Raw genomic sequence first — 55,187 nt, forward strand, 5'->3', positions numbered from 1 at the left:
AAACCCGCGCCGAAGGGCACCCCGCATTGGCCCTTACTTCTCCTCTTGCGCTCCGACCCTAATAACGCAACAGGCCCACGAGGGGGGAGATTGGCAGCTTTGGCGCTCCGTTCACTTCTACAACGAAAGTAATTGGCGAAAGCCGCGATGGCGGCTGATCTCCCCCCTTGTGGTGGAGATGCCCGGCAGGGCAGAGGGGGGCGCCTCGTGATACCCTCCGCCATTCTTGAATCAGCTCTCTACGTCACCGACCTAGCCGCAGCGGAAGCGTTCTACACCGATGTCCTCGGCCTCACTCCTCTCGGCAAGGTCGAGGGCCGCCATCTCTTCTTCCGTTGCGGAGCCGGCGTGCTGCTGATCTTCAACGCCGAGGCGACCAAGGTCCCGCCCGCGCCCGACGCGAGGCTGAAAGTCCCGCCGCACGGCACATCGGGCGAAGGCCATCTCTGCTTCGCGGCGACCGCCGATGAAATCAGCCGCTGGAGATCCCATCTGGAGGCGAAGGGCATCGCCATCGAAAGCGAATTCGAATGGCCGCAAGGCGGCCGCTCGCTCTATATCCGCGATCCTTCCGGCAATTCGATCGAATTCGCCGAGCCGAGAATCTGGGGACTTTGATGCATTCACTCGACGGAAAAAAGATCGTCGTCGCCAGCCACAATGAAGGCAAGCTGCGCGAATTCGCCGATCTGATGGCGCCGTTCGGATTCGAGGCGAAATCGGCGAAGGACTACGGCTTGCCCGAACCCGACGAAACCGGCACCACCTTCGAGGAGAACGCCTATATAAAGGCGTTCGCCGCGGCCAAGGCGACGGGCCTGCCGGCGCTGTCGGATGATTCGGGCCTGTGCGTCGACGCGCTCGACGGCGCGCCCGGCGTCTACACCGCCAACTGGGCTGAAACACCTGATGGCAGCAGGGATTTCGGCATCGCCATGCAGCGCACCGAAGTGGCGCTGCAGGAAGTCGGCGCGGCCACGCCCGCGCAGCGCACGGGACGCTTCGTCGCCGTCATCTGCCTCGCCTTTCCCGACGGCGAGGCAGAATATTACCGCGGCGAGGCCGAAGGCACGTTGGTCTGGCCGCCGCGCGGCGAGCTCGGATTCGGCTATGACCCGGTGTTCCTGCCGGACGGCTTCGAAAAAACCTTCGGCGAGATGAGCGCCGAGGAGAAACATGGCTGGAAGCCCGGCCAGGCCACGGCGCTGTCGCATCGCGCCCGCGCCTTCCAGAAATTCGCCCAAGCTCGATTGGGTCTGGCCAGGTTAGGCTCGGCATGATCAGGCCCGGCGCCACCATGCCGCTCGACCGCAGCCCCGGTTTCGGCGTCTATGTGCATTGGCCGTTCTGCGCGGCCAAGTGCCCTTATTGCGACTTCAACAGCCATGTCCGCCACCAGCCGGTCGACCAGGAGCGCTTTGCCGCCGCCTTCGAGGCGGAATTGGCGACGATGCGCCAGCGCACCGGCCCGCGCGAGGTGACCAGCATCTTTCTCGGCGGCGGCACGCCGTCGCTGATGAAGCCGGAAACGGTAGCAAGGGTCCTGGACGCTGTGGCGAAGAACTGGACGGTGCCCGACGACATCGAGGTGACGCTGGAGGCCAATCCCACTTCGGTCGAAGCCGAACGCTTTCGCGGCTATCGCGCGGCGGGCGTCAACCGGGTCTCGCTCGGCGTGCAGGCGCTGAACGACAAGGATTTGCGCTTCCTTGGCCGGCTGCACAATGTGGACGAGGCGCTGCACGCGATCGGGCTCGCGCGGGAGATATTCCCAAGGCTCTCCTTCGACCTGATCTACGCACGGCCAGGCCAGACGCCGGAGGCTTGGGCATCGGAGCTCGAACAGGCGATCGGCCACGCCGCCGACCATCTGTCGCTCTATCAGCTGACCATCGAGGAAGGCACGCCGTTCCACGCGCTGCACGCGGCGAAGAAATTCATCATCCCCGACAACGACCACGCCGCCGACCTTTATGCGCTCACGCAAGAGGTGACATCAGCTCATGGCTTGCCGGCATATGAGATCTCAAACCACGCCCGGCCGGGTGCCGAAAGCCGCCACAATCTGACCTACTGGCGCTATGGCGAATATGTCGGCGTCGGCCCCGGCGCGCATGGCCGTTTCGTCGAGAACGGCCACCGCGTCGTGACCATCGCGGAGAAGATGCCGGAGACCTGGGCCAATCTTGTCGAGGCCAAGGGGCATGGCGTCACCGGCGGCGAGACCCTGACGCGCTCCGAAGAGGCGGACGAGTTCCTGCTGATGGGACTGAGGCTGGCGGAAGGCATCGACCTGTCGCGCTACGAAGCGTTTTCCGGGCGCGGCCTGTCGAGCGCACGGCTGTCGGTGCTGCAGGGCGAAGGCCTGGTGGCGCCGATCGGCAACGCCCGCCTGCGCGCCACGCCCGCCGGCATGATCGTGCTCGACGCGGTGGTAGCCGATCTGGCGCGGTAGGCCCCCACATCCACCAGCGAAGTCATCCACCAGCGGAGTAATGCGAAGCGGCGCGCAGATCCGAGGAGGACGAAGGCGGGATACCGCTCTCAATCCCGAAGCCGGAGATTGCGCTTCTGGAGGCGCGGGTTTCACGTTATCTGGACCCAGGACATCGCGAGGCCCGAAATGAACCTGACGCTTTCCTGGCAATTCTGGGCGCTGCTGTCAGCGGCTTTTGCGGCACTGACGGCGATCTTTGCCAAGGTGGGCATCGAAACGATCAATTCCGATTTCGCCACCCTCATCCGGACAGCCATCATCCTGGTCGTGCTTGCGGCCATCCTCGCCGCCAGTGGCCAATTCCAATCATGGGCCTCGATCTCCGGAAAGACCTGGCTTTTCCTCGGCCTGTCGGGACTGGCGACCGGAGCCTCGTGGCTCTGCTATTTCCGCGCGCTGAAAATCGGCAATGCGGCGCAGGTGGCGCCCATCGACAAGCTAAGCGTCGTGCTTGTGGCGGTGTTTGGCGCGGTCTTTCTCGGCGAGCGGCTCACCAGTGCGAACTGGCTTGGCGTCGCCCTTATCGCGGCGGGCGCGGTGCTGGTCGCTTATCGAGGGTAGTGCTGCGCCGTGGCGGGCGTTCTTGGTTTCGAGACGGGTGATGAAAATATCGAAGCGATTGGGCATCGTCCGGTCAGTGCTCCGTCGTGCTGTCGGGTTTGTTGTCGGGTAGCTTGATCTCTGGTGGCGGGCGGCGCGCGGGCCCCTGCTTGCCGTCTGTGGTGGCGGGCGGCTTCCCGTCTCCTTGCGCGGCAAAGCGCTTGCGGCCTGCATAGTAGGGCTCGAAAGCGTCCTGTATCGTCAGTCTGTCCATCCTGTCCTCCCGGGGGAATCAGGGGCTAAATCTGCGAAAGCCGGTTTCGTTCCCTACTGTGGCGAAGGAATGGCGCTCGCCTTGCATTACAGCCGCTTTTGCAACCCGGCGCGGGCCGTGCCAAACAGGGCGGATGATTTCGGAACGTCCTTCGCGGCTCCATTGGACGCGGGCGCGCCGCTGACGGAGAAGGCACCGGTGACTGGCGAGACGGGCAAGCGCAGCTATGTGATCGGACAGACCGAGATTACGGCCCGGCCGCTGGAACCGGCGCTCTATCTGGTGGCGACGCCGATCGGCAATCTCGCCGACATCACGCTGCGCGCGCTTGAGACGCTGGCCGCCGCCGACATGGTCGCCTGCGAGGACACGCGCGTGTCGCGCGTGCTGCTCGACCGCTACGGCATCCGCCGCCGCACCACGGCCTATCACGAGCACAATGCCAGCGAGGCCGGGCCAAAATTGATAGCGGCGCTCCAGTCGGGGCAGAGCGTGGCCCTGATCTCGGATGCCGGCACGCCGCTGGTTTCCGATCCCGGCTACCGGCTGGTCGGCGAGGCGCTCGACCAGGGCATTCGCGTCGTGCCCATCCCCGGCCCGTCCGCGCCGCTTGCCGCGCTCACCGCATCCGGCCTGCCTTCGGATGCCTTCCTGTTCGCCGGCTTCCTGCCGGTCAAGGCGGGGCAGCGGCTGGCGCGGCTGGAAGCGCTTAAAGCGGTGCCGGCGACGCTGATCTTCTTCGAATCGCCGCGCCGGCTGGCCGAATCGCTCGGCGCGATGGCCGAAGCGCTCGGCGGTGAGCGCAAGGCAGCCGTCGGCAGGGAATTGACCAAGACCTTCGAGGAGATGCGCACCGGCACGCTGAGGGCGCTGGCCGACCACTATGCCGCGGCCGATACGCCGAAGGGCGAGATCGTCGTCTGCGTCGGTCCGGCCGAGGCCAGGGCGGAGACGCCTGCGGACATCGATCGCCTGCTGTTGTCGCTCGCCGCCGAGATGCCGGCCTCGAAGGCGGCGGCGGAAGCGGCCAGGATGACCGGCGGCCAGAAGCAGGCGCTCTATCGGCGGCTGCTGGAACTCAGGGATGTCTCTGGAGAGGACCGTGGCTAGGCTCCCGAGCGTCAGCCGCCAAAAGGCCTATCGGCGCGGCCATCGCGGCGAATGGCTGGCGGCGGCCGCGCTGATGCTGAAGGGCTACCGGATCCTGGCGCGCCGCCATCGCACGCGGTTCGGCGAGATCGACCTGATCGCGCGGCGCGGCGACCTGGTTTTGTTCATCGAGGTCAAGGCGCGCCGCACGCTGATGGAAGCAATGGAGGCGATCGCCCATGAATCGGAGCGTCGCATCGAAGCTGCGGCCGACGTTTGGCTGTCGCGCCAGTCCGACTACGGCAGATTGTCGATGCGCTTCGACATGGTGGCAGTGCTGCCCTGGCGTTGGCCGGTGCATGTTGAGAACGCGTTTTACGGGCGCAATTGAGGGCTGCGTCGCTGGGGTTCAGCGTTCGATGGGCCATTCGCCCGCGCCAAGTGCCGCGATCGCCGCGATTATGCGCCGGAACGCCTCGGCGGCGGCCGGCACCGTGGTGCGGGCGCGCAGGAAGCTGTGCACGAGGCGCTTCTCCTCACGCCAGCTCGCTCTGCCGCCGGCAGCCAGGATGCGGTCGCGATAGGCCTCGCCATCCGACGACAGCGGGTCGCATTCGGCAGTAAAGACGACGGTGGGCGGCAGGCCGGGGAAGTCGGCGGCGCGCAGCGGCGAGAAGGTCGGATCGTCCGGCGCCTGTCTCTTGGCCGAGCGGACGTGGCGGTAGAAGGCGACATCGCCAGTCGACAGAAGCGGCGCCTCGGCATGCTCGATGTAGGAGCGGGCAGTCTCGTCGCCGCCGAGGCCGGGATAGATCAGCACCTGGCCGGTCGGCCTCTTCGCGTGAGCGCGCGTCGCATGACTGACCGCCGCCGCCAGATTGCCACCGGCGCTCTCGCCGCACAGCAGCAGTGGCCCGCTCGCCGTGGCCGCCGCCCATTCGAAGGCGGCCAGAGCGTCGTCGAAGGCGGCGGGATGAAGATGTTCGGGCGCCAGCCGATAGTCTACCGAGAACACAGCAAATCCGGTGCCGGCGCAGATCTCGGCGCAGATGTCGTCATGGCTGTCGAGCCCGCCGAGGATGAAGCCGCCGCCATGGTAATAAAGCACCGTGGCCGGCGCGGTGCCTGGCATCCGGTAACGCCGCACCGCTATGCCGCGGCCGGGGGCGGCGATGAGGTCGTCGCTGGCCGTCACCCCGGGCGGATAGGGCTGGCGAAGCGCTCGGCACATCCTGTCATAGATCGCCCGCTGCTTGGCGATCGGCAGGTCGATCGTCTCGGGCGGATACCAGGCGTTGATGCCGTCTATATAGGCCCACAGCGCAGGGTCGAGCAGCGTCGCGTATTTGCCGCGCCTGGTCGTTTCACTGCTGCCCACGGAAGGCATTGCCTTAAAGCTCGCTGTAAAGCCTGGCCGCGTTTTCAAAGCTGAAGCGCAGCGGTACCGAGCCCTCGACCTGCCAGACGGTGGCGCTCTCGCCGGCCAGCAGCCGGCAGGCGCCGTCTGTGTCGGTGACGGCGCCGCCATAGAGCCGGTTGGCGAGGTTGAGGATGGCGGTCTGGTGCATGGCGGCACTGCCGCTGCCGCAGGCATCCTTGACCAGAAGCACGCGAAAGCCGCGCGCCACGGCGTCCTTCACTGTGGCGTCGATGCAGGCCTCGGTCCACACGCCTGCTATGACCAGCCATTCGATGCCGCGCGCCTTCAGCTGGTCGGTAGCCGGCCCCGACCGGAAGGCGCTGGCCTCGGCCTTGATCAGCAGCGTCTCCCCCTGGGCCGGCGCCACCTCATGGCAGATTTCGGTCAGCGGATCGCTCTTGTCGGAGAAAGCGGACTTGCCGTCCTCTCCGACGGGATGGAAGGGCCGGTCCTGCTTGTCGAGATCGACAATATAGGCCCAGTGGTAAAGCGGCACATGGTTCTGCCGCGCCGCCGCCTGCAGGCGCTGGACGTTGGCGAGAATCGCCTCAAAGCCCTCGACGAGGTAGCGCGGGTCCTGCCGGTGCTCCTCCTGCAGGTCGATGAAGACAGCGGCAACCGTGCCGCACTTGATGGAGAGGGGGGTTTTCATGGGCGTGAGCCCTCGTCATGGAAGGGCGCGGCGGTCCACGATCCTTCCATATGCCGGAGGGTAAGCGCCCCCCTCTGCCCTGCCGGGCATCTCCCCCTCAAGGGGGGAGATTGGCGGCCGCGAATGCTTTCGCCCATAACCCGCGTTGCAGGAAAAAGCGCCGCAAGCGAAGCTGCCGATCTCCCCCCTTGAGGGGGAGATGTCCGGCAGGACAGAGGGGGGCGCCAAGGAATGAGGCGCTCGTTCTTCAGCTGCGATACGTCGCCGAGGCAAGCAGCGAACATCAAACCTGCTTCTCCAGAAATTCATCCTCATAAGGAAAACGCGACAGGAGCTCGGTGCCGGTCTCGGTGATCAGGATCTCGTCCTCCAGCTTGACGCCCTCGCGGCCGCCCTTCTCGCCAATATAGCTTTCCACGCTCACCACCATGCCTGGCACGATATGGCCGTCGCGGCCATAGGTTTCGTAGTCCATGGCGTGCGCGATGAAAGGCGTCTCGCCATGCATGCCGACGCCGTGCATGACCGAGGTGTAGCGCTGGTCGACGAAGCGGTCAGGGATCTTCCATGCCTTTTCGGCGATCTCGCGGAAAGCCATGCCGGGCTTCACGATCGAGATGTTGTGCTGAACCTGGTCGTGCGCCATGCGGTAGAGCGATTTCTGATAGGGGGTCGGCTTGCCGGGCCCGCAGCGGAAGGTGCGCGAGAAATCCGAGTAATAGCCATAGCAGCCGATCGTGTCGGTATCGAGCGCCAGCAATTCGCCCGGCCGGATTTTTCGCCCGCTGGCCTCGTTGAACCAGGGGTTGGTGCGCTGGCCAGACGTCAACAGCCGCGTCTCGATGAACTCGCCGCCCTGGCGGATGACCTCGCCATACATGATGGCGAACAGCTCGTTCTCGGAAACGCCGGGCTTGATCGCCTCGCGCACCGCATAGACAGCGGCTTCCGCGCCGGCCATCGACACCTGCAGGCATTTCACTTCCTCCGGCGTCTTGACCGCGCGCACCGCCAGGATCTCGCCCTGGCAATCCCGGACCTCGCAGCCGCGCTTTTCCAGGGCCAGCGCCTGCAAGTGGCTGCAGCGGTCGAGCCCGAGCTTCATCGAGCCGCCGCCATGCTGCTTCAGGAGTTCGGCGATCTCGTCGGCGAAGGGACCGGCGGTCTCGTCGTCGCGGCCCGACACCGACGACCAGACGAGCTTGGACGGACGCGCCTCGTCGATCGTGTCGAGCACCATCGAGACATGGTAGCTCTGCGGGTATTCGAACAGAACGATCGGCCCTTCTGTCGGGATGAAGAAATAGCGGGTCGAATTGCGCAGGAAATAGCCGAACATGTTGCGCGAGCCGGTGGCGTAGCGCTGGTTGTAGGGATCGAACAGCACCACGCCGCCATAGCCGGCCTCACGCATCCAGCCGCGCAGCTTGGCAAGCCGGCCTTTACGCAGGGCGTCGGCATCGATGAAGGACGGCTCGGTGTCGGACAGCCACATGCCGCCCGCCGGATCGGCCGCCGCGGGGTGGCGCATGCGGTCCTTGAAGTCGACGTCTTCAGTGCTGTCGGGGTCGAATACGACGATGCTCATGGGGGCTGACCTTGGGTGGGTTGCAAGGCTTGACCATGGCGCAGGAGGGGCGGGTGCATTGTGCGGAAAACCGCGTGTGTTGTGCGGGATGCCGCTACGCTAACGAGAGATGCAGGTGCCAGGCGCCCCGCCAACCTTCGAAAGTACCTAATGCCGTCTCGCCAGTTTCGGCGGATGCCCATGCTCCTCCCTGAACGCCCGGGCGAAGCTCGACATCGAGGCAAAGCCGCAGGCGAGCGCCACGTCGCGCACCGCGAGCGTGGAGTGCGCGAGCAGATCGGCGGCGCGCTTCAGCCTGAGCCGCCGGTAATAGCCATTGGGCGAGATGGCGAGTTCGGAGCGGAAGGAGCGTTCGAGCTTGTCCGAAGACACGCCGAGCCTCGCGGTCAGCTCCGCCATGCCGAGCCGCTCCTCCACAGCATCCTCCATGATGGCGATGGCCGACAGCACCAGCTCGTTCCGCACGCCGGTGCGCAGGCGCAGCGGCATCAGCTTGCGGTCGACGCTGGAGCGCAGCTGGCTGTGCACGAACCATTCGGCGACGCCGGCCGCAAGTTCGGCGCCGTAGTCGCGGGTAATGATCTCCAGCATCATGTCGAGGCTGCCGACGCCGCCGGCCGAGGTGAAACGCTTGCGGTCGATGACATAGAGGTCGCGCCTCAGCTCGACGTTGGGAAAGGCCTCGGTGAAGGCCGCCTGGCTGGTCCAGTGCAAGGTGCAGGCATGGCCGTCGAGCAGGCCGGCGCGGGCGAGGAAGAAGGCGGCATCCGCCACCGCGCCGATATGGGCGCCATTGCGCAAGCTGCGGCGGATCCAGCTTGCCGCATCCTCGGCGACGAGATGATCGGCATCGCCGCCCGAGCAGACGACGATGCGGTCGACCTTGGGCGCATCCTCGGCATAGAAGCCCGGTTGGATGACGACGCCGTTCGAGGCCTCGACCGCACCCTGGGTAGCCCCGACGATTATCCAGCGATAGCATTCCCGCTTCGCCAATATGTTGGCGGCGCGCAGCGGCTCGATGACGGACGAGAATGCCATCATCGGAAAGCCGGGGAACACCAGCACCGCGAAGGTGAGGGGCGTATCGGGAGATGTGTCGCGCGTGCCCATAGCGCTACATCTCGGGCAGATGGGATTTGGGGTCAACGGGGTTGTGGCTGGCTTTCTGCGAGGTTGGCGCTGGCTTTGGAGACTGGCTTGTCTCAGCGGGAGTGCCGCCCCTCAGCCCCCCAGCGCCTGCCCCAGATCCGCGATCAGATCGTCGCCATCCTCGATGCCCGCCGACAGCCGCACCAGCGAATCCGATATGCCGATCTCTTCGCGCTTCTGCGCCGGAATCGATCCATGCGTCATCAGCGCCGGATGCTCGATCAGGCTCTCCACGCCGCCCAGACTTTCGGCCAGCGTGAACAGTTGCGTGCGTTCGAGGAAGCGTTTTGTGCCGGCGAGGTCGCGGTCGAGCACGGCTGATATCATGCCGCCGAACGCATGCATCTGCTGGACGGCAACGGCATGCTGCGGATGGCTGGCGAGGCCGGGATAGATGACCCGGCGCACATCCTTGCGGGCTTCCAGCCACTGAGCGATCTTGAGGCCGTTCGACGAGTGCCGCTCCATCCTCAGTGCCAATGTCTTGAGGCCGCGCAGGGCGAGAAAACTGTCGAACGGGCCCGAAATGGCGCCGATGGCGTTCTGCAGGAATTTCAGGCGATCGGCCAAATCCTTGTTGTCGCCGACAACAGCCACGCCGCCGACCATGTCGGAATGGCCGTTGAGGTACTTCGTCGTCGAATGCACCACGATGTCGATGCCGAGCTCCAGCGGCCGCTGCAGATAGGGGCTGCAGAAAGTGTTGTCGGCGACCGAGAGGATGCCCTTGCGCCTGGCGAGGGCTGCGACGCCTTCGAGATCGACGATGCGCAGCAGCGGGTTGGTCGGCGTCTCGACCCAGAGCATTTTCGTCTCCGGGCGGATCGCAGCCTCGACGGCGGCAAGGTCGGTGAAGTCGACGAAGGAGATCTCCAGATTGGCGGAGCGCCTGCGCACACGCTCCATCAGGCGGAAGGAGCCGCCATAGATGTCGTCGGTGGCGACGATGTGGGCGCCGGAATCGAGCAGCTCCAGAACGGTGGCGATCGCCGCCAGCCCGGAGGCGAAGGCGAAGGCAGCCGAGCCGCTTTCGAGATCGGCCACCGCGCGCTCGAAGGCGAAGCGCGTCGGATTCTGACTCCGGGCATATTCAAAGCCCTTGTGCACGCCGGGAGACTGCTGGCCATAGGTCGAGGTGGCGTAGATCGGCACCATCACCGCTCCGGTCAGGGGATCGTGGCTCTGGCCGCCATGGATGGTGCGCGTGGAGAAGGCCAGGCGGTTCTTTCCGGATGCGGTCATCGTGCACGGCGCCTCAGATGGTTGATCAGGTCGATGCGGGTTATCAGGCCGACGAACTCGTCGCCGTCGAAGATGATGGCGACCTCGTTGCGGTCGAATACCGGCAGCAGCGCGTCCAGCGTCTGGCTGGCCTGCAAAGTATGCAGATTGGGGGTCATCGCCGAGCGTACCGGCGTGTTGAAGCGCTCCCAGCGGCCCTCATAGGGGCCGTCGACCTTGGCCAGAATGTCGCTTTCGTCGACGATGCCGATCAGCTTGCCGTCGTCGAGCACCGGCAGTTGCGAGACATCGGAGCGGCGCATGCGGCCATAGGCGTTGAGCAGGCTCTCGTCCGGACCGACATAGACGGTGTCGCCGGTGCGGTGCGTGCGCATCACCAGGTCGCGCAGGTCGCCATGCTGCTCGTGCTCGGCCAGCCCCTGTTCGGCCAGCCAGAAATCGTCGAAGACTTTCGACAGATATTTGTTGCCGCTGTCGCAGACGAAGGTGACGACGCGCTTGGGCGAAGTCTGTTCGCGGCAATAGCGCAAGGCGGCCGACAGCAGCGTGCCAGACGACGAGCCGGCCAGGATGCCTTCCCGGGACAGGAGATCGCGCACCGCCAGCATGCTCTGCTTGTCTGATATGGAATAGGCCTTCTTGACCAGCGACAGCTCGGCGTTGGGCGGCACGAAGTCCTCGCCGATGCCTTCCACCGTCCAGCTGCCGGCCTCCACCATCTTGCCGGTCTTGATCAGCGGCGCCAGCACCGAGCCGACCGGATCGGCCAGCACCATTTCCGTCTTCGGCGATGCCTTGGCGAAGAACCGGCCAAGGCCGGTCAGCGTGCCGCCTGAGCCGACGCCGACCACCACCGCGTCGACATCGCCGTCGAGCTGCGAAAAGATTTCCGGACCGGTGGTGGTTTCATGCGCCTCAGGGTTGGCCGGATTGGCGAACTGGTTGGCGTAGAAGGCGCCGGGCAGCTCGGCCGCGATCTTTTCGGCCATGTCCTGGTAATATTCGGGGTGGCCCTTTCCGACATCGGAGCGCGTCATGCGCACTTCCGCACCCAGCGCGCGCAGGTGCTGGATCTTCTCGCGCGACATCTTGTCGGGCACGACCAGGATGATGCGGTAGCCCTTGGGGATACCGACCTGGGCGAGGCCCAGGCCGGTATTGCCGGCCGTCGCCTCGACGATCGTGCCGCCTGGCTTCAGCCTGCCCCCTTTCTCGGCGGCGGCGATCATCGACAAAGCGATACGGTCCTTGATCGAGCCGCCGGGATTCTGGCTTTCGAGCTTGATGAACAGCCGGCATTTGCCGGTGTCGAATTGGGTCAGCTCGACCACGGGGGTCTGGCCGATCAGGTCGAGCACCGATCCGTAAGGTGGCCGCAGGCGCGACATTGCGTTTTCCGAAGCGGCGCTTTCCAAAGGGGCGCTATCCGAGGGCGCGATCTTGTGCCTGCTCATATCGATGCTCCATGATCAAGCGGCCGCCTCGTGCAGGGCGGCAGCGTATCCTCTTTTCCAGCCCTTTGCAGTGGGAAAGAAGATAGATCGTGCCAATCGACCGGCTAGATGGAGAATGAAATTCCCGTTCGGCGTTTTCGCTGTGGTGCAGGACTCGGACGTTGGCGGGACAGCGCCCCCCTCTGGCCTGCCGGCCATCTCCCCCACGCGTGGGGAGATTGGCTGTCACCACGGCTTTCGCCAATCTCCAACGTTGAAAGAATGGTGCGGTCGGCGAAACTGCCGATCTCCCCCCTTGTGGGGGAGATGGCCGGCAGGCCAGAGGGGGGCGCCGTAGAGCGCCAGGCTCGATAGTCACACGCCTGTTGCCGTGCCTCAGCCCAGCAGCTGCTTGCTGAGCCTGGCACACTGGACGCGAATATCCGGAATGGCGTCGATCTCGAAGAAGGTGCCTCTGGTCAGCGGGCCGACGGCGAGGATCTTCCTGGACACCGTGCCGTCGCCGGCGATGATCTCGCAATTAGCCGTCACGTCGAGGCCGATGCGCAGCGGGTCCGGCCGCGCCAGGGAGCGGTCGACCAGCGAGCGCACGACGCTGTTCGACGAGGCCGAGATATCCCTGACGATGCCGGAGCAATCATAGATGCGGGCGACCTCGAACCTCTCCAGCCGCTTGGTGTGGCGCGACTGGACCTGGACCGTGAACTCCTGGCCAGCCGCGATGTCGACGACACGGCCGGCAACGAGGCGGATGCGGCCGGACTGCACGGCTTGCGTGACGCGGGAATGGACCTCGGGCGCCATGCGGTGGCGGTGGATATCCCACCAGGCCTTGGTGTGCTCGACGAAACGGCGCTTGGCCGAGGCCGGCCAGTTCTGCCAGATCTTCTGGTTGAACGGGCGCAGGCCGTCGACGACGTCGCGCCAGTCGATGCCGGCCTTCTGGTTTTCCCGGATCAGATCGCGGAACCAGCCAACGAAATAGGAAAGCTGGGTACCGAGCGGGATGTCGGCGACGTCAAGCTTGATCGGATTGCCCTTGCGGTGCGGCGAGGGCAGCAGGCCGCGCCGCGACACCGCGACGATCTCCGCCCGGTGGCCGCGCTGTTCGAGCGCCAGGAATGCATCGACCATGCTGAGGCCGGTGCCCAGCACCATGACGCTCCGGTCGGGATCGAGCGCGGTGTCGGCCTCCGATCCCATCCGAACTGCATGGCCTTGCCCCATGGCCGGCACCTCGTCATGGCCGGTGGCGAGTACCGCCAGATGGGCGACGACGCTGGTGCCGTTAGCGAGCGCCACTTCGACCCCCGAGGCCGTGGGCGAGATCGACAGGCTTTCCTCATGGATCAGCCGGAGGCGTCCAGTCTCCCTCTCGCGCGCCTCGAGATCGTCCAGCAATTCGCCGAGGTAGCGGGCATAGATGCTGCGCGGCGCGTAGACCGGCGCCTGCGCCGGCGTTGCCAGGTGGCGTTCCAGCAGCCAACGCCAGAAATTGCCGGGATCGTCGGCATAGGCGCTCATGCCGGCGGCGCTGACGTTCAGCACATGCGCGGAGAGCAATGTGGAATAGGCGATGCCCTGGCCGAAATGCGGGCGCTTCTCTATCAGCGTGACGCGAAGGTCGGGATTGGGCTGTCTCAGCAGATGCGCGGCGAGCACGACGCCGCTGGCGCCGCCGCCGACAATGATGATCGAGCTGCCGCGGCCGCTCATGCCGGCCCCGTGCGAAGCGCCGGCGTCAGGCCTTCACCGCAACCGGCAGATCGTCGGTCGCAAGGTCGTCGAGGCCGATGTCGCGCATCTCGGCGAGGCTGCGCTGGTCGAGCACCTCGGCGATCGCCTGCCGGACTTCCAGCATCAGATGTCGGACCTGGCATGTCGCCTCGTTACAGTCTTCGCAACGCTGATACTGGGTGCGGCTGGCGCAAGGGATCGGCGCCAGCGGGCCGTCGAGCACGCGCACGACATGGCCGACCCTGATTTCCTCCGCCGGCCGCGCCAGGCGATAGCCGCCATCCTTGCCTTTGCGGCTCTGCACGAAACCGGCATTGCGCAGTTCGCCCAGAATGGCGTCGAGAAACTTCTTCGGGATGTTGTTGCCGGTGGCGATGTCGTTGACGAAGGCAAGTTGCCCGGCCGGCATCCGCGCCAGGTGGACGAGCGCCTTGAGCCCGTACTTGCCTTTCTTGGTGAGCATGATCCGAACGTTTCTCTGTCATGCGATGGCTCGAGGCCATCCGTTGCGAAACGCCTGGCGTGCCTCCCGCCGCGCTCAAGCACCCATGACACATAAATTCTAGTGACATGATATACAAGCCAATCGCGATTGATCTTGCTTGGTTTTCAAGCCGCTGCGGTCATTTTGGACCCGCCTTGTGACTCCGGGGACACAAAACGTGGCGCGACGGCCTGAGACTGGTGCCACAGGTGATCGCCGCGATACGGATGGGTATGACCTCTCATCGCCGCCTCCAAGTCTCTATGTCCATAAGCTTACTATACTTAAATCCGAATAGGCGGAACATGTTTTTAATTTCCTGGTCATTTGAGGCATGATTTTCTCGATATCATGCCAGAAATGCGAACCGTTGTTCGCGGATGAGTGTGCCGGCGCTTGCCCCCAGTGTCGTCGGATTTTCCGGATCTCGTCAAGGCCGACAAGGACCGTAGCGACGCGGCGCAGATCCGAGGATGACGAAGCCTGGCGGTTTTGCCGAGCACCATCCTGTTCATGTGGCGAATTGGCATCGAAGGCGATGAAGGCGGTTGCGGCCGCCAAATCCGTCCGAGCACCCCGTCACCGACGATTTTTTCCAACAAATCCGCCGCAACTGGAAGAATTTAACTCTACAATAATGATAGAATTAGCGGACTATCATGAAGCAATCCGGTTTTCCCCTGTTTCATGGAGCCCTTGATGTCCACCACCATTTCGCGACGCATCCTTCTCCTGTCTTCGGCGGCGCTTGCCGGCGCCGCCTTCCTGGGCCCGGCTTTTGCCGACGATCTCAAGATCACCATCGGCTACCAGACGGTGGTCGAACCCTCCAAGGTGCCGCAGGCCGATGGTGCCTATGAAAAGGCTACCAAGGCCGCCATCGACTGGCGGAAATTCGATTCCGGCGCCGATGTCATCGCCGCGGCCGCATCCGGCTCGGTCGACATCGGCTATGTCGGTTCGAGCCCGTTGGCGGCGGCGGCGAGCCGCGAGTTGCCGGTCCAGACGATCTTCGTCGTCGGCCTGATCGGGCCATCCGAGGCCCTGGTCGCACGCAACGGCGCCGGCATCGAGAAGGTCGCCGACCTCGCCGGCAAGAAGGTGGCCGTGCCCTTCGTCTCGACCACGCATTACAGCCTGCTTGCCGCGCTCAAGCATGAGAGTGTCGACCCGAAGTCGGTCGAGATCCTCAATCTCAGGCCGCCGGAAATCGCCGCCGCCTTCGCACGCGGCGACATCGATGCGGCCTATGTCTGGGATCCGGCGCTCGGCCAGGTCAAGACATCAGGCAAGGTGGTGCTGGATTCCTCTGAGGTCGCCGCCTGGGGCGCGCCGACCTTCGACGCCTGGATCGTGCGCACCGACTTTGCCGAAAAGAACCCGGAAGCGGTGCGCGACTTCGTCAAGGTGACGGGTGCAGCCTATGCCGAGTACCTGGCCAAGCCCGATGCCTGGTCGGCAGCGTCGCCGCAGGCGGCTGAGATCGCCAAGCTGACCGGCGCCAAGGTCGAGGAAGTGCCTGAACTGCTCAAGGGCTATGTCTTCCCGACACTCGAAGAACAGGCCTCCGACAAGTTCCTCGGCGGCGGCACGGTCAAGGCGATCGCGGCGGCATCCGCGTTCCTCAAGGAGCAGGGCAAGGTCGACGCCGTGCTGCCGGACTATTCGAAATATGTGACATCGAAATACGTCACCGAGGCGCTGGCCTCGAACTGATCCGACTGTTGGAGCGCCCCATGCCACGACAGGCAGGTGGCGCCCGATGAGACGCGCACGTCTTTCTTGACGCCGCGTGTCGTCTGTCCCGGAGCCGCTGACGAGGCGCGGCTTCGGGCAGGTGGACTTCAACGAACTCCCTGCGAGGGCTCATGTCGCATCTCGTGCTCGACAGAATCTCGGTCCACTATGACGGTCAGCCGGCACCCGCCGTCGAGCGGGTGTCGATCGATATCGCCAAGAATGATTTCGTCGTCCTTGTCGGCCGTTCCGGCTGCGGCAAGACCTCGCTGCTCAATGTCGCCGCCGGCTTTGTCACGCCGGCACGCGGCACGGCCACGATCAACGGCCGGCCGATCGCAGCACCCGGTTCGGACCGGGCGGTGGTGTTCCAGAACGACGCGCTGTTTCCTTGGCTGACCGCGCGCGAGAACGTCGCCTTCGCGCTCAGGCTACGCGGTGTCGGGCCATCCGAGCGGGCATGCCGCGCCGACGAATTGCTCGGCCTGGTCAAGCTCACCGATGCCGGCGACAAGCGCATCTGGGAGCTGTCCGGCGGCATGCGCCAGCGCGTCGGCCTTGCCCGGGCGCTGGCTGCCGAGCCGCAATTCCTGCTGCTCGACGAGCCGCTCGGCGCGCTCGACGCGCTGACGCGCGAGCGTATGCAGACGACGCTGCTCGACCTGTGGACGGCAAGCAAGGTCGGCGTGCTGATGGTCACGCACGGCACCGACGAGGCGCTGGTGCTCGCCACCCGCATCGTCGTCCTGGCGCCTGGGCCGGGCCGGGTGGTGCGGACCTTGGAGCCGGGCTTCTCCAGGCGCTACGCATCGGGCGAGGCCATCCGCGCCATCAAGGCCGATCCTGGCTTCGCCGCGGCGCGCGGCGAACTGACCGACGCCATCTTCGAGGGGGAGGCGGCATGACCGTTTCATCCTACACCGAACGCTCCGGTTCCAGGATCGAAGAGGCCGACGGCCTGTCGGTGCCGTGGTCGCGCCCGATCCCGAAGCGCAAGGGCGTTTCGGCGCGCATGGTCAGCGCGGCCACCATTCTTCTGGTGCTGGCGCTTTGGACGCTGTCGGCCCGCCTGCAGCTGGTGTCGCCGGTGTTCCTGCCCTCGCCTTTAGCGGTGTGGAACAAATTCGTCGTCGTCGCCCGCGACGGCTTTGTCGACGCAACGCTCGTCCAGCATATCGCCGCCAGCCTGGGGCGGGTGTTCGCGGCGCTCATCGCGGCGCTCCTCGTCGGTGTGCCGGTTGGCCTCGCCATCGGCATCAGCACCATAGGGCGCGGCATTTTCGATCCGCTGCTGGAATTCCTGCGGCCGATCCCGCCGCTCGCCTATCTGCCGCTGGTTATCATCTGGTTCGGCATCGGCGAGCCATCGAAGGTCCTAGTGATAGCCATCGCCATGCTGGCGCCGGTGGCCCTGTCGACCGCGTCCGGCGTCCGCGGCGTCTCGCAGGAGCGTATCAACGCCGCGCGTTCGCTTGGCGCGACGAGGCGCCAGGTGGTCCGCCACGTGATCCTACCCAGCGCGCTGCCGTCGATCCTGACCGGACTGCGCATCGCGCTCGGTGCCGGGTGGTCGACGCTGGTCGCCGCAGAATTGGTGGCGGCGACGCGCGGGCTTGGCTTCATGATCCAGTCGGCGGCGCAGTTCCTGGTCACCGACGTGGTGGTCATGGGCATTTTGGTGATCGCGGCCATCGCCTTCGTGCTCGAATTCGCCATCCGCAGGATCGAGCGCGCGCTTGTGCCGTGGGCCGGACGCGAATGATCGGAAACGGAGATGAGGATGACCCATTCCACCGCCATGCTGTTCGCCCATTTCGGCACCTGGCTGCTGGGCCTGACATCCGATGACAAGGCGATAGAGGACAAGGCGACAAGGGAGGACGGTCCGCGCTCGCCGGCGCCCGTCCAACTCCCGGCCGGGCGTGACCGCCTGCCGCCGCGAGATGAGAGCTTCTACTGGGCCTGGCAGTACTGGTCGCAGTGAGAGCGGCTCAACCGCGCGAAGGGTTCGCCCACACCAGCCCGGCGAGACCAACCAGCATGACGACGATGCCGATGGTGAGCCATTGCGACTGGCCGGTCATGAAGCTGCCGCCGATCACGCCGATGCCTTGCAGCGACCACAGCGCGCCCACGGCCACCACGATCAACGCCAGCAAATTTTTGGTCAGTCTCATTGCCGGATTCTCCTTCCGAAGTTGATCGGTTGCATCGCCGCCGTCGCGATGAAAGAGGCAAAGGAATCGGGTCAAGGGCAGCATCTTCTACTTGGATGTTGCCGCTCGATCTTGTCAAACAAGACATGGCTGTCGACTGGAACATCATCGCGACTTGATCGCGGATCACCGGAAAATCACTGACAGACTGTTACCGGGCGACTCTAAACGTGTGCCGATGCCACGGAACTGCCAGATGATTGCCGCATTTCGTGCCTTATTGTCTCCGTAACGGCTGGGGTCTGTCAAAAACGGAGCCTTCCCCCAGATATGAATAACAACAACCGGACCGCGCTTACCGCGGTGACGATCGCTGCTGGCCTGATGGTCGGCGCCTCCGCCACTCCAGCCGCCTCCGCCGCCGGCCAATGCGGCCGCGCTTCCTGGTACGCCCTTCACTCCAGGACCGCGTCGGGCGAACGGATGAACCCTTCGGCCTTGACCGCTGCCCACCGCACGCTGCCTTTCGGCACCAAGCTGCGGGTCACCAACCAGCACAATGGCCGCAGCGTCGTGGTGCGCATCAACGATCGCGGCCCGTTCATCAGGGGACGCGTGCTCGACCTGTCGAAGGGTGCCGCCGGCCAGCTCGGGTTCATCGGTTCCGGCCACACCGCGGTTTGCATGGCGCGCGTCTGACCACGTTGCCCGGCCTCGCGGCCGGGCCGTCGTGCCGCCTTCGCACCTGCACAATGAGCCGGCTTGTACCGTCCAAGGCTGATTTCCAAAGCTTTGGACCAAGAATGCGTATAGATCACGCCACGTGACGTATTGCATCGCAGCAATTAGTTGTTAACTTCCCCGCGAGACAGTTAGGGCCAGGCGCTGCTCGCCGCCCCTTCGGTCGCAGGCCGCAGCGGGGTAAACGGATGTTCTACCAGCTCTATGAAATGAACCACGCCGCCCTGCAGCCGGCCCGTCTCTATGCCGATGCGGTGCGGCTGTTCTATTCCAACCCGCTCAATCCGTTGTCGCACACGTCCTGGGGCCGCTCGATCGCGGCGGGCGCCGAGCTGTTCGAGCGCACCACGCGCCGCTACGGCAAGCCGCAATTCGGCCTCGACAAGACGGTGGTCGACTGGAAGAGCGTGGCAGTGACGGAGAAGACCGTCTGGTCGCGGCCGTTCTGCAACCTAGTGCGTTTCGAGCGCGCCGTGCCCGCCGGGCGGCGGCGCGATCCGAAGCTTCTGATCGTGGCGCCGATGTCGGGCCACTATGCGACGCTGCTGCGCGGCACGGTCGAAGCCATGCTGCCCCATGCCGACGTGCACATCACCGACTGGATCGACGCCCGCATGGTGCCGACGGCCGACGGCCAATTCGATCTCGACGACTATATCGACTATGTCGTCGACATGCTGCATGTGCTGGGCCCCGACACGCATGTGATGGCTGTTTGCCAGCCTTCCGTGCCGGTGCTGGCGGCCGTGGCGCTGATGGAAACGCGCGGCGACCCCTTCGTTCCCGCGACGATGACCCTGATGGGCGGGCCGATCGACACGCGCCGCCACCCGACCGCGGTCAACCTTCTGGCCGAGGAGAAGGGCATAGACTGGTTCCGCGACAATGTCGTGATGCGCGCGCCCTGGCCGGTGCCGGGCTTCGGCCGCGAAGTCTATCCAGGCTTCCTGCAGCTTTCGGGCTTCATGAGCATGAACCTCGACCGCCACATCATCGCCCACAAGGACTTCTTCATGCACCTTGTGAAGCATGACGGCGACAGCGCCGAGAAGCACCGCGACTTCTACGACGAGTATCTGGCGGTGATGGACTTGACGGCGGAGTTCTACCTGCAGACGGTCGACACGGTGTTTGTCCGGCATGCCTTGCCCAAGGGCGAGATGACGCATCGCGGCACGCCGATCGATCCCTCGGCCATCCGCAATGTCGCGCTGTTCACGGTGGAGGGCGAGAACGACGACATTTCCGGCCTCGGCCAGACGCGGGCGGCGCACGATCTGTGCGTCAACATTCCCGCCGACAGGAAGGCGCACTACATGCAGCCCGCGGTCGGGCATTACGGCGTCTTCAACGGCTCGCGCTTCCGCTCCGAGATCGTGCCGCGCATCGTCGACTTCATCACCAGCTATGGCCGCCAGAACCGGGTCGCCGTGAAACCGAAGCTGGTCCGCACCGCCAAAAGATAGGCAGCCGGCATTGCCGGCCCGATCGCGCCGGACAGGCCGGGCAGGCCTGTCGCACGGGCGCCGCTGCCATGCGTCTCGCGGGTAACCATGTCGCAAATCACCCAATCGTGGTAATTGACACGGACTGTAGATCGCCCTTAACCTTTCATTAATAACAAGGGCGAGCGGGGACAATGAATTCCTCACCAATGGCGCGAACGCTTCGTGCGTGCGCAGTAGCCGGACTGGCGACAATGATGGGAGGCTGGGTGGCGCCGGCCCTGGCGGCTGGAGCGATGACGACCGGCGGCGTCGCGTCGCAACCCATCGGCCATTATGATTTCTGCAGGCTCAATGCCCGCGAATGCGCGATCCGTCCCGGCAATCTTGCGCCGGCGGCGATGACGGACAGGTTGTGGCGCAAGCTGGCCAAGGTCACCGCCAGGGTGAATGCCGCCGTCAAGCCGATGAGCGACATGGACATCTACGGCAAGGACGAGGTCTGGGCCTATCCCGCCAAGGGCGTCGGCGACTGCGAGGACTACGTGCTGGAAAAGCGGCGCCTGCTGTCCCGCATGGGCATATCGCTTGCCGATCTTCTCATCACCGTGGTGCGCAAACCCGACGGCGAAGGACACTCGGTGCTGACGGTTCGCACCGACAAGGGCGACTATGTGCTCGACAATCTGACCGACAAGGTCAAGGCCTGGGATGAGACCGGCTACCGCTTCCTCAAGCGCCAGGCGATCGACAACACCGGCCGTTGGGTCTCGATCCGCGGCGGCCAGCAGGTGTTGGTGGGGTCCGTGCAGTAGGACTGCGGCGGGCGGCGCGGCCAACCGCCGGATGTCGGCTCCGCCCCTCATTCCCCTGCAGGACATTTCTCCCCGTATCGTGACGAGGAGAAAGACGCTGTCATCGATGACTTCGCCAATTGCCGACGTCGCAAGAAGTACGCTGCGGGCGCGGCTGTCTCCCTTCTCCCCGTCACGATACGGGGAGAGGTGCCGGCAGGCGGATGAGGAGCGGCGCCGACGTTGCAGTCACGCGCCTCGCTCACACCCCAAAAAATTCCCACACCCTCCGTGAACCATTTCGGCCCGGCCGGCGACACACAGCCGTGAACCGAAACCAACCATGGAGACTTCAAATGACTGCTTTCCTGCGCAACACCCTTCTTGCCGCTGTCGCGGTGTCGGGCATGGCCGGATCCGCTCTGGCCGATCAGACCATTCCAAGCTGCGCCAACACCAATCTTAACGACCTGTGGAGCGGCCGCTGTTGCGGCGCCGCCGGCGCATCGGACTGCCTGGGCGGCGGCAATGGTGGCCGCGGCCATGGTGATCACGGCCGCGGCGGCAATGGCGGCAGCACGGCCGGCAAGAACTGATCTCGTCACGGCTGCCCGCCGGCTGCTGCCGGCGGGCACCGTTTCGCGACCGGGAGCTCAGCCGCCGCGTGAGCCGGGCAACCCCGACCTACCGTCGCCGCCCCAGCGCCGCCCGGATCGAGGCGGTGATGCGGCGCAGTTCCTCCTCCTCGAGTTTTTCGATGTTCTCGGCCAGGAGGTTGGCAAGCTCGGTCGCGGCCGGTCTCAAGCCGGACGTGTCGAGCCTGACGCGCGGATGCGAGGCTTCGGCCAGTCGCGCCAGTTCCTCGGCGTCGTCCCAGATGATGTTGAAATAGCCGATGATCTTCTGGATCAACGTCCAGGTCGGCGCGCCGCGCCTTCCATGCTCGAGCGCGGACAGATAGGCGGCGCTGACACCGATGGCGGCGGCCATGTCCTTCTGGGTGACGCCGCGCTCGGCCCTCAGCGCCCGCAGCCTCTCGCCGAACGGGGTCACGACCCCACCCTCACGACCGGACCCGCCGCAGCCTGACATAGAGCGCGCCCGAGCCGCCATGGTTGCGCGCGGCATGGTCGTGGCTGGAGACCAGCGGCCGGAACGCCGGCGTCGACAGCCAGGCCGGCACCGCGCGGCGCAGCACGCCGTCGCCGCCCGACGACGAGCCCTTGCCGGTGATGACCAGGACATAACGGATGCCGCCGGCATGGGCGCGGTGCAGGAAGGAGAACAGCAGCGAATAGGCTTCGTCCTGCGTCATGCCGTGCAGGTCGACCCGGCCTTCGATGGGCAGCCGGCCTTTCGACAGTTTGTCCAGCGTCGGCTCGTCGAGCGCATGGGAGACATGCTGGGCCTTCGGCTTCGCCGCGCTGGCCGGACCGGCAACGGGCCGGGCGTGTTGCGTCGGCGCCGGCTTCGCCTCGAGGTCGAAATCCGGGACGGGCACGGCGGCCTTGCCCTTCAGCGGCTTGGCCGTGCGCGCCACCAGGTTCCACAGCACCCGGTCGTCCTCGCTCAGCCTGTCGGTGCGGCGGGTCATGGCTTCCACCCCGGGACGAGCGGGCGCGGCACCAGCGCGTAGAAATCGGCCGGATTGCGCACCACGCCGGCAATCTCGCCGGCGGCATCGCCCGAACCGGCGAAGAGGTCCCCGCGCGCCGGCCCGGTGATGGCGGAGCCGGTGTCCTGCGCGATCAGCAGGCGCCGGAACGGTTTTGCCTCGAAAGCCGTCAGCGATGGCGCATCGACGTAGAAGGGCGTGCCGAATGTGTGCAGCAGCCGATCGACCGCGATCGAGCGGCCGGGCGTCAGCGGCACCTTGGCGGCGGCGATCGGCCCGAGCGCCGCGTCCTCCACATCAGCCTCGCGAAAGAAGATATAGGAGCGGTTCTGCCACAGGACCTCGTCGACGCGGTCGGGATGCGCCCTGAACCAGGCGCGGATCGACTGCATCGTCACGTTTTCCAGCGGGATCTCGCCCAGCTCGCTCAACACCTTGCCGGGCCCGGTGAAGCGCTGGCCGGACTTGGCCGCATAGGTGACGCGGCACCGCCGGCCATCGGTCATGAGAAGCCGCGCCGCGCCCTGCACATGGATGAAGAAGGCGTCGACCTTGTCGGCCAGCCAGGCGATTTCCAGGCCCTTGCCGGCGAGCGCGCCGCGCTCGATCGCGCCGCGGTCGAAATATTCGGCCGGCCCGTCCGGCGTCCGGCGCGCGAAAGCGAGATAGGGGTCCATTCCGTCGGGCCGGTTGGCGTCGTCGATGTCGACGAGATCGGCGGGACGCGACAGCAGCGGAACGGCAAAACGCTCCGTGCGCACCGGCGAGGCCTCGACCTGCGGCTCATAGAATCCGGTGACGAGGCCGGCGCCGGTCTCTGGGCGCACCAGCATGGGGACGAAATGACGCTCGAAGAAGCTCCGCGCCTCCGACCGGCTGGCAGGAGGGGCCGCGCGCGCCTCGGTATAGGCACCGGCAAAGGCGTCAAAGTCGACGCCGAGCGCGCCGCCGCGATAGGGCTTGGCCAGGACATGGAAGGCAGAGCGGCGAAAGGCTTCGAAAGCTGCCAGATGGTCGTCGTCATCCCAGCCGGGCAGATCGCCGAAGGATCTTTCGCTGAATGCCTGATGGAAGGACACGACAGGTCCGCCGCGGTCGGGGATTCAGTCTTCTTCTTCGGTGGCGACGAGCTTCCAGTTCGGATCCCGCGAACGCGTGTCGCGGGCGAAGGTCCAGACATCCTTGACCTCGGCGACGGTTTCGGGGTCGCCGTCGATGACCGTACCGGCCTTGTCGCGCGTCGCCGAAATCAGCTCGCTGATGATGCGCAGCGTGACATGCGCCTCGCCGCCCTTCATCTCGGCCGAGACGATATCGGCCTTGTCGATGCCGACGAAGGAAGACTGGATCTTTTCCGACCGCGCCTCGCGCTCGCCGATGGCGGCGACGAAACCGTCATAGACATCGCGCGACAAAAGGTTCTTCAGCGTTTTGCGATCGCCGTCGGCATAGGCCATGACGATCATCTCGTAAGCCATCTTGGCGCCGTCGACGAAACCCTTCGGGTCGAAGGACGGATCGTTGTCCTTGATCGTGCGCAGGCCCTTGTTGAGGTCGGTGCCGGGCTTGGCGAAGGCGTCGATGGCCGCATAGACCTCGCCGGTCGGCTCGCCGGGCTGGCGCTTGCGCGGCAGCGACACGACATTCTCGGGTTTCTGCGCATCCTTGTCGCCGGTGCGGGCGGCGGTATAGGGGTCGAAAGGCGGCCGTTCGCTGCCGGTACGACGGCCCAGCACATTGCGCAGCTGGAAAAAGATCACAACTGCCGCAATCAGAAAGAAAATCGTGCCGAAGTCGAAGAAACCCATATCTTCCGCCAATCAATCCTGCCCTCGGCCGGACCGCCCGGCCAACAGGGCAGCGGTCGCATAGCGTTCAACATGCAAACCATATAGAACGCAAGGCGCAATCATTCAAATCAAAGGCAGCCATACCTATCTAACAGCCTCGGCGCCAGCGGCCGGCGGCCGCTGGCAGGCAAAACAGACCAACGCCAGAACGATCGGAAGGATCGGCAAGACTTGCGCATTTCGTTATTTCCCGTTTTTCTTCTGGCGCTTCCGCTGCTGGAGATCGCCGGCTTCGTCATAGTCGGGCGCCAGATCGGCGCGCTGGCGACGGTCGGCCTGGTGCTCGCCTCGAGCATCGCCGGGGCGCTGCTGCTCAGGCATCAGGGTTTTGGCGTCATGAGCCGCATCAGCACCGAGATGGGCGCCGGCCGCGATCCGAGCCGCGAACTCGCGCACGGCGCCATGATCGTGCTCGCGGCGATCCTGCTGATCATCCCGGGCTTCATATCGGACATTTTCGGCATTCTCTTGTTCCTGCCGCCGGTGCGCGACCTTGCCTGGCGCAGGCTCAAGCGCCGCATCGTGGTGGCAACGAATTTCTCGGCCGGCGGCTTCCGCGGCCGGCCGCGCGACAGGGTCATCGACCTCGACGACGGCGATTATTCGCGCGAAGACGATTTCAAGCGCGGGCCGGACCACAACTCGCCATGGCGCCGCCTGAAAGACGATTGAGACTGTATCGATATTCCGGTGATGCCGGCCTGACCTGAATCTCGACACGGTCTAGCCCCTCGGTTCGCAGGGCGGCAAACCTTGTCTTGTCATGCCGGCCATGGTAGCGAACGCCCGATTTCAATTCGGTCAGCAATGCTGCCCAGGCAAAAGGACACAAGGCTCATGGCCAGCAAAGATGACGCGCCGGTCGGCGCCAACGGAAACGGCAATACGGCGCAGCCCTCGCTCAACGTCCTTGCCCAGTACGTGAAGGATCTTTCCTTCGAGAGCCCCGGCGCGCCGAACTCGCTGCGCGGCCGCGACAAGGCGCCCGGCATCGCCATCAACGTCAACGTCAACGCCAATCCGCTCTCCGACAAGCAGTTCGACGTCAATCTGACGCTGAACGCCAAGGCGTCCTTCGACCAGGAAGTGCTGTTCAACGTCGAGCTGGTCTATGGCGGCGTTTTCGCCATCAGTGGTTTCCCGCAGGAACACATGCTGCCGATCCTGTTCATCGAATGCCCGCGCCTGCTGTTCCCGTTCGCCCGGCAGATCATCGCCGAGGCGACGCGCAATGGCGGCTTCCCGCCCCTGATGCTCGACCCGATCGATTTCGCGCAGATGTTCCAGCAGAAGCTGGCCGAGGACCAGGCGGCGTCGAAGGTCCAGGTGAGCTGACGGCGGCTCTTCCGCAGCATTGAAGAATCCGGCCTCGCGCCGGGTTTTTGTTGGACAGGCAGGCGGGACAGCATCCCCCTCTGGCCTGCCGGGCAGGGGGCGCGAAGGAACGCTACCTGCGCAGCTGTCCGTTCACTCTGCGGCCATCACCTTCAGCCACAGCGCCTTCTCGCCCAGCGTGGCGACCATGCCGGCATGGGCTGCGCGCTCGGCTTCGCTCAGGCGCGGGGGCAGGGCGATCGGCCGCGCGCCGACGGAGATGTCGATGTCGGCCACTTCGCCCGCGCCGTTCATCTGCACGGCAACGGTATCGAGGATCAGAGCCGTCTGCTTGCCGCCGATCAGCTCGATATAGACTTCGGCCAGCAGCTCCGAATCCAGCAAGGCGCCGTGCTTGGTGCGCCGCGCATTGTCGATGCCGTAGCGCCGGCAGAGCGCGTCGAGCGAATTGGGACCCATCGGATGCCTGCGCCGCGCCAGCGCCAGCGTGTCGACGACGCGCCCGATGTCGACGGCCGGATGGCCGAGCCGGCCAAACTCGACGTTGAGGAAGCCGATGTCGAAAGTGGCGTTGTGGGCGACCAGCTTGGCGCCGTCGGTGAAAGCGATCCACTCCTCGACGATCTCGGCGAAGGACGGCTTGCCCTGCAGGTCCGCCATGCTGATGCCGTGCACGGCCTGCGCCTCGGCGTGGATCGAGCGGCCCTGCGGGTTGATGTAGTGGTGGAAGGTCCTGCCGGTCGGAAAGCGGTTGACCAGCTCGACGCCGCCAAGCTCGATGATGCGGTCGTCGCGCATGTCGAGGCCGGTGGTTTCCGTGTCGAAAATGATCTCACGCATCGAATCAGTCGCTCCAGAGAGCAGAATCATACACCAGAACAAAATGGCAATGGGCAATGCCGTTTTTCCCTTCTTCCCTTGTGGGAGAAGGGAAGCGTCAGTGACCAGACACCCCGGTCAGTTTCGCGATGATGGCCGCGACGGCGGCCCGCGCGGCGTCCAGGCCCTGGCTGGTGTCGATGACGAAATCGCCCTGGCGCCGCTTTTGCGCATCGGGCACCTGGCTGGCCAGGATGGAGGCGAGTTTCTCTTCGCTCATGCCGGGACGCGCCAGCACGCGCTGACGCTGGACGTCGGCCGGCGCCGTGACGACGACGACCTTGTCGACGCGGTCGCGGCCGCGGGTTTCGAACAGAAGCGGAATGTCGAGAACGGCTAGCGGCGCGCCGGCGGCGCGGTTGCGCGCCAAGAACGTGTCGGCATCGGCGCGCACCAGCGGGTGGATGATCGCTTCCAGCCTTTTCAGCGCGGCCGCATCGCCAAGCACGCGGGCGCCGAGCTTTGCCCGGTCGACGCCTCCTGCGCCGGTGGTCCCGGGAAAGGCGGCCTCGACCAAGGGGGCTGCCTTGCCGGCATAGAGGCGATGCACCGTCTCGTCGGAATCGTGCACCGGCACGCCGGCCTCGGCAAACATTTTCGCCGTCGTCGACTTGCCCATACCGATCGACCCGGTCAGCCCGAGCACGATCATGATTTGGGCGCCAGATCGGCAACGACAAGCGCGCGCAACTCGGGGGTAACCTTGGGCCTGATGCCGAACCAGCGCTCGAAACCCGGCACCGCCTGGTTGAGCAGCATGCCGAGGCCGTCGATGGTCTTCAGCCCTCTTGCCCGCGCCGCGGCAAGCAGCGGCGTCTCGAGCGGCACATAGACGATGTCGGTGACGATGGCGTGGTCCGGCAAAAGGGCCGGGTCGGCGGCGAGCCCCTCATTGCCTTGCATGCCGAGCGCCGTGGTGTTGACGAGCAGGCCGGCATCGGCAAGCAGTTCACCGGTCGCCTCCGTGCCATGCGCCGAGACACCGGCGCCGAACCGGTCCCGCAATTCCATCGCCCGGGCAAGCGTGCGATTGACGATGCGGATATCGCGGATGCCGCGCTCTTTCAGCGCATGGATGACGGCGCGCGAGGCCCCGCCGGCGCCGAGCACCACCGCCGGGCCAATGGACGCCCAGCCCGGCGCATGATCGTCGAGATTGGCGGCGAAGCCATGGCTGTCGGTGTTGCCGCCCCAGAGCCGACCATCTTCCAGCCACAGCGTGTTGACCGCGCCGATCTGCTGGGCCGCCTCATCACGGCGCTCGACCAGGGCGAACGCCGCCTCCTTGTGCGGGATGGTAACGTTGCCGCCGAGATAACCGCTCGCTTGCAATGTGCCCAGGAATTCGACGAAATCCTGCGGCGCCACGTCGATCGCCTGGTAGCTGCCGTCGATGCCGTATCTGGCCAGCCAGTGGCCGTGGATCTTCGGTGAGCGAGAATGCTTGATCGGGTGACCGGTGACGAAGGCCTTTTTGGTCGCCTCAGCCATCGATCGCTCCCAGCGTGCGCAGTTCGGCCAGCAGCGGCAGCAGCGGCAGGCCGATAATGGTAAAATGGTCGCCCTCGATCTTCTCGAAGAGCTGGATGCCTTCGCCTTCGACCTGGTAGGCGCCGACGCTCGACAGCGCCCTTGAGCCGACGCGCGCCAGATGGCGGCCGATGAAGGCCGGATCGAGCTTGCGCATGGTGAGGCTGGCGATGCCGACATGGCGCCACAGCACCTCGCCGTCGCGGACCAGGACCGCGGCGCTGTTGAGCTGATGGGTCTTTCCCGACAGCGCCAGCAGGTGGCGGCGCGCCCCTTCCATGTCGGCCGGCTTGTGGAACACCTCGTCGCCCAGCGACAGCGTCTGGTCGCAACCGAGCACCAACGCACCGGGCCTGCGCTCGCTTACTTCGGTGGCCTTGGCTTCAGCAAGCACCAGCGCGACATCCTCGGGCGAGGCGCCGCTGCTTTGCAGGGGCGCCTCGAGCGCGCGCTCGTCGACGTCAGGCGCAACCGCCTCGACGTCGATGCCGGCAGCGAGCAGCATCGCCTTGCGGAATGGGCTGCCGGAAGCGAGGATGATTTTTTCGGTCATTTTTTCACTCGGATGCAAACACGGGCGGTTGGCGTATGAGGCGCTTTGATCTGTAGAGTCGGCGCCGCCCCTCATTGTCCTGCGGGACATTTCTCCCCGTAAAGAGACGGGAAAGGGCAGCTTCGGCGCAAGCGTTCTTTCCGGCCGCGCTGGCGATTGGCGAAACCATCGATGACAGCGCCCCTTTCCCCGTCACTATACGGGAGAGGATGCCGGCAGGTAGGTGAGGGGCAGCGCCGATTTCCGCCAGAAAAACTCGGAAAAACTCACTCATCTGCACCTACCGCGTCTTTCCCCGCAGGGCAACGATGGCCGCCGCCGTTTCCTCGATCGAGCGGCGGCTGACGTCGATCATCGGCCAGCCGTGGCGGGTGCAGATCTGGCGGGCATAGGCGAGTTCCTCATTGATGGCGGCGCGGTCGACATAGTCGCCTGGCATATAGGCGCTCGAGTTGCCGAGGATACGGTTCTGGCGGACATGCGAGATGCGCTCGGCGGTGGCGACAAGGCCGACGATCAGCGGCGTCCTGGCGTTGACCAGGCTTTCAGGTACCGGCACGCCGAGCACGATCGGAATGTTGGCGGTCTTGATGCCTCTGTTGGCGAGATAGATGCTGGTCGGCGTCTTGGACGTGCGCGAAATGCCTACCAGCACGATGTCGGCATCGTCCATATTGGCCGGCAGCTGGCCGTCATCGTGCTCCATGGTGAAGTTGAGCGCGTCGATGCGGCGGAAATATTCGGCGTCGAGGACATGCTGGGCGCCGACGCGGCGGCCGGCCGGCGTGCCCAGATAGGACTGGAAGACGGTGAGCACCGGCTCCAGCACGGAGACGCAGGGCAGGCCCATGGCGGCGGAGCGCTCGTCGATGCCGCGCGCCAGCTTCTGGTCGACGACGGTATAGAGGATGATGCCCGGCTCCTCCTCGATGTCCTCGAACACTTTGGCCACCTGTTTTTCGGTGCGGATGAGCGGGTAAATGTGCTCGATGGCGCGCGCATCCTTGTATTGGGCCGAAGCCGCGCGGCCGGCCGCGAGCAGCGTTTCGCCGGTGGCGTCGGAGATCAGGTGCAGGTGGAAGAAGCTCTGGGGTTTGTTCACAGGGTTTTACCTAGGGCTGTGGGCGGATGTGGATAAAGCAGCGTTCGGAAGACCCGCCGGCCAGGGCGACTGTATCAGATGCCGGTTTGTCCACAATTCGATGCGCTGTAGGCTTCGTCGGGCGGCTGGGGACAAGTCCGTGGACGAAGATTTTTGCCTTTTGTCCGTCCACAGGACGAGCCTGCAGGATCGCTGCTCTAGCGTGTTGAGTCCAATGGAAGATTCCGGATCGTCCCCAGAAACCTGCAAGCCGCGATTGGAAATGCGCGACAATATGCTTGCTGGTGTTTTGACGGCCAAAGCGGGACAGGTGACAACCACCACAACCAACAGACTCTTAGAATCAGAAGATTCTCTAGAAATAAGATATTTGATTAAGGGAAAGCCGGGAGAGGCGAGCGCTCTATGCCTGCAAGACGGATCATGCTGGACGTGCTGAAGGGTGAGGCGGTGTTTCCGCCGCCGCTCTGGATGATGCGCCAGGCCGGGCGCTATCTGCCGGAATACCGCGAGACGCGCCGACGCGCAGGTTCGTTCCTCGACCTCTGCTATGATCCCGACCTTGCCTTCGAGGTGACCAAGCAGCCGATCGAGCGTTTCGGCTTCGACGCCTCGATCCTGTTCTCCGACATCCTTGTCGTTCCGCATGCGCTCGGCCGCGACGTGCGCTTCGAAGAGGGGCGAGGGCCGCTGCTGACGCCGATCACGGCGGCTGAAATCGCGGCCCTGGACAGCACGGTGTTTCACGTGAATCTCGAACCGGTCTACGAGACGGTTCGCCGATTGCGCGCGAAACTGCCCGATGAAACCACCCTGATCGGCTTCTGCGGCGCGCCATGGACAGTGGCGACCTACATGATCGCCGGGCACGGCACGCCGGACCAGGCGCCAGCGCGGCTGTTTGCCTATCGCGAGCCGGCGGCGTTTCGTCAGTTGCTCAAGGTGCTGGCCGATCATTCGGCCGCCTATCTCATCAGGCAGATCGAGGCCGGCGCCGATGTGGTGCAGATATTCGATTCCTGGTCAGGCGTGCTCGACGACGCTTGTTTCGAGCTGTTCTGCGTCGAGCCGGTGGCCGAGATCGTCAGGCAGGTTCGGGCGGTCCATCCCGATGTGCCGATCATCGGTTTTCCCAAGGGCGCCGGCGCGCGCTACCGGAGCTATCGCGAGAAGACCGGCGTCACGGGGCTGGGGATCGACTGGACGGTGCCGCTGGAGACAGCCAAGGCGTTGCAGCGGGAAGGGGCCGTCCAGGGCAATCTCGATCCGCTGCGGCTGGTGACGGGCGGCAAGGCGCTGGCTGACGGCGTCAGCGCAATCCTGGATAACTTGGGAAGCGGCCCGCTGATCTTCAATCTCGGCCACGGCATCACGCCGGAAACGCCGGTGGCGCATGTCGAGGCGATGGTGAAACTGGTGAGGAGCGCGACACGCTGATGGCCGGGATGAGCAACACCAACAGCACGGGCCAGGCGATGATGCGCATGGTGATCGGCATCGCCGCTTTGGTCCTGCTGACGGCGCTGCTCTTTTTGGCGGCGCCCGACGGCTTCTATCTCTGGGCCAAGGCGATCCATGTTCTTGCCGTCATATCCTGGATGGCGGGCATGCTCTATCTGCCGCGGCTGCTGGTCTATCACGCCGATGCCGAGAAGGGTTCGGTGCAGTCGGAGACCTTCAAGGTGATGGAGCGCCGGCTGCTGCGCGGCATCATCAATCCGGCGATGATCGTCACCTGGGTGTTCGGCCTGTGGCTGGCCTGGAAAGGTTTTGGTTTCCAGGGCGGCTGGCTGCACGGCAAGATCGCGCTGGTGTTGGTCCTGTCGGGCATCCACGGTTATCTGGCCGGCGCTGTGCGAAAATTCGCCGAGGACCGCAATGAAAAGCCCGCGAGGCACTGGCGGATCGTCAACGAAATCCCCACATTGCTGATGATCGCTATCGTGATCCTGGTCGTCGTCAAGCCGTTCTGAACCTTCAGACCTCTCTCACGACCTGCTAAAAGGCGGCTTGCTCTTTCAGCCGGCCGACGATAAAAGACGGGTCTTCCTTCCCGTCATGCGCCGCCCTTCATTGCTTTTGGCCGCGCCCGGCATTTATCGCATCCCGCCGATTTCCTCCCAAAAGCCTACCCAGAGTCTATCCTAATGCAAGAAATGAAACTCACCGAGTTCAAGAACAAGAAACCGCCAGAGCTGATCGCCTACGCCGAATCACTCGAGGTGGAGAACGCCAGCGTCATGCGCAAGCAGGAGCTGATGTTCGCAATCCTCAAGAAGCTGGCTGCGCAGGACATCGAGATCATCGGCGACGGCGTGGTCGAAGTCTTGCAGGACGGTTTCGGTTTCCTGCGCTCGGCCAACGCCAATTATCTGCCGGGTCCCGACGACATCTATATCTCGCCATCGCAGATCCGGCGCTTTTCACTGAAGACCGGCGATACGGTCGAAGGGCCGATCCGCAGCCCGAAAGAGGGCGAGCGCTATTTCGCGCTGCTCAAGGTCAACACCATCAATTTCGACGACCCCGAGAAGATCCGTCACAAGATCCACTTCGACAATCTGACGCCGCTCTATCCGACCAAGCGGCTGAAGATGGAGATCGACAACCCGACCTCCAAGGACATCTCGCCGCGGGTGATCGACCTGGTGGCGCCGATCGGCAAGGGACAACGCGCGTTGATCAATGCGCAGCCGCGTACCGGCAAGACGGTCCTCATGCAGAACATCGCCCACTCGATCACCGCCAACCATCCCGAATGCTATCTGATCGTGCTTCTGATCGACGAGCGGCCGGAGGAAGTGACCGACATGCAGCGCTCGGTGAAGGGCGAGGTGATCTCCTCGACCTTCGACGAGCCGGCCGTGCGCCACGTACAGGTCGCCGAAATGGTCATCGAGAAGGCCAAGCGCCTGGTCGAACATGGCCGTGACGTCGTCATCCTGCTCGATTCGATCACTCGCCTCGGCCGCGCCTACAACACCGTAGTGCCGTCCTCGGGCAAGGTGCTGACCGGCGGCGTCGACGCCAACGCGCTGCAAAGGCCGAAGCGCTTCTTCGGTGCCGCCCGCAACATCGAGGAAGGCGGTTCGCTGACCATCATCGCCACCGCGCTGATCGATACCGGCAGCCGCATGGACGAAGTCATCTTCGAAGAGTTCAAGGGCACCGGCAACTGCGAAATCCAGCTCGACCGCAAGGTCGCCGACAAGCGCATTTATCCGGCCATGGACATCCTGAAGTCGGGCACCCGCAAGGAGGACCTGCTGGTGCCGCGCGCCGACCTGCAGAAGATCTTCGTGCTGCGCCGCATCCTGGCGCCGATGGGAACCACCGACGCGATCGAGTTCCTTATCGATAAGCTCAAGCAGACCAAGACTAACGCGGACTTCTTCGATTCGATGAATACGTGAGGTTTTGGGATGGGCGTCGAGTTCCTTCGCGCCCCCCTCTGTCCTGCCGGACATCTCCCCCACGAGGGGGAGATTAGCAGTTTCAGCGCTGGCACCTTTCTTAGACGTCGAAAAATCGGCGGAATCGCCGCGATATCCGATCTCCCCCCTTGTGAGGGAGACGCCCGGCAGCGCAGAGGGGCGCTGTCCCGCCGGCGCTTAGTCTGATCGACGCAACAGTTTATCGAGAGCTCCTGGATCGGCCACGGCGGGCAGACACACCTGCCCCGTACAGAGCCACGCACTGGGCTTATCGGTCGGCGGCAATACTCCGCCCGGCAAGGAAGCTCGATTCGCCTGCGTACCGACCGCCAGCACAACATCCACCCGACGCGGATCGGGATTGCGATTCGCTACCGGAACGAGCTCTGGATTCGTCAAATCCTCCACAAACACCAGCTTCAACGGCTCGATGGCGAGCGCCGAAGCGTTGACGATGCCCGCCTGGCCATAGACTTGGTGCGCCGCGCGGCCGGCGGCGTGTTCGGCGACTTTCGTCGCTTTCTCCTGCAGCTCGAGATCGCCGGTCAGTGCGGCGAGCCGGACCAGCGCCTCGATGGCCTGGCCGGTGGCGGACGCAATGGCCTCGTCGACATCGCCCCTGATGCGGATCGGCACGTCGGTGCTGTCGGAGGCGGTGAGATAGTATCCGGTGCCGTCGGCATCGGCATGCCAGCGGTCGAGCTGCTCGACGAATTGCCGGGCCCGATCGGCGTAGTTCCAGTCGCCGGTGGCTTCGAACAGGGCGATCGCCGCATTGGCCATCGCCGCATAGTCGCTCGACAGGGCCGGGAACAGTTTCTTGGCGCCGAGCATGGAATGGGGCAGCCGTCCTCCTTCGGCGGACCCGGCGATATGGGCGAATGCGGACTTGGCCGCATCGATCCAGTCTCGCCGCGCCAGAGAGCGCCCCGCTTCGGCAAGCGCCGCGATCATCTGGCCGTTCCAGTCTGCGAGGACCTTGCCGTCGCGGCCGGGCCTGACGCGCCGTTCCCGGACCGCCAGCAGCCTTGCCTTGAGAGTGGCCAGAAGCGGCTGCTCGGCGATGCCTTGCGTCTGCTGGGCCTGCGTCTGGTGGATGACGGGCTTGCCTTCCCAACCGGGTGGGCTGGAGAGCGTGAAGTGATTGAAAAATAGCGGAGATTCGTCGCCTAGCGCAGCCTCGATCTCCTCCCGGCTCCATGTGTAGAAAAGGCCCTCCTCGCCCTCGCTGTCGGCATCGAGGCTGGCGGCGAAGGCACCGCCATCGACGCGCATCTCACGCAGCAGCCAGTCGATGGTCTCCTCGATTCGGACCCGGAACAAATCCTTTCCGCTCGCGGCGTAGGCCCAGTTGCAAAAACGGATGAGATGCGCGTTGTCGTAGAGCATCTTTTCGAAATGCGGCACCAGCCATTGCGCGTCCGTCGAATAGCGGCTGAGCCCTCCGCCGACATGATCGTAGATGCCGCCGGCCAGCATCCGTTCGAGGCTCAAGAGGACAGCGTCGCGATGGCCGGCATTGCCGTCGCGCAGCCAGGACAGCCACAGCGTCTGCATGAACGGCGCGTTGGGGAATTTCGGCGCGCCGCGCAAGCCGCCGAGATCCTTGTCGATCATGCCGTCGATGCCTTTGGCGAGAGCGGCCAGCGTGTCGCGGTCGAGCGCGGTGCCGGCATGCGCGCCGGCGAGCCTGGTCTCGACATGGGCAGTCAGCCCGTCGGCGCTCTGGTTCAGGCTTGCCCTTTTCTCCCGCCAGGCCTTGTCGATCGCTTCCATCACCTGGATGAAGCCCGGGCGGCCATAGCGCGGTTCGCGAGGGAAATAGGTGCCGCCCCAGAACGGCTTGCCGTCCGGCGTCAGGAACATGGTCAGCGGCCAGCCGCCCTGCTCGCCCATGGAGGACAGCGCCGCCATATAGATCTGGTCGATGTCGGGACGCTCCTCTCGGTCGACCTTGATATTGACGAACAGACGGTTCATGACGGCGGCGACGTCGTCATTCTCGAAGCTTTCATGGGCCATGACGTGGCACCAGTGGCAGGCGGCATAGCCGACCGACAGCAGGATCGGCCGATCCAGCGCCCTCGCCTCGTTAAGCGATGCCGGCGACCAGGCCCGCCAATGCACCGGATTGCCGCTGTGCTGCTGCAAATAGGGGCTGGCTTCGTCGGCAAGCAGATTTTGAGCAGGCAATGTCACGATGAGGCGATCCGGCGAAACAGGGTTGGACAACGAAGCTAGGGCGGTCCAACAAGGCGGGCAAATGATTTCGGCCGACACAATCGTCGCGCTTTCCAGCGGGCGCCTGCCCGCCGGCGTCGCCGTGATCCGTATTTCGGGGCCGAAGACTCGATTCGTTATCGAAACAATTGCCGGCGGCATGGTTAAGAACCGTGTGGCCAGCCTGCGCAAGCTGCGGGCGCCCGATGGCAGCGTGCTCGACAGCGGCTTGGTGATCTTTTTCCCGGGCCCCGGCAGCTTCACCGGCGAGGACGTAGCGGAATTCCAGGTGCATGGCGGCCGCGCCGTGGTGGCGAGGCTGTTGGAGACGATCGCGGGCTTCGAAGGCGTCAGGCACGCCGAAGCGGGCGAGTTTACGCGCCGGGCCTTCCTCAATGGCAAGGTCGATCTGGTGAGAACGGAAGCGCTGGCCGATCTGGTCAACGCCGAGACCGAAGCACAGCGGCGCTTCGCGGTGCAGAATGCCGAAGGCGTCCAAGCCGAGCTTTACCTGAGCTGGCGTCGGCGGCTCATCCATGCCCGCGCCATGATCGAGGCCGAGATCGATTTCGCCGACGAGGACGACATTCCCGGTTCCGTTTCGGATACGGTCTGGTCCGATGTCCGGACATTGATCGGGGAGATCGACCGCCACATTGCCGGGTTTCGTGCCGGCGAAATCATCCGCGAGGGGTTCGAGGTCGTTATCCTCGGCGCCCCGAACGCCGGCAAGTCGAGCCTGTTCAACGCTTTGGCGCGGCGCGATGCAGCTATTGTAACGGATGAGCCGGGCACGACGCGGGACCTGCTCGAAATCGTGCTTGACCTCGATGGCCTGCGAGTCAGGCTGACCGACACCGCCGGCCTACGCGATGCCGCCGGAAAGGTGGAAGCGATCGGCATCGAGAAAGCGCGAGCCAAGGCGCATGGCGCCGACCTCTTGCTCGTGCTCGAGGACATTGCCGACCCGCATCCCGTTGCTCTGCCACGCGAGGGAATCGCGACATTGCGCGTGGGCACCAAGCTCGATCTGGTGCGGGGGCAAGCGGCCGCCGGCGGCTACGATCGCGTCATTTCGACAAAGGACGGGACTGGCGTAGCGGCGCTGCTAGCCGACATCGGCAGGCTGGCGGCCCAACAGGTCGGCGACGCGGGTGACATCCTGCCCTCCCGGCTCCGACACGTCGAGTTGCTCGGCGAGGCGAACCGCTTCCTGCTGCGCGCGGCCGAGAGCCCGGACGCGGGGCAGGAACTGCGAGCCGAGGATCTTCGGCTGGCCGCCGACCGGCTCGGCCGTATTGTCGGCGCGGTGGATGTCGAGGACATGCTGGATGTGATTTTTTCGCAGTTCTGCATCGGGAAATGATTCACGTGGAACATTGTCGAGGTGCGGAGGGGGCCGCGGCTTCCCTTCGCCCCGTCACTAACGGAGAAGGTGCGGTAGGCGGATGAGGCGCGGCACTTACTTTGGCAAAGTATTTATCACGGGCCCGGCTGATGACTCACGTGAAACAGAGGGCGCTTCGATCTAGCTTTGTTTCACGTGAAACCGCTGCGCGCCGGCCAATCGCCAGCGTCGGCGCTGCCCTCACCTGCCTGCCGTCGTCCTCTCTCCGCAAAGTGGCGAGGAAAGGGGCACTGTGTCGCCGCGTTCGCCAATGTAACGTCGCAATGAGTCACCGGCGTTGCGGAAGCACCTCCTCCCGTCTCTGGACGCGAGAACTGCCCGGCAGGGCGATGAGGGCGGCGTCTGTCGACGCACATGACTCACGTGAAACACACCACGAAGGCCGCCGACCTTTGAAGGTTCGCCGTCCTGTTTCACGTGAAACTCCCGCGAAGTTTCTTGACACCGTCATCCTGCGGGGACATCTGTCCACCAACTTCGAATCCAGGACGTTTTTGAAATGACCGATCACTATGATGTGGTTGTGGTGGGTGGCGGCCATGCGGGCAGCGAGGCAGCCAGCGCGGCTGCGCGTTCCGGCGCCAGGACGGCGCTGGTGACGCTGCGTTTCGACACGATCGGCGTGATGTCCTGCAATCCGGCCATTGGCGGGCTCGGCAAGGGCCATCTGGTGCGCGAGATCGACGCCATGGATGGACTGATGGGCCGGGTGGCGGACGCCGCCGGCATCCAGTTTCGCCTGCTCAACCGGCGCAAGGGGCCAGCCGTGCGCGGCCCGCGCACCCAGGCCGACCGAAAGCTTTACCGGCTCGCCATGCAGGAAGCGATCCGGCAGCAGGACGATCTCGATGTGATTGAGGGCGAGGTGCTCGACTTCGACATCGACGATTCGGAGTGCCTGCGCGCCGTTATCCTGGCCGACGGCCGGCGCCTTGCCTGCGGCGCGGTGGTCCTGACCACCGGAACCTTCCTGCGCGGGCTGATCCATATCGGCGAAAAGAAGATCGTCGCCGGTCGCATGCACGAACAGGCGAGCCTTGGACTTTCGGTGACGATGAGCCGCGCGGGCTTCAAGCTCGGCCGCCTGAAGACCGGCACGCCGCCGCGCCTCGACGGGCGCACCATCGACTGGGCGTCGCTGGAAAGCCAGGCGGCGGATGACGATCCGGTGCCGTTCTCGCTGATGACCAATCGCATCGAGACGCCGCAGATCGAATGCGGCATCACGCGCACGACCGCGGCCACACATGAGCTGATCCGCGCCAATCTCGGGCGCTCAGCCATGTATTCGGGCTCTATCGAAGGCGTCGGGCCGCGATACTGTCCGTCGATCGAAGACAAGATCGTCAAGTTCGGTGACCGTGAAGGCCACCAGATTTTTCTCGAGCCGGAAGGCCTGGACGACGACACGGTCTACCCGAACGGCATCTCGACCTCGCTGCCCGAGGAGGTCCAGTTCAAAATCTTGAAGACCATCCCGGGGCTTGAACGCGCGGTGATGCTGCAGCCCGGCTATGCCATCGAATATGACCATGTCGATCCGCGCGAGCTCAATCCGACACTGGAGACCAAGCGCGTGGCCGGCCTGTTCCTGGCCGGGCAGATCAACGGCACGACCGGCTATGAGGAGGCGGCCGCGCAAGGCCTGCTCGCTGGGCTCAATGCGGCAAGGCGGGCGTCAGGCGCCGAGCAGGTCGTGCTCAGCCGCACGGAAGCCTATATCGGCGTGATGGTCGACGATCTGACCAGCCGCGGCATCAGCGAGCCCTACCGCATGTTCACCTCGCGCGCCGAGTTTCGGCTTTCGCTGCGCGCCGACAATGCCGACGAACGGCTGACGCCGTTGGCGACAAAGCTGGGAATCGCGTCCGCGCAGCGCTTGTTGCGATTTGGCGAGGTGGAGCAGCGCCTAGCTGAAGCGCGCCGGCTGGCGCTCGGCGTCAAGCTGACCCCCAACGAGGCGGCGCGCCACGGGCTGGAGGTCAATCGCGACGGCGTGCGCAGATCCGCCTATGAACTGCTCGCCTATCCCGGCGTCGACGTGGCCTGGCTGGCGCGAATCGATGCCAATTTCGGTGCGATCGATGCCAGGACCGCGGAACGCCTTGAAACGGAAGCGAAATATTCCGTTTATCTCGATCGCCAGAAGAGCGACGTCGCCCAAATCCGGCACGAGGAAAGCCGGCTCATCCCCGAGACGCTCGACTTCGCCGAGGTTCCGGGACTGTCGAACGAGCTGAAGCAGAAGATGCGTGCAAGGCGGCCGCGTTCGGTTGCCGACGCGCAGCGCATGGAAGGCATGACGCCGGCGGCGCTGGCGATCATCGTCGCTCATATCAGGCATTCCGAAAGCGCAGCCGGCCAAAGGGATGTCGCGTGAGCGCTGCCACTTGGAAGAGCCTGCAGGACGCTGCCGGTCCCGTTTCACGTGAAACATTCGACCGCCTCGTGGCATTCGAGGAGATGTTCCAGAAATGGAACCGCAGCATCAATCTCGTCGCGCAGTCGACGGCGGCCGATGTCTGGCAACGGCACATACTGGACAGCGCGCAGCTCTGGCGAATCGAGGACAAAGCGCGGCGATGGGTCGATATCGGTTCGGGCGGCGGGTTCCCGGGACTGGTGCTGGCGTTCCTGCTTGCCGAGCGTGACGGCGCCAGCATCGACCTGGTCGAAAGCAATCGCAAGAAAGCGGGATTCCTGCAAGCCGTCGTCGGCCAGTTCGGGCTGCCGGCGCGTGTCGTGGCGCGTCGCATCGACGAGAGCCATGCGCTTGTCGAGGCACCGCAAATCGTCACGGCGCGGGCGCTGGCGCCGCTTTCGACCTTGCTTGAGTTGGCGGGGCCGTGGCTGACATTAGGCGCGCGCGGGCTATTTCACAAAGGCCGGGATTACCGCGCCGAAGTGCAAGAAAGCGTTAACCGCTGGAGCTTCGATCTGGTAGAACATCCAAGCATGACCGACCCTGGCGGCGTCATCCTTGAACTGTCCAATGTGCGACCTGTCTGAACAAAGACCTGTCCGAATCCGTGTTGGCGACCCAAAATGAATTCCTGGCATAGACCCATGATGAAGAACGGCCCTCGAATCATCACCGTAGCCAACCAGAAGGGTGGTGTCGGCAAGACCACCACGGCCATCAATCTGGCCACCGCGCTGGCGGCGATCGGCGAGAAGGTGCTGATCGTCGACCTCGATCCGCAAGGCAATGCCAGCACCGGCCTCGGCATTGACCGCAAGGACCGTACGGTGTCGTCCTATGACGTGCTGACCGGCGAGCTGGAGCTTGAGGAGGCGGCGATCCCGACGGCGGTGCCCGGCCTGTCGATCGTGCCGTCGACGCTCGATCTGCTCGGCATCGAGATGGAGATCGCCTCGGCGCCGGACCGGGTGCTGCGGCTGCGTAACGCCTTGCGCGCAGCGTCGGCGCGTTCGGCCGGTTTCGGCTATGTGCTGATCGACTGCCCGCCGTCGCTCAATCTTTTGACGTTGAATTCAATGGCCGCGGCCGATTCGGTGCTGGTGCCGCTCCAATGCGAGTTCTTCGCGCTGGAAGGCCTCAGCCAGTTGCTCGAGACCGTCGAGCAGGTGCGCCGCTCGATCAACCCGGACCTCACTATCCAGGGCATCGTGCTGACCATGTATGACGGCCGTAACAACCTCGCCAACCAGGTGGTGCAGGACGTGCGGGAGCATATGGGCGACAAGGTCTACGAGACCATCATTCCGCGCAATGTGCGGGTGTCTGAGGCGCCGTCCTACGGCAAGCCGGCGATCCTCTACGATCTCAAATGCTCCGGCAGCCAGGCCTATCTGCAGCTTGCGTCGGAAGTGATCCGTCGCGAGCGTAAATTGCGCGCCGCTTAACAAGCGGCCGCGCATGGAGCAAAAGCCGATTCGATACCGAAACAATCTGGAACCGACATGAGCGAAGACCTTTCGAGAAAAAGACTGGGCCGCGGGCTGGCGGCGCTGATCGGCGAGATCGACCGTCCGAGCGCGCCGGAGAAGCCTGGCATGAGTGCCGACGGCAAGGTGCCGATCGAGTTCCTGACGCCCAATCCGAAAAACCCGCGCCGGCATTTCGGCGACGCCGAGCTGACCGACCTGGCGCAATCGATCCGCGAGCACGGCGTGGTGCAGCCGGTGGTGGCGCGGCCTTCGCCGGCCCAGGCCGGGCGCTACGAGATCATCGCCGGCGAGCGACGCTGGCGTGCCGCGCAACGCGCCGGATTGACCGAGATTCCGGTCATCGTGCGCGAGGTCAACGACCGCACGGCGCTGGAACTGGCCATCATCGAGAACGTCCAGCGCGCCGACCTCAACCCGGTCGAGGAAGCGCTCGGTTACCAGCAGCTCATCGACGATCACGGCTACACCCAGGCCGATCTCGGCCAGGTCATCGGCAAAAGCCGCAGCCATGTCGCCAACACGCTGCGGCTGTTGAAGCTGCCCGACGTGATCCGCGACATGCTGGTCGACGGGGCCTTGTCGGCAGGCCATGCCCGCACCCTGGTGACGGCGGAGGACCCGGCAGGGCTCGCCAAGCGCATCGTCGAGGAAGGGCTCTCGGTGCGCCAGGCCGAAGCGCTGGCGCAGATGCCGGCCGGTCCGACGCCGGCCAAGCCGAAGCAGGCGAAAAGCGCGCCGGAAAAAGACGCCGATACGCTGGCGCTGGAAAAGCTGATGACCGGCACACTGGGCATGGTCGTGACCATCGATCACACGAACAGAGGCGGGGAGATTCGCGTGGCGTACCGGACACTGGAGCAGCTTGACGAGCTGTGCCGGAGATTGAAACAAGAGCGGTAGTTAGCCGGCGAAGTTAGGAAAAGCGGGAGCTTGATTCAGCGCAACGAGGGCTGGCCGTCGGTCAGCTGATGGGCCGCTTTTTTGCCAATCGTCGGCGCCTCAAACGAAAGGGCACCTGTCGCCAGCCCTGGCGCTCGCGGCTTGACAGTGCCCGGCAACGGCGTAACCTCTATTAGACAAGGCTTAAATTAATTGCCCTGGCGTGCCGGTCAGTCGCGGCGAGGGCTATCTGCCATTCGTGCAATAGTCGTGAAATGGCACCGCCTCGCCAAACCAATATGCCGACGCGCCTGACGCAAGTGGGGAGGTGCAAATGGCAGTCCGTTGGCAATTGTCCGGAAGTTACTTCGAAAACTGTAGCTGCGATGTCGTGTGTCCTTGCCTGCTGTCCACCAACGCGCAGCTGACATCAAGGCCGACGCAAGGCGTTTGCGACGTCGGCCTGGTTTTTCATATCGATACGGGCACCTACGGCGATGTTCGGTTGGACGGGCTCAGCGTCGCGATGGTTGCCCACACGCCGGGTCCGATGGCAGACGGCAATTGGACGGCCGCCGCCTATATCGACGAACGGGCCGATGACAGGCAGACAGAGGCGCTGGGCGCCATCTTCACTGGCGCCGCAGGCGGCCCCATGGCGGTGCTGGCACCCATGATCGGCACGAACCTCGGCGCCAGGAAGGTGCCGATAAGCTACCGGATGGACGGCAACAAGCGGTCGGCGGAGATTGCCGGCGTTATGCGGATGGCGGTCGAGCCTCTGCCGACGATGCGCGAGGACGGGCAGATGTGGGCGGCCACCGGCCATCCCGTCAACCCCGACTGGCTCGCCTTGGCGATGGGGGCGGAAGGCAGCACATTCAGCGACCATGGCATGAGCTGGGACAATTCCCGCCGGAACGGACATTACGCCCCGATCAATTGGTCCGGGCAGCAGTAGCGCTGGCCGCAGAGTACGGAACGTATTTCGCCCATGGTGCAGACGTTGCAGCGATACGTCATTCTCGCGCTGCTGATCGCCATCGCGGCGGCGGCGTGGACCTTGCTTATCTGGCAGCAGACGGGCATGGACGCGGACATGCGCATGGAAATGTACTCACTCACCATGGGCATGAAGGCGCCGCTGTTTCTTGCCGTCTGGATGATCATGATGATTGCCATGATGTTTCCGACGGCCGCACCCATGATCCTGACATTTCACCGGGTCCAGGCCGGCAAACAGGGCCGGGGCGAGACCTTTGTCTCGAGCTGGGTGTTCGTGGCCGGGTACATGCTGGTCTGGGGCGTGATGGGCGTTATGGCCTTTGCCGGCGCGGCGGGTGCGGAAATGCTTGCCGGGCATGTGGGATTGTCCACAGTGACGGCCGCGCGTATCGGCGGCGCGCTGCTGATGCTTGGGGGCGCCTATCAACTTTCCCCACTGAAGGATCTGTGTCTGGCCAAATGCCGCACGCCGATCGGGTTCATCCTGACCTCATGGCGCGATGGTTACTGGGGCGCGGTTCGCATGGGTCTGGAGCATGGACTTTTCTGCCTGGGCTGCTGCTGGCTTTTGTTTCTCGCCCTCTTTCCTCTCGGGATCATGAACGTTGCCGCAATGGCCGTGGTCACCTTGCTGATATTCGCGGAAAAGACCCTGCCGTCTGGAAATGGGATCGCGAAGCTATCGGGTATCGCTCTGCTGCTCTATGGCGCGGCGGTGCTGGTCTTTCCACAGGCGCTGCCGACCTTTGAGCCGGTGGGCGCCATGACAATGAATTGACCAACGGAGGCAGGCGCCCGGCGCCGAAAGGGCCTAACGCTGCGCCAGTCTCGCGCTTTCCACCGCGATGCCGAGCAGCGCCTGCCTTGCCAGCGCCACCGATAGGTCCGGCCTTCGCCGCGTCTGCAGCACGGCGGTCTGCAGCCGGGCCAGCGCGCGGCCGAGCGCCTCTACGCTCCAGCGTTCCAGCGCCTTCTCCACCAGCTTGCGGCGCGAGAAGAAAACCGGCGGGCGCGCCGCGGCGACCACCGACGCGGCATTGCGGCCGCCGGCCTCCATCTGGCCGCGCATGGACTGCATCGCGTGAAACTGTCGCATCGCCGAGGACAGTACCAGGAAGGGCTGGCCGCCAGCCTGGCAATGGCGGGTGAAGGCGGTGTCGAACTCGCCGACCTTGCCTTCGAGAAGCGCGTCGACGGCATCGTCGAAGGACGCGCCGGACACGTCGCCGGACATCGCCTTGACGTCGTCGAGGCCGATTTCCTTTTGGCCGTGGACGTAAAGCAGCAGCTTGTCGATTTCGCCGCGCGAGGCCAGCCGGTCACCGCCGAGATTGCGCCGCAGCGCCTGTCTTGCCTCCAGCGTCATCGTCGCGCCGGTCTTGCGCAGCTCGTCGTCGATGACGGCATCGATGTCCCTGGCCTCGTCGGCATAGCAGGGCAGCGCCATGGCGTTGTCTGCCGCCTCGACGACGGCGCGCAGCCCGACGCCCTTCTTCAGATCGCCGGCCTCGATGAGGATGATTGCGTCCCGCACGGGCTCCGCCGTCAGCGCCTTGACGTCGTCGGCCAGCGCCTTCTGGCCGCCGGCATTGCGTACCCACAGCAGGCGCCGGTCGGAAAACATCGGCACGGTACGCGCCTCGTCGAGCAGGCGGCCCTCGTCGCGCTCGACTTCGGAGCCGTCGAGCCTGACGACCGAGAAGGGGTCGTCGAGCGGCAGGCCGGTCGCGGCGGCAAAAGCCTTGGCGCGCTCCGAGACGAGGCCGCGATCGGGACCGTAGATGAGGACGATCGCCATGCGCGGATCGGGCTTCGCGAGCCAGGAATCGACCTCGTATGCTTTCTTCTGTGCCATGAAGGGGTGATTAGCATGATGCGAACGCGGGGTGAACGTTTTCCAGCGTGGGTTCGTCAAGCTTGGCATCCCTTCCTCTCCCTCCGGAGGGGGAGAGGTAGCGCTGCGAAGCAGCGACGGAGTGGGGGAAGCCATTCGTCAAACGCGCAGCCGCCGCAAAGACAGGCGCAATCCCGGCGGGCAGGAAAACTCGGGCACGGTTATCAGGCGGAAGCATCGCTTCGATGAAGGGTCGACCCCCACTCCGTCGAGCTGCGCTCGACACCTCTCCCCCGATCGACGGGGGAGAGGAAGGGCGCCAAGCTGGGCGAACCCGCGTTTCCGGAGGCGTAAAAAGCGGGGCGAGGAACCCAAGTCTTGCCGACCAATCACCTTATCTGGCCGGAAACTCCCCGCAACCTTGCGCCAAATTGCGCGCCGCCGCCCAACATCGACAAGAAATTACGCCGACATATCTTCATCTTGGCGCGCGGGAGGCTGGATCGGTCGGCGCGGCCGGCCCGTCGAGCGGAAGGCCCGGCGAATTGGCACTGGTCTGGCGGCGCGGATATGCAAATATCGGCGCCAGGCGACATTGGAGGACGAAGGTCATGGCCGATGCTGGGATGTTGCGCTTCCATGTTCCGGAGCCCGAGGTGCGGCCGGGCGGCACGCCTGATTTCTCCAACGTGACCATCGCCGCCGCCGGCTCGGTACCGCGCCCCGAGATCGATGTCGATCCGCGCACCATCCGCGACATGGCCTTCTCGATCATCCGCGTGCTGAACCGCAATGGCGAAGCCGTCGGGCCGTGGGCCGGGCTGCTCTCCGAGGAGGAACTGCTCGAAGGCCTGCGCCACATGATGACGCTGAGGAGCTTCGACGCGCGCATGCAGATGGCGCAGCGGCAGGGCAAGACCTCCTTCTACATGCAGCATCTGGGCGAAGAGGCGGTGAGCTGCGCCTTTCGCAAGGCACTCGCCCCGGGCGACATGAACTTCCCGACCTATCGGCAGGCCGGGCTGCTCATCGCCGACGGCTACCCGATGGTCACGATGATGAACCAGATCTATTCCAACGAGGCCGATCCGTTGAAGGGCCGGCAATTGCCGATCATGTATTCGTCAAAGGAGCACGGCTTCTTCTCGATCTCGGGCAATCTGGCGACGCAGTACATCCAGGCGGTCGGCTGGGCGATGGCTTCGGCGATCTCGAACGATTCGCGCATTGCGGCGGCCTGGATCGGCGACGGCTCGACCGCCGAATCCGACTTCCATTCGGCGCTGGTGTTCGCCTCCACCTACAAGGCGCCAGTGGTGCTCAACGTCGTCAACAACCAGTGGGCGATCTCGACGTTTCAAGGCATAGCGCGCGGCGGTTCAGGCACTTTCGCGGCTCGAGGCCTCGGCTTCGGCATCCCGGCGCTGCGCGTCGACGGCAATGACTATCTGGCCGTCCACGCCGTGGCGAAATGGGCGGCGGAGCGGGCGCGGCGGAATCTCGGGCCGACGCTGGTCGAATATGTCACCTACCGCGCCGGCGCTCATTCAAGCTCCGATGATCCCTCGGCCTACCGGCCGAAGACCGAGTCCGACGCCTGGCCGCTCGGCGACCCGGTAGTGCGGCTGAAGAACCATCTCATCCGGCTCGGCGTCTGGTCGGAGGATCGGCACAAGCAGACCGAAGCCGAAATCCTCGACACGGTGATCGCGGCGCAGAAGGAGGCCGAAAGCCACGGCACGCTGCACGCCGGCGGCAAGCCGTCGACGCGCGACATGTTCGAGGGCCTTTATGCCGAGATGCCGCCGCATCTGAGACGCCAGCGCCAGCAGGCGGGGGTCTGAGCCATGCCGAGGCGGACCATGATCGAGGCCATTCGCGACGCCATGGACGTGTCCATGGGGCGCGACGAACGCGTCGTCGTGTTCGGCGAGGACGTCGGCTTTTTCGGCGGTGTGTTCCGCTGCACGCAAGGCCTGCAGGCGAAATACGGCAAGAGCCGCTGCTTCGACGCGCCGATCAACGAATCCGGCATTGTCGGCTCGGCCATCGGCATGGCCGCCTATGGGCTGAAGCCGTGCGTGGAGATCCAGTTTGCCGACTACATGTATCCGGCCTACGACCAGCTGACCCAGGAAGCCGCAAGGCTGCGCTACCGCTCCAACGGCGATTTCACCTGCCCGATCGTGGTGCGCATGCCGACCGGCGGCGGCATTTTCGGCGGCCAGACGCACAGCCAGAGCCCAGAAGCGCTGTTCACCCATGTGTCGGGGCTGAAGACTGTCGTGCCGTCGAACCCGCATGACGCCAAGGGGCTGCTGATCGCGGCGATCGAGGATCCCGACCCGGTTATCTTCCTCGAGCCGAAGCGGCTCTATAACGGTCCCTTCGACGGCCATCATGACCGACCGGTGACGCCGTGGTCGAAGCACGAGTTGGGCGAGGTCGCCGACGGCCATTACACCGTGCCGCTCGGCAAGGCGGCGATCCGCCGGGCCGGCTCCGCCGTCACGGTGCTGGCGTACGGCACCATGGTCTATGTCGCGCAGGCGGCGGCCGAGGAGACCGGCATCGATGCCGAGATCATCGATCTCAGGACGCTGTTGCCGCTCGACCTCGACACCATCGTGGCGTCGGTGAAGAAGACCGGGCGTTGCGTCGTCGTGCACGAGGCGACGCTGACCTCCGGCTTCGGCGCGGAGCTGGTCGCGCTGGTGCAGGAAAACTGCTTCTACCATCTGGAGGCGCCGGTGGCGCGCGTCGCCGGCTGGGACACGCCCTATCCGCATGCGCAGGAATGGGACTATTTTCCGGGTCCGGCCAGAGTCGGCCGGGCGCTTGTGGAAACATTGGAAGCCTAGAACGGGGAAGCCAGGCATGGGCGAACACATCATCAAGCTGCCCGATGTCGGCGAGGGCGTCGCCGAGGCGGAACTCGTCGAATGGCACGTCAAGGTCGGCGACATCGTGCGCGAGGACATGATGCTGGCCGCCGTGATGACCGACAAGGCAACGGTCGAGATCCCTTCCCCTGTCGATGGCGAGATCGTGTGGCTGGGCGCCGAGATCGGCGACACTGTGGCGATCGGCTCGCCCATCGTGCGGCTGAAGGTGGCCGGCGAGGGCAATACGGCGGGTGAGGCGGCGGCGTCGAACGCTGGGCCGACGCCCTCCTCGGGTCACGCGCCCCCGAGCCTCGTGCCGGCATCCCCAAATGTCGCGCCCCCAAAGCTCGCACCGTCGTCATCCTCGGGCTTGTCCCGAGGATCTGCCGACACTTCGAGACCAAACGCGTCTCACTCACCCAGCACGGTAGATCCTCGGGACAAGCCCGAGGATGTCGGTCGCGCGAAGGGGGCGCCTCGCCCCGAGGGCGAAAAGCCGCTGGCATCGCCCGCGGTCAGGCTGCGCGCAAAAGAGGCAGGCATCGATCTGCGCCAGGTGTCGGGAACCGGCCCGGCGGGCCGCATCGGGCATGAGGACATCGAGGCGTTCCTGGCACGGGGGCCGCACATGGCCAAGGCCTCCGGCCTCGCCCGCAACGATGCCGTCGAGGACATCAAGGTAGTGGGCTTGCGGCGCAAGATCGCCGAGAAGATGACGCTGGCGAAGTCGCGCATCCCGCACATCACCTATGTCGAGGAGATCGACGTTACCGCGCTCGAAGATCTGCGCGCCGCGCTCAACAAGGAAAAGCGGGCGGCCAAGGGAGCGCAAAGGCCCAAGCTGACGCTGCTGCCGTTCCTGATGCGGGCGATGGTCAAGGCGATCGCGGACCAGCCGCATCTGAATTCGCTGTTCGATGACGAGGCCGGCATCATCCACCAGCATGGCGGCATCCATATCGGCATCGCCGCGCAGACGCCGTCGGGACTGGTGGTGCCCGTCGTCAAGCACGCCGAAGCGCTGGATATCTGGGAGTGCGGCGCCGAGGTCCTTAGGCTGGCCGAGGCGGCCAAGTCGGGAACCGCGACGCGCGACGAGCTCTCCGGCTCGACGATCACCATCACCTCGCTCGGCGCCATGGGCGGCGTGGCGACGACGCCTGTGATCAACCACCCCGAGGTGGCGATCATCGGCGTCAACAAGATGATGGTGCGGCCGGTGTGGGACGGCACGCAATTCATCCCGCGCAAGATGATGAACCTGTCGTCGAGCTTCGACCACCGGGTCATCGACGGCTGGGACGCGGCGGTGTTCATCCAGCGTATCAAGACGCTGCTGGAAACGCCGGCGCTGATTTTTGTGGATTAGAGGGGGCGCTGAATGACGGGAATGACGGCGGGCCAGCGCCCCCCTCTGCCTTGCCAGGCATCTCCCCCACAAGGGGGAGATTGGACGTCACCTCGGGTTTCGCCAATCTCCATCGTTGCAGGAATGAGCGAAGCGACGAAGCTGCCAATCTCCCCCCTCGTGGGGGAGATGTCCGGCAGGACAGAGGGGGGCGTGAAGGATCGCGACGGAATATTCCCTCGGATCGAAGGGTCGCAACATGAAAGAAATCTCCTGCAAGCTGCTGGTCATCGGCGCCGGGCCGGGTGGTTATATCTCAGCCATCCGGGCCGGGCAGCTCGGCGTCGACACCGTCATCGTCGAGACCGGTAAGCCGGGCGGCACCTGCCTTAATGTCGGCTGCATTCCTTCCAAGGCGCTGATCCATGCGGCGGAGGAATTCGAGAAGGTCGCGCAGATGGCGGGCGGCAAGGGTCCGCTCGGCATTTCGGTGGCCGCTCCGGCGCTGGATCTGGGCAAGACGGTCGCCTGGAAGGACGGTATTGTTAGCCGGCTGAACAGCGGCGTAGCCGGACTGCTCAAGAAGGCCGGGGTGAAGACCGTGCATGGCTGGGCGACGTTCCGAGACGGCAAGACGGTCGCGGTCGAAACCGAGACGGGAAGCCAGGTGATCCGCGCCGAAACGGTGGTTATCGCCACCGGCTCGGCGCCGGTCGAGCTGCCGGGCTTGCCGTTCGGCGGTCCGGTGATTTCGTCCACCGAGGCGCTGGCGCTCAATGAGGTGCCGAAAAAGCTCGCGGTGGTCGGCGGCGGCTATATCGGCCTGGAGCTCGGCATGGCCTTCGCCAAGATGGGCGCGGGGGTGACCGTGGTCGAGGCCTTGCCGCGCGTGCTGGCGCAGTATGACGCCGAACTAACGCGGCCGGTGATCAAGCGGCTCGCGGCACTCGGCGTCGAGGTGATGCCGGGCGCAAAGGCCAAGGGCCTGTCGGCGAAGGGCGATGCGCTGCTGGTCGAGACCTCGGACGGCAAGGATGCGAGGATCGCCGCCGACAAGATCCTGGTCACGGTCGGTCGCAAGCCGGTGACGGAAGGCTGGGGGCTCGACCAGATCGACCTCGACATGGCGGGACGATTCATCCGCATCGACGAGCAGTGCCGCACCTCCATGCGCGGCATCTTCGCCATTGGCGACGTCACCGGCGAGCCGATGCTGGCGCACCGGGCGATGGCGCAAGGCGAGATGGTGGCCGAAATCGTCGCCGGCCATAAGCGCAGCTGGGACAAGCGGGCTATCCCCGCCGTCTGCTTCACCGATCCGGAGCTGGTCACCGTCGGCCTGTCGCCGGAAGAGGCCAAGGCGCTCGGCGGCGAAATCAAGATCGGGATGTTTCCCTTCGCCGCCAATGGACGGGCGATGACCAGGCTTGGCGAGGATGGCTTTGTCCGCGTCGTGGCGCGGGCGGACAATCATCTGGTGCTGGGCATCCAGGCGGTCGGCCAAAGCGTGTCGGAACTGTCGACGGCCTTCGGCCTGGCGCTCGAAATGGGCGCGCGGCTGGAGGACATCGCCGGCACCATCCATGCCCATCCGACACAGGGCGAAGGCTTCCAGGAAGCAGCGCTGAAGGCGCTGGGACACGCGCTGCATATTTAGAGCGCGACAGGTGATGTGGGCGGGGCACTGCCCCTCAAGGGGGGAGATTGACAGTTTCGGCGCCCCGCTCACTTGGCAACGTTGGGAAATTGGCGAAGGAAGAGGTGACGGCCGATCTCCTCCCTTGAGGGGTAGATGTCCGGCAGGACAAAGGGGGGCTGGCCCGCCACCGGTGCGCAATTCCGGACTGAAAACCGTTTGCCGGAATTGTGTTAATTCGCCGCGCTCATCGCCTTGTCGAGCGCGGCCTTCACGTCGGCCGGCCAGGTCTTCACCGGGGGCTTGGCGTCCGGCTCGCCATTGTCGCCGCGACGGGCGAAATAGAGCTTATGCTGGGCCGGGTCGACCGCCATGAAGCCGTCATTGCCGCCGCAATCGTGCGGAACGCAGCCGCTGGCATAGAAGGCGCCGGACGCGGTCTTTTCGGTGCCGCCGCCGACCAGCAGGCTGGTCGCCATGTCGGGCATGTCCTTGCCGAGCAACGCTTCGGCGGCCTTGTAGACGGCCTCATTGTGGAAGGCGTCGATGATGTTGTCGTATTTCGACGGATCGATGTCCTTCCAGTCGGTGCCGGGTTCGGGCATGTAGGTCAGATTGCCCGAGATGGTCAGCCCCGATGTCGGCGACCACTGCAATGCCGGTTTCGAATCGCCAGGCAGGAGATAAGGCACGAAATAGATGGCGTTGTCGGAGACGGCCGTGGGCGGCGCGCCGCACTCGTCCTGCTCGACGGTGGTGCTCTGGATCTCGCCGCCTTCCGGTTTCCAGACGATCACCGTCGCCGGTCCGCACTGGTTGCCGCCGTCGCCGACATCGAACAGCGCCACCTTGACGCCGCCGACCTCGACTATCCTGTCGAAGAAGACGTCGTAATTGCTGGCCAGTTGCTTGCCGTCATAGGCAAGCACCTTCTCGCCATACTGTTCCTGCTGCGTGATGGTGAACTGACCGCCCTCGAACGGGACCGGCGCCTGTTTGTCGTCGTCGGAAACGTCGGCGGCTCCCTGATCGGTGGCCGGCGTCTCGGTTACCGCCGGTGGCTGCGCCGCTGGCGTCTCGGCCTGCGCATGCGCGCCGGCCAGCGTCGCCACGGTCATGGTCAGGGCGCAGGCGCTGGCAAGAAGCGGGCGTGTCATGACTGTTCCTCCTCCAGCCGCCGCAAACCCGGCCAGGGACGGCCGGGCCGATGTCGTCAGGCCGCGCCACTCAGGCCCAGGGGCGCAGCTCGGCGTTCTTCTTCTCGAACGAAGCGATGGCGCCGGCCTTCTCCATGGTCAGGCCGATATCGTCGAGGCCGTTCAGCAGGCAATGACGCTTGAAGTCGTCAAGATCGAACTTGACCACGCCGCCGTCGGGCCCGCGGATCTCCTTGGCCTCGAGGTCGATCGACAAAGTGGCGTTGGAGCCGCGCGAAGCGTCGTCCATCAGCTTGTCGAGATCCTCGGGGCTGACGGTGATTGGCAGCACGCCGTTCTTGAAACAGTTGTTGTAGAAGATGTCGGCGAAAGAGGTCGAGATGACGCAGCGTATGCCGAAATCGAGCAGCGCCCACGGCGCGTGCTCGCGCGAGGAGCCGCAGCCGAAATTGTCGCCGGCGACGAGGATCTGCGCCTTGCGGTAGGCCGGCTTGTTGAGCACGAAATCCGGATTCTCCGAACCGTCGTCCTTGTAGCGCATCTCGGCGAACAGGCCGCTGCCGAGCCCGGTGCGCTTGATCGTCTTGAGATAATCCTTGGGGATGATCATGTCGGTGTCGACATTGACGATCGGCATGGGCGCGGCGACGCCGGTGAGCTTGGTGAATTTTTCCATGGTCTTTGCCCGTCTTCCTGGCATTGCTGGGGATTGCTGGCGCCCGGTTTACACAAAGCCGGCGGCAAATAAAAGGCAGGTGTTCGCGCGCGTCGGCACGGGGTACGGCACAAAGGGCTTCGGATTCGCGGCCCGATGGTGCAGTCTGGCTGCGATGGCTGAAAAAATCCTCTATGCACGCGAACCCGCGCTCGACGTCGCCGAATTCCGCCGCGTGCTGGTGGATTCCGGCCTCGGCGAGATCCGTCCCGTCGATGATGCCGACAGGCTGCGGGCGATGCTGTCGGGCGCCAATCTGGTGCTGAGCGCGCGACTGGATATCGAAGGCAAGCCGCTGGTCGGCGTCATCAGGGCCGTGACGGACTTCTCCTGGGTCTGCTACATCTCTGATCTTGCCGTTTCCGGATCGGCGCAGGGGCTCGGCATCGGCAAGGGACTGATGGACGAGGCGCGGCGGCAGCTTGGCCCGTCCGTCGCCATCAGCCTGGTCTCCGTGCCCGACGCGGCCGGCTTCTACGAGCGCATCGGAATGATGCGCATGGCCGACGCCTTCTGGTTCTCCCGCACGCGCTGACATTTTTTCTCCTGTGGCCGGATCCAGCAGCCGTTGGCATGACATGTCGCCTTGACATGCAACCAAATGGTTGCATATTAGTGCCATGAGCATGGACGCTGTTTTCAGGGCGCTGGCCGATCCGACCCGCCGGCAATTGCTGGACAGCCTCCATGCCAGGAACGGGCAGACGCTGAACGGGCTATGCGAACAGATGGCCATGACGCGCCAGGCGGTGACCAAGCACCTGGCGATCCTCGAGAAAGCAAACCTCGTCACCACTGTGCGCAGGGGCCGTGAGAAGGAGCATTACCTCAACCCGGTTCCGATCAACGAGATCGCCGAACGCTGGATCGGCAAGTTCGAGCGGGGGCGGCTCGCCGCCCTCAGCGACCTGAAGAAACGTCTTGAAAGGGACGACCGATGAGCAACGCCTTCGTTTATGTGACTTATATCCGCACCACGCCCGAGAAGCTTTGGCAAGCGCTGACCGATCCGGAATTCAACCGGCAGTTCTTCCTCTGCTCCCATCAGGAGAGCGACTGGAAAGTGGGCTCGAGCTGGAAGCTGGTCTTCCCCGACGGCCGCATCGCCGACTCGGGCGAGATCCTGGAGGTCGACCCGCCGCGGCGTCTCGTCATCAAGTGGCGCAACGAATGGCTGCCCGAGGTGAAGGAGGACGGCTACACGCGCTGCACCTTCACCATCGAGGAGGACGGCGCCCTGATGAAGCTCAGCGTCGCCCACGAAGCCGACGGTCCGCACAGGCTGATCGAAAACGTCGCCAAGGGCTGGCCGCTGGTGTTGTCCAGCCTGAAGAGCCTGCTGGAGACCGGCAAGGGCTTTGAGCGCCCGCCATCGAAAGGGTGATCGTTTAGGTATCAATCTCTTGGGAGGCAGCCATGCCGCATGAGCCCGCCACGCACGCCATGACCAATGGCGAGACCGTGTTGGCCACCGCCGATATCGGTGCTCCGCCCGAGCGTGTCTTCCGGGCGCTGAGCACGGAAGAAGCCGAACTGTGGTGGGGATCCGCCGACACCTACCGGATGGTCGGGTGGACGGCCGATCTTTGCGTTGGCGGCCGCTGGGCGGTTGTCGTCAGAACCGCTGACGGCAAGGACATGCCAGCCGGCGGCCAATTCCTGGAGATCGAGACGCCGCGCCGGATCGTCCAGACGCGGGCCTATGGGTGGGACCACCCGACGCTCGGCCGGCGGGAGACGAAGGTCGCCTGGCTGCTGGAGCCGATCGCTTCCGGCACGCGGCTTACCGTTTGCCACGGCGGTTTTGCCGGCCGGCAAGAGGCCGCGGCCGAGCACGCCGAGGGCTGGGGACGGGTGCTGGCATGGCTGCAAGATTATTTCGAGGCCGGAAATAGAGCCGCGGCTTAGAAGCGCCCTTTCCTTCTCCCCTTGTGGGAGAAGGTGTCGCCGAAGGCGACGGATGAGGGGTGTTCCAGGGAACGCCAACGCCTCACTCCGCTGGAACACCCCTCATCCGTCTCGGCGCTGACGCGCCGATCCACCTTCTCCCACAAGGGGAGAAGGAAAGGGCGCTCCTCAAATCACATTCAATTCCCGGAACGCCCTTCCTTCGGCAATGCGTGCGTAGCCAAAGGCGGAGCAGTCCACCGTGCGGTAGCCGCCATGGACGATCAGTTCGGCCAGCGCCTTGCCCACGGCGGGCGCCTGCTGCAAACCGTGGCCGGAAAAGCCGTTGGCGAAGAGGAAATTGCCGACTTCGGGATGCGAGCCGATCACCGCGTTCTGGTCAAGCGTGTTGTAGTCGTAATGGCCGGCCCAGGCGCGCGTCGGCTTGATCGCCTCGAAGGCCGGGATGCGGGTCGCCAGCACCGGCCAGATCACCTCTTCGAACAGCGGCCAGTCGACGTCGAAATCGGCGGGGTCGGCCGGACCGTCGCCCTCTTCCGGCTCGGCGCCGCCGGTGAGATAGACCGAGCCTTCCGGCCTGACATAGATGCCGGAGGGATCGACCAGCAGCGGCATGTCGGCATATTTCTCGCGCGCCTCGAAGACGAAGACGTTGCGCTTGCGCGGCTCGACCGGCAGCGCCAGCCCGGCGAGCGCGGCGACCTTGCCGGCGTTCGGCCCCGCGGCATTGACGAGGATGCCGGCCTCGAGCCGCTCGCCATTGTCGAGGCTGACGCCGGCAACGCGCTCACCTTGCCGCTCGATGCCGGTGACCGAAGCGTTGATGAAGTCGATCTTCTTCTCCCGCAACGCCTTGCGGAACAGCATCAGCATGGCATGGGCGTCGAACCAGCCCTCGCCGCTGCGGCCATAGGCGCCGGCGGTGATGCCCTCGGCCGACAGCCATGGGAAACGACGCACCAATTGTTCGGCTTCCTCCA

58 protein-coding genes (1 of these 58 running past the window's edge) are annotated in these 55,187 nt (G+C 65.0%); 34 read left to right on the forward strand and 24 right to left on the reverse strand.

The genetic code is table 11. The annotated features are described in order from the left end of the window. The first annotated feature begins 207 nt into the window (after positions 1–207). The 4 genes from FJ964_RS11475 (at position 208) to FJ964_RS11490 (ending at position 3,058) form a co-directional block, all read left to right on the forward strand. On the forward strand, positions 208–618 hold the full coding sequence (locus FJ964_RS11475) for a VOC family protein (protein ID WP_140550507.1): 411 nt from the start codon (positions 208–210) through the stop codon (positions 616–618). Then, a complete protein-coding gene (rdgB, locus tag FJ964_RS11480; RefSeq protein ID WP_140550508.1) occupies positions 618–1,280 on the forward strand; it encodes an RdgB/HAM1 family non-canonical purine NTP pyrophosphatase in 663 nt (220 codons plus the stop codon). Before FJ964_RS11475 ends, rdgB begins: the two co-directional genes overlap by 1 nt. Then, positions 1,277–2,455 (forward strand): radical SAM family heme chaperone HemW, encoded by a 1,179-nt coding sequence (gene hemW, locus FJ964_RS11485; RefSeq protein ID WP_140550509.1) that lies wholly within the window; start codon positions 1,277–1,279, stop codon positions 2,453–2,455. The genes rdgB and hemW overlap by 4 nt, the downstream gene beginning before the upstream one ends. A 168-nt stretch (positions 2,456–2,623) precedes the next feature. Further along, positions 2,624–3,058: an EamA family transporter gene (locus tag FJ964_RS11490; protein ID WP_140550510.1), complete on the forward strand. Its 435-nt coding sequence runs from the start codon at positions 2,624–2,626 to the stop codon at positions 3,056–3,058. A 73-nt stretch (positions 3,059–3,131) separates the two neighbouring features. On the opposite strand, the gene FJ964_RS11495 is transcribed toward FJ964_RS11490, so the two are convergent. Beyond that, positions 3,132–3,311 carry a hypothetical protein gene (locus FJ964_RS11495; protein ID WP_140550511.1) on the reverse strand — a complete coding sequence of 60 codons (180 nt, stop codon included), beginning with the start codon at positions 3,309–3,311 and terminating at the stop codon, positions 3,132–3,134. A 198-nt stretch (positions 3,312–3,509) separates the two neighbouring features. On the opposite strand from FJ964_RS11495, the gene rsmI reads away from it, so the two are divergent. Together rsmI and FJ964_RS11505 are read left to right on the forward strand one after the other, a co-directional pair. Continuing rightward, positions 3,510–4,421 (forward strand): 16S rRNA (cytidine(1402)-2'-O)-methyltransferase, encoded by a 912-nt coding sequence (gene rsmI / locus FJ964_RS11500; protein WP_181172457.1) that lies wholly within the window; start codon positions 3,510–3,512, stop codon positions 4,419–4,421. Continuing rightward, the gene (locus FJ964_RS11505; protein ID WP_181172441.1) at positions 4,414–4,791 is read left to right on the forward strand and encodes a YraN family protein; all 378 of its coding nucleotides are present in this window, start codon (positions 4,414–4,416) and stop codon (positions 4,789–4,791) included. Before rsmI ends, FJ964_RS11505 begins: the two co-directional genes overlap by 8 nt. A gap of 18 nt (positions 4,792–4,809) precedes the next feature. Here FJ964_RS11505 and FJ964_RS11510 read toward each other — a convergent pair whose 3' ends face one another. From FJ964_RS11510 to FJ964_RS11550, 8 genes are all read right to left on the reverse strand, one after another. Beyond that, positions 4,810–5,778 (reverse strand): alpha/beta hydrolase, encoded by a 969-nt coding sequence (locus FJ964_RS11510; RefSeq protein WP_224713195.1) that lies wholly within the window; start codon positions 5,776–5,778, stop codon positions 4,810–4,812. A 13-nt stretch (positions 5,779–5,791) separates the two neighbouring features. After that, positions 5,792–6,472 carry an isochorismatase family protein gene (locus FJ964_RS11515; protein WP_140550514.1) on the reverse strand — a complete coding sequence of 227 codons (681 nt, stop codon included), beginning with the start codon at positions 6,470–6,472 and terminating at the stop codon, positions 5,792–5,794. Between the two features lie 283 nt (positions 6,473–6,755). Further along, positions 6,756–8,060 carry a Xaa-Pro peptidase family protein gene (locus FJ964_RS11520; protein WP_140550515.1) on the reverse strand — a complete coding sequence of 435 codons (1,305 nt, stop codon included), beginning with the start codon at positions 8,058–8,060 and terminating at the stop codon, positions 6,756–6,758. Positions 8,061–8,207: 147 nt separating this feature from the next. Further along, complete coding sequence (locus tag FJ964_RS11525) at positions 8,208–9,173, reverse strand: GlxA family transcriptional regulator (protein WP_140550516.1); 966 nt, start codon at positions 9,171–9,173, stop codon at positions 8,208–8,210. Between the two features lie 111 nt (positions 9,174–9,284). Then, complete coding sequence (locus FJ964_RS11530; protein WP_140550517.1) at positions 9,285–10,454, reverse strand: PLP-dependent aspartate aminotransferase family protein; 1,170 nt, start codon at positions 10,452–10,454, stop codon at positions 9,285–9,287. Beyond that, positions 10,451–11,908, reverse strand: coding sequence for a pyridoxal-phosphate dependent enzyme (locus FJ964_RS11535; protein ID WP_140550518.1), 1,458 nt, complete (start codon positions 11,906–11,908; stop codon positions 10,451–10,453). Before FJ964_RS11535 ends, FJ964_RS11530 begins: the two co-directional genes overlap by 4 nt. A gap of 375 nt (positions 11,909–12,283) precedes the next feature. After that, positions 12,284–13,624 (reverse strand): FAD/NAD(P)-binding protein, encoded by a 1,341-nt coding sequence (locus FJ964_RS11545; RefSeq protein WP_140550520.1) that lies wholly within the window; start codon positions 13,622–13,624, stop codon positions 12,284–12,286. A gap of 25 nt (positions 13,625–13,649) precedes the next feature. After that, entirely contained in the window at positions 13,650–14,108 is a 459-nt protein-coding gene (locus FJ964_RS11550) for an Rrf2 family transcriptional regulator (protein WP_140550521.1), read from the reverse strand. Between the two features lie 720 nt (positions 14,109–14,828). On the opposite strand from FJ964_RS11550, the gene tauA reads away from it, so the two are divergent. The 4 genes from tauA to FJ964_RS11570 all read left to right on the forward strand — a co-directional run bounded on the left by tauA (position 14,829) and on the right by FJ964_RS11570 (position 17,850). After that, entirely contained in the window at positions 14,829–15,845 is a 1,017-nt protein-coding gene (gene tauA / locus FJ964_RS11555; protein ID WP_140550522.1) for a taurine ABC transporter substrate-binding protein, read from the forward strand. 152 nt (positions 15,846–15,997) lie between these two features. Then, positions 15,998–16,771, forward strand: coding sequence for a taurine ABC transporter ATP-binding protein (locus tag FJ964_RS11560; protein ID WP_140550523.1), 774 nt, complete (start codon positions 15,998–16,000; stop codon positions 16,769–16,771). Then, positions 16,768–17,628, forward strand: coding sequence for an ABC transporter permease subunit (locus FJ964_RS11565; protein ID WP_140550524.1), 861 nt, complete (start codon positions 16,768–16,770; stop codon positions 17,626–17,628). Before FJ964_RS11560 ends, FJ964_RS11565 begins: the two co-directional genes overlap by 4 nt. Positions 17,629–17,646: 18 nt before the next feature. Further along, on the forward strand, positions 17,647–17,850 hold the full coding sequence (locus FJ964_RS11570; RefSeq protein ID WP_140550525.1) for a hypothetical protein: 204 nt from the start codon (positions 17,647–17,649) through the stop codon (positions 17,848–17,850). 7 nt (positions 17,851–17,857) lie between these two features. Here FJ964_RS11570 and FJ964_RS30960 read toward each other — a convergent pair whose 3' ends face one another. After that, positions 17,858–18,043, reverse strand: coding sequence for a hypothetical protein (locus FJ964_RS30960; protein WP_181172442.1), 186 nt, complete (start codon positions 18,041–18,043; stop codon positions 17,858–17,860). A gap of 309 nt (positions 18,044–18,352) precedes the next feature. On the opposite strand from FJ964_RS30960, the gene FJ964_RS11580 reads away from it, so the two are divergent. From FJ964_RS11580 to FJ964_RS11595, 4 genes are all read left to right on the forward strand, one after another. After that, positions 18,353–18,721, forward strand: coding sequence for a septal ring lytic transglycosylase RlpA family protein (locus FJ964_RS11580; protein WP_140550526.1), 369 nt, complete (start codon positions 18,353–18,355; stop codon positions 18,719–18,721). A 230-nt stretch (positions 18,722–18,951) separates the two neighbouring features. Next, the gene (locus FJ964_RS11585) at positions 18,952–20,229 is read left to right on the forward strand and encodes a polyhydroxyalkanoate depolymerase (protein WP_140550527.1); all 1,278 of its coding nucleotides are present in this window, start codon (positions 18,952–18,954) and stop codon (positions 20,227–20,229) included. Between the two features lie 173 nt (positions 20,230–20,402). Next, entirely contained in the window at positions 20,403–21,023 is a 621-nt protein-coding gene (locus FJ964_RS11590; protein ID WP_140550528.1) for a transglutaminase-like cysteine peptidase, read from the forward strand. Between the two features lie 335 nt (positions 21,024–21,358). After that, positions 21,359–21,598: a hypothetical protein gene (locus tag FJ964_RS11595; RefSeq protein WP_140524470.1), complete on the forward strand. Its 240-nt coding sequence runs from the start codon at positions 21,359–21,361 to the stop codon at positions 21,596–21,598. Positions 21,599–21,686: 88 nt separating this feature from the next. Here FJ964_RS11595 and FJ964_RS11600 read toward each other — a convergent pair whose 3' ends face one another. The 4 genes from FJ964_RS11600 to FJ964_RS11615 are packed head-to-tail and all read right to left on the reverse strand — an operon-like array spanning position 21,687 to position 24,425. Then, positions 21,687–22,055: a helix-turn-helix transcriptional regulator gene (locus FJ964_RS11600; RefSeq protein WP_140550529.1), complete on the reverse strand. Its 369-nt coding sequence runs from the start codon at positions 22,053–22,055 to the stop codon at positions 21,687–21,689. A 10-nt stretch (positions 22,056–22,065) separates the two neighbouring features. Further along, a complete protein-coding gene (locus FJ964_RS11605) occupies positions 22,066–22,596 on the reverse strand; it encodes a Smr/MutS family protein (RefSeq protein ID WP_140550530.1) in 531 nt (176 codons plus the stop codon). Next, entirely contained in the window at positions 22,593–23,696 is a 1,104-nt protein-coding gene (locus FJ964_RS11610) for a murein transglycosylase A (protein WP_140550531.1), read from the reverse strand. The genes FJ964_RS11605 and FJ964_RS11610 overlap by 4 nt, the downstream gene beginning before the upstream one ends. Positions 23,697–23,720: 24 nt before the next feature. Continuing rightward, positions 23,721–24,425 carry a Tim44/TimA family putative adaptor protein gene (locus FJ964_RS11615; protein WP_140550532.1) on the reverse strand — a complete coding sequence of 235 codons (705 nt, stop codon included), beginning with the start codon at positions 24,423–24,425 and terminating at the stop codon, positions 23,721–23,723. Between the two features lie 213 nt (positions 24,426–24,638). Here FJ964_RS11615 and FJ964_RS11620 point away from each other — a divergent pair, with 213 nt between their 5' ends. Then, on the forward strand, positions 24,639–25,139 hold the full coding sequence (locus tag FJ964_RS11620) for an FxsA family protein (protein ID WP_140550533.1): 501 nt from the start codon (positions 24,639–24,641) through the stop codon (positions 25,137–25,139). Between the two features lie 165 nt (positions 25,140–25,304). After that, positions 25,305–25,802, forward strand: a complete 498-nt coding sequence (gene secB / locus FJ964_RS11625; protein ID WP_140491875.1) for a protein-export chaperone SecB — start codon at positions 25,305–25,307, stop codon at positions 25,800–25,802. Between the two features lie 132 nt (positions 25,803–25,934). Here secB and dnaQ read toward each other — a convergent pair whose 3' ends face one another. The 5 genes from dnaQ to FJ964_RS11650 all read right to left on the reverse strand — a co-directional run bounded on the left by dnaQ (position 25,935) and on the right by FJ964_RS11650 (position 29,866). Then, complete coding sequence (dnaQ, locus tag FJ964_RS11630; RefSeq protein ID WP_140550534.1) at positions 25,935–26,642, reverse strand: DNA polymerase III subunit epsilon; 708 nt, start codon at positions 26,640–26,642, stop codon at positions 25,935–25,937. Positions 26,643–26,739: 97 nt separating this feature from the next. After that, complete coding sequence (gene coaE, locus FJ964_RS11635) at positions 26,740–27,333, reverse strand: dephospho-CoA kinase (RefSeq protein ID WP_140550535.1); 594 nt, start codon at positions 27,331–27,333, stop codon at positions 26,740–26,742. Further along, positions 27,330–28,172 (reverse strand): shikimate dehydrogenase, encoded by an 843-nt coding sequence (locus FJ964_RS11640; RefSeq protein WP_140550536.1) that lies wholly within the window; start codon positions 28,170–28,172, stop codon positions 27,330–27,332. The genes coaE and FJ964_RS11640 overlap by 4 nt, the downstream gene beginning before the upstream one ends. Then, positions 28,165–28,764, reverse strand: a complete 600-nt coding sequence (locus FJ964_RS11645) for a Maf-like protein (protein WP_140550537.1) — start codon at positions 28,762–28,764, stop codon at positions 28,165–28,167. Before FJ964_RS11645 ends, FJ964_RS11640 begins: the two co-directional genes overlap by 8 nt. A 280-nt stretch (positions 28,765–29,044) precedes the next feature. Then, complete coding sequence (locus tag FJ964_RS11650; RefSeq protein WP_140550538.1) at positions 29,045–29,866, reverse strand: pyruvate, water dikinase regulatory protein; 822 nt, start codon at positions 29,864–29,866, stop codon at positions 29,045–29,047. Positions 29,867–30,271: 405 nt separating this feature from the next. Here FJ964_RS11650 and hemE point away from each other — a divergent pair, with 405 nt between their 5' ends. The 3 genes from hemE (at position 30,272) to rho (ending at position 33,279) form a co-directional block, all read left to right on the forward strand. Next, positions 30,272–31,303 (forward strand): uroporphyrinogen decarboxylase, encoded by a 1,032-nt coding sequence (hemE, locus tag FJ964_RS11655; protein WP_140550539.1) that lies wholly within the window; start codon positions 30,272–30,274, stop codon positions 31,301–31,303. Next, positions 31,303–31,839, forward strand: coding sequence for a protoporphyrinogen oxidase HemJ (gene hemJ / locus FJ964_RS11660; RefSeq protein ID WP_140550540.1), 537 nt, complete (start codon positions 31,303–31,305; stop codon positions 31,837–31,839). The genes hemE and hemJ overlap by 1 nt, the downstream gene beginning before the upstream one ends. A 174-nt stretch (positions 31,840–32,013) precedes the next feature. Then, positions 32,014–33,279, forward strand: a complete 1,266-nt coding sequence (gene rho / locus FJ964_RS11665) for a transcription termination factor Rho (protein WP_140491913.1) — start codon at positions 32,014–32,016, stop codon at positions 33,277–33,279. A 198-nt stretch (positions 33,280–33,477) separates the two neighbouring features. Here the strand turns inward: rho and FJ964_RS11670 are convergent, their stop codons facing one another. Then, entirely contained in the window at positions 33,478–35,499 is a 2,022-nt protein-coding gene (locus tag FJ964_RS11670; protein ID WP_140550541.1) for a thioredoxin domain-containing protein, read from the reverse strand. Positions 35,500–35,563: 64 nt separating this feature from the next. On the opposite strand from FJ964_RS11670, the gene mnmE reads away from it, so the two are divergent. The 7 genes from mnmE to FJ964_RS11705 all read left to right on the forward strand — a co-directional run bounded on the left by mnmE (position 35,564) and on the right by FJ964_RS11705 (position 43,502). Next, positions 35,564–36,886: a tRNA uridine-5-carboxymethylaminomethyl(34) synthesis GTPase MnmE gene (gene mnmE, locus FJ964_RS11675; protein WP_140550542.1), complete on the forward strand. Its 1,323-nt coding sequence runs from the start codon at positions 35,564–35,566 to the stop codon at positions 36,884–36,886. A 541-nt stretch (positions 36,887–37,427) separates the two neighbouring features. Beyond that, positions 37,428–39,308, forward strand: coding sequence for a tRNA uridine-5-carboxymethylaminomethyl(34) synthesis enzyme MnmG (gene mnmG / locus FJ964_RS11680; RefSeq protein ID WP_140550543.1), 1,881 nt, complete (start codon positions 37,428–37,430; stop codon positions 39,306–39,308). Then, positions 39,305–39,937, forward strand: coding sequence for a 16S rRNA (guanine(527)-N(7))-methyltransferase RsmG (gene rsmG / locus FJ964_RS11685; protein ID WP_140550544.1), 633 nt, complete (start codon positions 39,305–39,307; stop codon positions 39,935–39,937). The genes mnmG and rsmG overlap by 4 nt, the downstream gene beginning before the upstream one ends. A 57-nt stretch (positions 39,938–39,994) precedes the next feature. Beyond that, positions 39,995–40,795 carry a ParA family protein gene (locus tag FJ964_RS11690; protein WP_140491929.1) on the forward strand — a complete coding sequence of 267 codons (801 nt, stop codon included), beginning with the start codon at positions 39,995–39,997 and terminating at the stop codon, positions 40,793–40,795. A 57-nt stretch (positions 40,796–40,852) separates the two neighbouring features. Continuing rightward, a complete protein-coding gene (locus tag FJ964_RS11695; RefSeq protein WP_140550545.1) occupies positions 40,853–41,740 on the forward strand; it encodes a ParB/RepB/Spo0J family partition protein in 888 nt (295 codons plus the stop codon). 313 nt (positions 41,741–42,053) lie between these two features. After that, a complete protein-coding gene (locus FJ964_RS11700; protein WP_140550546.1) occupies positions 42,054–42,680 on the forward strand; it encodes a DUF1326 domain-containing protein in 627 nt (208 codons plus the stop codon). A 33-nt stretch (positions 42,681–42,713) separates the two neighbouring features. Further along, a complete protein-coding gene (locus tag FJ964_RS11705; protein WP_140550547.1) occupies positions 42,714–43,502 on the forward strand; it encodes a DUF2182 domain-containing protein in 789 nt (262 codons plus the stop codon). Positions 43,503–43,535: 33 nt separating this feature from the next. Here the strand turns inward: FJ964_RS11705 and holA are convergent, their stop codons facing one another. Continuing rightward, on the reverse strand, positions 43,536–44,579 hold the full coding sequence (holA, locus tag FJ964_RS11710; RefSeq protein WP_140550934.1) for a DNA polymerase III subunit delta: 1,044 nt from the start codon (positions 44,577–44,579) through the stop codon (positions 43,536–43,538). Between the two features lie 590 nt (positions 44,580–45,169). On the opposite strand from holA, the gene FJ964_RS11725 reads away from it, so the two are divergent. From FJ964_RS11725 to lpdA, 4 genes are all read left to right on the forward strand, one after another. Continuing rightward, positions 45,170–46,402 carry a 3-methyl-2-oxobutanoate dehydrogenase (2-methylpropanoyl-transferring) subunit alpha gene (locus FJ964_RS11725; RefSeq protein ID WP_140550935.1) on the forward strand — a complete coding sequence of 411 codons (1,233 nt, stop codon included), beginning with the start codon at positions 45,170–45,172 and terminating at the stop codon, positions 46,400–46,402. Positions 46,403–46,405: 3 nt separating this feature from the next. After that, complete coding sequence (locus FJ964_RS11730; RefSeq protein ID WP_140550548.1) at positions 46,406–47,419, forward strand: alpha-ketoacid dehydrogenase subunit beta; 1,014 nt, start codon at positions 46,406–46,408, stop codon at positions 47,417–47,419. A 16-nt stretch (positions 47,420–47,435) separates the two neighbouring features. Further along, positions 47,436–48,812, forward strand: coding sequence for a dihydrolipoamide acetyltransferase family protein (locus FJ964_RS11735; RefSeq protein ID WP_140550549.1), 1,377 nt, complete (start codon positions 47,436–47,438; stop codon positions 48,810–48,812). Between the two features lie 238 nt (positions 48,813–49,050). Continuing rightward, positions 49,051–50,448 carry a dihydrolipoyl dehydrogenase gene (gene lpdA / locus FJ964_RS11745; RefSeq protein ID WP_140550550.1) on the forward strand — a complete coding sequence of 466 codons (1,398 nt, stop codon included), beginning with the start codon at positions 49,051–49,053 and terminating at the stop codon, positions 50,446–50,448. 212 nt (positions 50,449–50,660) lie between these two features. On the opposite strand, the gene FJ964_RS11750 is transcribed toward lpdA, so the two are convergent. Together FJ964_RS11750 and leuD are read right to left on the reverse strand one after the other, a co-directional pair. Beyond that, the gene (locus FJ964_RS11750; RefSeq protein WP_140550551.1) at positions 50,661–51,584 is read right to left on the reverse strand and encodes a hypothetical protein; all 924 of its coding nucleotides are present in this window, start codon (positions 51,582–51,584) and stop codon (positions 50,661–50,663) included. 70 nt (positions 51,585–51,654) lie between these two features. Continuing rightward, positions 51,655–52,260, reverse strand: coding sequence for a 3-isopropylmalate dehydratase small subunit (leuD, locus tag FJ964_RS11755; protein ID WP_140491959.1), 606 nt, complete (start codon positions 52,258–52,260; stop codon positions 51,655–51,657). Positions 52,261–52,414: 154 nt separating this feature from the next. Between leuD and FJ964_RS11760 the strand changes: the two genes are divergently transcribed. The 4 genes from FJ964_RS11760 to FJ964_RS11775 all read left to right on the forward strand — a co-directional run bounded on the left by FJ964_RS11760 (position 52,415) and on the right by FJ964_RS11775 (position 54,207). Beyond that, positions 52,415–52,834 carry a GNAT family N-acetyltransferase gene (locus FJ964_RS11760; RefSeq protein ID WP_140550552.1) on the forward strand — a complete coding sequence of 140 codons (420 nt, stop codon included), beginning with the start codon at positions 52,415–52,417 and terminating at the stop codon, positions 52,832–52,834. An 85-nt stretch (positions 52,835–52,919) separates the two neighbouring features. Continuing rightward, positions 52,920–53,240, forward strand: a complete 321-nt coding sequence (locus tag FJ964_RS11765) for a metalloregulator ArsR/SmtB family transcription factor (protein WP_140550553.1) — start codon at positions 52,920–52,922, stop codon at positions 53,238–53,240. Further along, on the forward strand, positions 53,237–53,683 hold the full coding sequence (locus FJ964_RS11770; protein WP_140550554.1) for an SRPBCC family protein: 447 nt from the start codon (positions 53,237–53,239) through the stop codon (positions 53,681–53,683). The genes FJ964_RS11765 and FJ964_RS11770 overlap by 4 nt, the downstream gene beginning before the upstream one ends. 32 nt (positions 53,684–53,715) lie before the next feature. After that, the gene (locus FJ964_RS11775) at positions 53,716–54,207 is read left to right on the forward strand and encodes an SRPBCC domain-containing protein (RefSeq protein WP_140550555.1); all 492 of its coding nucleotides are present in this window, start codon (positions 53,716–53,718) and stop codon (positions 54,205–54,207) included. A gap of 168 nt (positions 54,208–54,375) precedes the next feature. Here FJ964_RS11775 and FJ964_RS11780 read toward each other — a convergent pair whose 3' ends face one another. Continuing rightward, positions 54,376–55,187, reverse strand: partial view of an FAD-binding oxidoreductase gene (locus FJ964_RS11780; RefSeq protein WP_140550556.1) — the 3' portion only. Its footprint extends 355 nt past the window's final position; the window shows 812 of its 1,167 coding nt (coding positions 356–1,167); its start codon lies off the right edge, out of view; the stop codon is at positions 54,376–54,378.

Source organism: Mesorhizobium sp. B2-3-2 (assembly GCF_006442295.1).
GTDB lineage: Bacteria > Pseudomonadota > Alphaproteobacteria > Rhizobiales > Rhizobiaceae > Mesorhizobium.

Excerpts from the sequence above, each read along its gene's own strand:
- rdgB (WP_140550508.1), top strand. The coding sequence starts at position 618 with ATGCATTCACTCGACGGAAAAAAGATCGTCGTCGCCAGCCACAATGAA.
- hemW (WP_140550509.1), top strand. The coding sequence starts at position 1,277 with ATGATCAGGCCCGGCGCCACCATGCCGCTCGACCGCAGCCCCGGTTTC.
- FJ964_RS11490 (WP_140550510.1), top strand. The coding sequence starts at position 2,624 with ATGAACCTGACGCTTTCCTGGCAATTCTGGGCGCTGCTGTCAGCGGCT.
- FJ964_RS11495 (WP_140550511.1), bottom strand. The coding sequence starts at position 3,311 with ATGGACAGACTGACGATACAGGACGCTTTCGAGCCCTACTATGCAGGC.
- FJ964_RS11515 (WP_140550514.1), bottom strand. The coding sequence starts at position 6,472 with ATGAAAACCCCCCTCTCCATCAAGTGCGGCACGGTTGCCGCTGTCTTC.
- FJ964_RS11520 (WP_140550515.1), bottom strand. The coding sequence starts at position 8,060 with ATGAGCATCGTCGTATTCGACCCCGACAGCACTGAAGACGTCGACTTC.
- FJ964_RS11525 (WP_140550516.1), bottom strand. The coding sequence starts at position 9,173 with ATGGGCACGCGCGACACATCTCCCGATACGCCCCTCACCTTCGCGGTG.
- FJ964_RS11530 (WP_140550517.1), bottom strand. The coding sequence starts at position 10,454 with ATGACCGCATCCGGAAAGAACCGCCTGGCCTTCTCCACGCGCACCATC.
- FJ964_RS11535 (WP_140550518.1), bottom strand. The coding sequence starts at position 11,908 with ATGAGCAGGCACAAGATCGCGCCCTCGGATAGCGCCCCTTTGGAAAGC.
- FJ964_RS11545 (WP_140550520.1), bottom strand. The coding sequence starts at position 13,624 with ATGAGCGGCCGCGGCAGCTCGATCATCATTGTCGGCGGCGGCGCCAGC.
- FJ964_RS11550 (WP_140550521.1), bottom strand. The coding sequence starts at position 14,108 with ATGCTCACCAAGAAAGGCAAGTACGGGCTCAAGGCGCTCGTCCACCTG.
- tauA (WP_140550522.1), top strand. The coding sequence starts at position 14,829 with ATGTCCACCACCATTTCGCGACGCATCCTTCTCCTGTCTTCGGCGGCG.
- FJ964_RS11560 (WP_140550523.1), top strand. The coding sequence starts at position 15,998 with ATGTCGCATCTCGTGCTCGACAGAATCTCGGTCCACTATGACGGTCAG.
- FJ964_RS11565 (WP_140550524.1), top strand. The coding sequence starts at position 16,768 with ATGACCGTTTCATCCTACACCGAACGCTCCGGTTCCAGGATCGAAGAG.
- FJ964_RS11570 (WP_140550525.1), top strand. The coding sequence starts at position 17,647 with ATGACCCATTCCACCGCCATGCTGTTCGCCCATTTCGGCACCTGGCTG.
- FJ964_RS30960 (WP_181172442.1), bottom strand. The coding sequence starts at position 18,043 with ATGAGACTGACCAAAAATTTGCTGGCGTTGATCGTGGTGGCCGTGGGC.
- FJ964_RS11580 (WP_140550526.1), top strand. The coding sequence starts at position 18,353 with ATGAATAACAACAACCGGACCGCGCTTACCGCGGTGACGATCGCTGCT.
- FJ964_RS11585 (WP_140550527.1), top strand. The coding sequence starts at position 18,952 with ATGTTCTACCAGCTCTATGAAATGAACCACGCCGCCCTGCAGCCGGCC.
- FJ964_RS11590 (WP_140550528.1), top strand. The coding sequence starts at position 20,403 with ATGAATTCCTCACCAATGGCGCGAACGCTTCGTGCGTGCGCAGTAGCC.
- FJ964_RS11595 (WP_140524470.1), top strand. The coding sequence starts at position 21,359 with ATGACTGCTTTCCTGCGCAACACCCTTCTTGCCGCTGTCGCGGTGTCG.
- FJ964_RS11605 (WP_140550530.1), bottom strand. The coding sequence starts at position 22,596 with ATGACCCGCCGCACCGACAGGCTGAGCGAGGACGACCGGGTGCTGTGG.
- FJ964_RS11615 (WP_140550532.1), bottom strand. The coding sequence starts at position 24,425 with ATGGGTTTCTTCGACTTCGGCACGATTTTCTTTCTGATTGCGGCAGTT.
- secB (WP_140491875.1), top strand. The coding sequence starts at position 25,305 with ATGGCCAGCAAAGATGACGCGCCGGTCGGCGCCAACGGAAACGGCAAT.
- dnaQ (WP_140550534.1), bottom strand. The coding sequence starts at position 26,642 with ATGCGTGAGATCATTTTCGACACGGAAACCACCGGCCTCGACATGCGC.
- coaE (WP_140550535.1), bottom strand. The coding sequence starts at position 27,333 with ATGATCGTGCTCGGGCTGACCGGGTCGATCGGTATGGGCAAGTCGACG.
- FJ964_RS11640 (WP_140550536.1), bottom strand. The coding sequence starts at position 28,172 with ATGGCTGAGGCGACCAAAAAGGCCTTCGTCACCGGTCACCCGATCAAG.
- FJ964_RS11645 (WP_140550537.1), bottom strand. The coding sequence starts at position 28,764 with ATGACCGAAAAAATCATCCTCGCTTCCGGCAGCCCATTCCGCAAGGCG.
- hemE (WP_140550539.1), top strand. The coding sequence starts at position 30,272 with ATGCCTGCAAGACGGATCATGCTGGACGTGCTGAAGGGTGAGGCGGTG.
- hemJ (WP_140550540.1), top strand. The coding sequence starts at position 31,303 with ATGGCCGGGATGAGCAACACCAACAGCACGGGCCAGGCGATGATGCGC.
- rho (WP_140491913.1), top strand. The coding sequence starts at position 32,014 with ATGCAAGAAATGAAACTCACCGAGTTCAAGAACAAGAAACCGCCAGAG.
- mnmE (WP_140550542.1), top strand. The coding sequence starts at position 35,564 with ATGATTTCGGCCGACACAATCGTCGCGCTTTCCAGCGGGCGCCTGCCC.
- mnmG (WP_140550543.1), top strand. The coding sequence starts at position 37,428 with ATGACCGATCACTATGATGTGGTTGTGGTGGGTGGCGGCCATGCGGGC.
- FJ964_RS11690 (WP_140491929.1), top strand. The coding sequence starts at position 39,995 with ATGATGAAGAACGGCCCTCGAATCATCACCGTAGCCAACCAGAAGGGT.
- FJ964_RS11695 (WP_140550545.1), top strand. The coding sequence starts at position 40,853 with ATGAGCGAAGACCTTTCGAGAAAAAGACTGGGCCGCGGGCTGGCGGCG.
- FJ964_RS11700 (WP_140550546.1), top strand. The coding sequence starts at position 42,054 with ATGGCAGTCCGTTGGCAATTGTCCGGAAGTTACTTCGAAAACTGTAGC.
- FJ964_RS11705 (WP_140550547.1), top strand. The coding sequence starts at position 42,714 with ATGGTGCAGACGTTGCAGCGATACGTCATTCTCGCGCTGCTGATCGCC.
- holA (WP_140550934.1), bottom strand. The coding sequence starts at position 44,579 with ATGGCACAGAAGAAAGCATACGAGGTCGATTCCTGGCTCGCGAAGCCC.
- FJ964_RS11725 (WP_140550935.1), top strand. The coding sequence starts at position 45,170 with ATGGCCGATGCTGGGATGTTGCGCTTCCATGTTCCGGAGCCCGAGGTG.
- FJ964_RS11730 (WP_140550548.1), top strand. The coding sequence starts at position 46,406 with ATGCCGAGGCGGACCATGATCGAGGCCATTCGCGACGCCATGGACGTG.
- FJ964_RS11735 (WP_140550549.1), top strand. The coding sequence starts at position 47,436 with ATGGGCGAACACATCATCAAGCTGCCCGATGTCGGCGAGGGCGTCGCC.
- lpdA (WP_140550550.1), top strand. The coding sequence starts at position 49,051 with ATGAAAGAAATCTCCTGCAAGCTGCTGGTCATCGGCGCCGGGCCGGGT.
- FJ964_RS11750 (WP_140550551.1), bottom strand. The coding sequence starts at position 51,584 with ATGACACGCCCGCTTCTTGCCAGCGCCTGCGCCCTGACCATGACCGTG.
- leuD (WP_140491959.1), bottom strand. The coding sequence starts at position 52,260 with ATGGAAAAATTCACCAAGCTCACCGGCGTCGCCGCGCCCATGCCGATC.
- FJ964_RS11760 (WP_140550552.1), top strand. The coding sequence starts at position 52,415 with ATGGCTGAAAAAATCCTCTATGCACGCGAACCCGCGCTCGACGTCGCC.
- FJ964_RS11765 (WP_140550553.1), top strand. The coding sequence starts at position 52,920 with ATGAGCATGGACGCTGTTTTCAGGGCGCTGGCCGATCCGACCCGCCGG.
- FJ964_RS11770 (WP_140550554.1), top strand. The coding sequence starts at position 53,237 with ATGAGCAACGCCTTCGTTTATGTGACTTATATCCGCACCACGCCCGAG.
- FJ964_RS11775 (WP_140550555.1), top strand. The coding sequence starts at position 53,716 with ATGCCGCATGAGCCCGCCACGCACGCCATGACCAATGGCGAGACCGTG.